Origin of the sequence: Mycobacterium sp. IS-1264 (genome assembly GCF_001954195.1) — a bacterium.
Lineage (GTDB): Bacteria > Actinomycetota > Actinomycetes > Mycobacteriales > Mycobacteriaceae > Mycobacterium.
In genome coordinates this window covers 1-55,985 of sequence record NZ_MBES01000007.1, presented here as the reverse complement: position 1 = coordinate 55,985, position 55,985 = coordinate 1, and the positions used below count along the sequence as shown (strand labels likewise).

Here is a 55,985-nt window from a genome sequence, read left to right as displayed (position 1 = left end):
TGATGTCACGTATGGCTTGCCGGACCGCCGGCCCACGTGATGAACCCGGGCGATCACCGGGACGAAACGCCGTCCGGCCAGCGCGCCGACGAGTGGGTTGAGCAGTCTGGACAACGGCCGAAGGACCAGCCTGACGAAAAGCGACGGCCCCACCGGAACGAACGACGATTGTGTAGTCATGGCTCTAAAGGACGACGCAGCTCACGCGAATGTGACGCCTAGCGCGCGCCGCCGAGTTCGGCGCGCAGCGGGCCCAGCGTTGAATGCTGCACCAGCACATGAATTTTCGTGATCTTGCCGTCCCCGATCGTCAGGGCCAGCACGCCGACGAGTCTGCGCTTGACGAACGCCAGAACCGCGGGCTGGCCGCACACCGGCTGGGCCACCAGGACGGTGTCGGGCCGGCCCCAGAACCGCAGGATGTTCCCGCCGACTTGCTCGGCGCCGACGACGACAGCGCCTCGGCGCGCGTCGATCTCACCCGAGACGTTCGGGTCCAATACCTCGAGCAGGGCGTCCAGATCTCCGGTGGAACACGCTTCGATGAAGGCTCGGGTGACGACGTGATGCTGGGCCGGCTCCACGTCCCCGGCCGGGCGGCCGGGGCGGGCGTCGTTGATCTTGCGCCGGGCCCGATGCGCCAGCTGCCGGCAGGTGGGCGCGCGGCTGCCGACCGTCGCGGCGATGGCGTCGTAGGGCACTTGGAAGATGTCGTGCAGAACGAACACCACCCGCTCGGCGGGGCTGAGGCGTTCGAGCATGATCAGCAGGGCCAGCCGGACCTCGTCATCGAGGGTCACCCGGTCGGCCGGATCGATGGACGACGAAGCGCGCTCGCCATAGCGGGGCTCGGCCATGTCCTGCGCGCGTTCGCGCCGCGACGTGGCCGATTTCATGTGGTCCAGGCACAGTCGGCTGGTCACCACGATCAGCCAACCCCGCTCGTCGTTGATGTCAGGGGCCTGCAGCAGCCGGAAGAAGGCCTCCTGCACCACGTCTTCGGCTGCTCCGACGTCGCCCAGCATCCGAAAGGCGAGATCCACCAGATAGGCGCGATGGGCCCGCCACGCGTCGCTCACCTGGTCGTGCTGGGCATTCATGAAGTTAAGGACGCGATAGCCCGGCCGAATGTGACACCCGCGCGCTCTCACATTCCAGTCACGTTTCAAGCCGCTGCGCCGTCCTTCCAGACACCGAAACCATCGAGTCCGAGAGAAGTGAGAACCATGAGCAGGATCCCCACCCACACCGTCGACGATGCCCCGCAGGCCAGCCGTGGCTTACTCGAGAGCGTCATCCAGTTCTCTCCGACTGGACGGCCGCTGAACCTGCACGGCCAAATGGCGCACTCGCCGGCGGTGCTCGTCGCGTACACGTCGCTGCGGGCGGCGACGGCCGAGCATGGCACCCTCGGTCCCCAGCTGTCGGCCGCATTGATGCTCGCGGCGGGCAGCGCCGTCGGGAACGACTACGTCGCCGCGATCACCGGCCGGCTTGCCAAACTCGCGGGGTGGACCGACGAGCAGATCGGGTCCCTGCGCGCGGGAACCGCGACCGGGGACGACAAGGTGGATGCGATCGTCGGACTCGTCCGGGAGGCGACCGCCAACTCCGGGAAGGTCAGCGACACCACGTGGGCCAGCGCGATCGAGGCCGGCTGGAACGCCGAACAACTGACGGAGGCCTTCGCCTATCTGGGCTTGACCGTGTTCACCGCGTACTTCCTCAACTATGCGCAAACCGATCTCGACGTTCCGGCGGGTGCGTGATGACTCGACCCGACGGCCCGCGGCTGGCCCTGGCACAACTGCGATTTGTGTCGTCGGCGATCGAACCGATAGCGGGTTTCTACGCCGCGCTGCTGGGCGTTTCGGTGCCGCTGAACGAGCACTACCTCGAAGTGCCCGCGGGTCCGTCCTCGGTCGGGTTCTCCAAAGCCGGCTTCACCGAGGACCGCGGCCCGCACATCGCGTACCCGCCGGGCCTGGCGCCCCGGGAAGGGGAAATCATTCTCGATTTCACCGCCGACGACGTCGACGCCGAATATTCGCGTATCGACGCCCTGGGGGTGAGCTGGGTGATGCCGCCCACGGACCAACCATGGGGCAGACGCTCGATGCTCTTCCGCGATCCCAACGGTCAGCTGGTCGCCGTGTCCTCTTCCGCAACACGGTGATTCAGGCGGGGACCCCGATGGCCTTTACCTCCATGTACTGGTGGATTCCGCTGACTCCGCCGCTTTCCCGACCGAACCCGCTGAGTTTGAAGCCGCCGAACGGGGCGTCGCCCGGCCCGACGCCGTTGACCGCGACCTGGCCTGTCCGGATGCGGCGGGCCACGCCGACGGCCCGGTCGACGTCGGAGCCCCATACGGCGCCGGACAGCCCGTAGCGCGAGTTGTTGGCGATCGCGACCGCGTCGTCGTCGTCGCGGTAGCGCAGCACCGACAACACGGGGCCGAACACTTCCTCCTGGGCGATCGTCGAATCGGCGTCGACGTCGGTGAGAATCGTCGGTTCGAAATAAAAGCCGACATCCAGGCCGGGCGGGCGGCCGCCGCCGGTTACCAGCTTCGCTCCGTCGTGGATCGCCCCGTCGACGTGTGCCTGCACGCGCTGCAGCTGCGCCGCGCTGATCAGCGGACCCATCTGCACCGCGGGGTCTTTCGGGTCGCCGACCTTCACGTCACGAGCCAGCGCAACGAGCCGGTCGACGACGTCGTCGTGCAGCGAGTCCGGAAGCAGCAGCCGGCTGTGCAGGATGCAGGCCTGCCCGGCGTGCAGCGAGCAACTGTCGAACAGCATCTGCCGCAGCATGTCATCCGTCACTTGCGCGTCGTCGAGGACGATGCTCGCCGACTTCCCGCCGCACTCCAGCAGCAGCCGCTTCATGGCGTCACCCGCGGCGCGCATCACCTCGCAGCCGACGGCCGAGCTGCCGGTGAAGCTGATCATGTCGATGCGCGGATCGGTGGTGAGCAGCCGCGCGGCCTCCAGGCCCGACGGGGTCACGACATTGACCACGCCCGCCGGGATGTCGGTCTCCTCCTCGATGATGCGGGCGAGCGCAAGCCCCGCCAGCGGCGTCAGCGGGGAGGGCTTGAGGACGACGGTATTGCCCGCCGCCAGAGCGTTATTCACCTTCATGACATTCAGGCAGTGCGGGAAGTTCCACGGCGTCAGAATCGATACGACGCCGAGCGGCTCACGACGCAGCAACGTCGTTCCGGCGCCGATGCCGGTAACCGGCTCGTCGGTCAACTGCGTGGCAAGCTGGGCCGCGTGCATGGACATGTATCCGGCGCCGTCGATCTGCATGACGCGCTCGTTGGCGACGCAGCCCCACTCGGACTGGGAGAGCGTGAAGAACTCGTCGGCGTGCTTCATCAGTGCCTCGCCGAGCTGATTGAGGCAGCCGGCGCGCTCTGCGGGACCCGTCCGCCCCCAGGGCCCATCGTCGAAGGCCCGCCTGGCAGCCGTGATCGCCTCGCCGACCTGCGCGACGCTCGCGTCGGGCGCCGTGGCGATGGTGTTTTCCGTGGCGGGGTCGATGTCCTCGTAGCGACCGCCTTCGGGCTCGACCCATCTGCCGTCGATGAAGAGCTGGTAGGTGTCGACAAGGGGACGCGGAGTTTGTAGCTCGGTCATGCGCTTCCTCACCCGAACGTCGGTCATCTCGAGAGCCAGTGTTCACCCGCGCCCTCGGCGCGTCAATCACGAATATGGCAAATCCTGGGCTATTTCACCGCGTTGCCGGTGTATTGACAGGCGTAGTGGGCCCAGGGTAGACACAACGGCACGACACATCAGGGCAATGTGTCCGATCGCAACCCGCGGGTCGGTTGAGGGAGATGTGCCAGGGGTCATAGATTGGAGACCGAGTGACGGATTCAGAAAGCCAGGTTCGTGACAAGCTGCGGGCGCTCGTCGGCCAGAGCACGGGCGGGGCCGGAAGGCCTTCGGTCGCACCGGATCCGGTCAATCAGCCGATGATCCGGCATTGGGCTCACGCGCTCGACGACATGAACCCGGTGTATCTCGATGCTGAGTTCGCGGCGTCGTCGCGGTTCGGCGGCATCGTGTCGCCTCCAGTCATGCTGCAAACCTGGATCATGCCGTCGCCGAAACTGGAAGGGATCAGAGAGCGTGGAGGCGCGCCGGTCGAGATCGAGGGCAATCCCACCGCGTTCCTCGACGAGGCCGGATACACCAGCACGGTGGCGACCAACTCGGAATTCGAGATCGAACGGTATCCGCGGCTGGGCGACATCATCAGCGCGACATCGGTTTTCGAGGACGTGTCGGACTTGAAGAAGACGGCTTTGGGAACCGGCTACTTCCTGACCTGGGTGATCACCTACACCGATCAGCACGGCGAGGTGCTGGGGCGGCAGCGATTCCGCGTGCTGCGATTCAGGCCGGAACGCTGATGGCGCCCCGGTTGGCGCCGGCCGTCAGCCCGGACACCGAGTTCTACTGGAACGGGCTACGCGAACACAAGCTCCTGATTCAGCGCTGTGCCGGATGCGGGGCGCTGCGCCATCCGCCCCGCCCAATGTGTCCCCAATGCCGTTCCCTGGACTGGGAAGCGGTCGAATCGTCGGGCCGCGGCACCGTCTACAGCTACGTGATGCCGCACGAACCCCGGTTCCCCTTCTTCGACTATCCCTACATCGTCGCGCTGGTGGAGCTCGACGAGGGGGTGCGGCTGGTTTCGAACCTGTGCGGCATCGACCCGGCCGATGTCGCGGTCGGCACGCCGGTCGAGGTCTACTACCAGACCTTCGACGGGGCTGACGGAGACGTTGTGCTGCACCAGTTCCGGCCCGCCGATTCGGAAGGACGCCGATGACGACCGCCAAAGACCGAACCGAGACCCTGCGGTGGGCCGACATCGAAGTCGGCGACGAGGTGACCGCCCTCGAGATCCCGATCACCACAACGATGATCGTCGCGGGCGCGATCGCCTCGCGCGACTTCATGCCAGTGCATCACGACCGCGATTTCGCCAACGAGCAGGGCTCACCAAACCTGTTCATGAACATCTTGACCAGCAACGGATACTGCGTGCGTTTTCTCACCGATTGGGCCGGTCCCGAGGCGATGGTCAAGAACCTGTCGATCCGCCTCGGCGTGCCATGCTTCCCCGACGATCCGCTGCGCTTCACCGGCACCGTGACGTCGAAGACCGAGGGGTCAGGCGGTGAGAACTTCGTCGAGGTGGCCTTCAAGGCGTCCAACAGCCTCGGCGATCATGTCTCCGGGACCGCGGTGCTCAGCCTGCTCGACGCGGTCGGCCGATGAGTCGCTCGCTGCCCGGCAGCTGCGCGATCGCGGGGATCGGGCAGACCGAGTTCTCCAAGGAGTCCGGGCGTAGCGAGCTGCAATTGGCCTGCGAGGCAGTCAGTTCCGCCTTGGACGACGCTGGCTTGGCGCCGGCCGACGTCGACGGCATGGTCACCTTCACCATGGACGCCACCGACGAGATCGACATCGCACGCAACGTGGGCATCGGAGACCTGAGCTTCTTCAGCCGCGTCCATCACGGCGGCGGAGCCGCATCCGGCACCGTGGTGCACGCCGCGATGGCCGTCGCCACCGGCGTCGCCGACGTGGTGGTGTGCTGGCGCGCGTTCAACGAACGTTCCGGCTTCCGGTTCGGCGGCAGCGGACGCACCAGCGCGGAAACCCCATTGTTCATGGCGCATTACGCGCCGTTCGGGTTACTCACCCCCGCGGCCTGGGTCGCGCTGCACGCACAGCGCTACATGTCGACCTTCGGGGTGACCAACGAGGACTTCGGTCGCATCGCCGTCGTCGACCGCGCGCACGCGGCCCGCAATCCCGACGCATGGTTCTACGAGCGCCCGATCACGTTGGAAGACCATCAGAACTCGCGCTGGATCGTCGAACCCGTGCTGCGGCTGCTTGATTGCTGCCAGGAAAGTGACGGCGGTGTCGCGCTGGTGGTCACCAGCGCCGAACGCGCGCGTGATCTTCGGCAGCCGCCGGCGATCATCACCGCGGCCGCCCAGGGCGCGGCCTACAACGGCGAGATGATGACTAGTTACTACCGCGAGGACATCACCGGGCTGCCCGAGATGGGGGTGGTGGCGAGGCAACTGTGGCGCGATTCGGGCCTGAAACCCCAAGACATCCAAACCGCTTTCATCTACGACCATTTCACGCCGTTCGTGTTCACTCAGCTCGAAGAACTCGGCTTCTGCGGCCGCGGCGAAGCCAAGGACTTCGCCACGATTGAAAGGTTGTCGCTCGGGGGCGAGCTGCCGATCAACACCAACGGCGGGCTGCTCGGGGAGGCCTACATCCACGGCATGAACGGCATCACGGAGGGGGTACGGCAGGTGCGCGGCACTTCACACAACCAGGTCGACAACGTCGAACACGTGCTGGTCACGTCGGGAACCGGGGTGCCCACCAGCGGGCTGATCCTCGCGCCGGCCGGATGACGCACCCGACCGATACCCGCGAACTCATTATCGAGTCCGCCTATGGATGCTTTCGCAAACACGGTCTGCAAAAAACGACAATTGTCGATATTGCCAAGGCGGCGAACGTATCCCGCAGCACCGTCTACGAGTACTTCAGCGACAAGGGCGCGGTCCTCGAGGCGTGCGCCGAGCATGCGTCCGAGCAGTTCTATCGCGAGATGTCCAAGGCCATGGACCGAGGCGACTCACTGGAGGAAAAGCTCAGCCATGCCGCGGTGTTCGTGACCCAGGCGCGGCGGGCGATCGCATCCGAGGAGTACTTCGACGAAGAGGCGATCAGCCTCCTCCTCACCAAGGACGCCGCGGTGCTGCTGCGCGAATGCGTCGAATTTTTTGCCCCGTATCTCTCCGCCGCGAAGCTCACCGGCGAGGTGCGCAAGGACCTCGACGTCGAGGCCGCGGGTGAATGGTTTGCGCGCATACTCTTTTCGCTGTTCAGCACGCCTTCGTCGACACTGGACATGGACGACCCCGACGTGGTGGCGCAGTTCGTGCGAGCGCACGTGGTGCGCGGGTTCGCAAGCGAACGTGGGCGCCCGCGGCGCGGTTAGAGACTCTCCGTCGAGTGTGCGACCACGGCGGCCTTAGCGCACACACGCATGCCTGGGCGCACACTCAACGACCGCGATGGGCCAGCGCCCGCAGGAAGAACGTCAGGTTGGCCGGTCGCTCGGCCAGGCGCCGCATGAAGTATCCGTACCATTGCGCGCCGAACGGCACGTACACGCGGACCTGGTTGCCGTCATCGGCGAGCCGTCTCTGCTCTCCGTCACGGATGCCGTACAGCATCTGGTATTCGAAATCACCGGCCCCACGGCCGGTTTCGCGGGCCAAGGCGGGAACCGCGCCGATGATCGCCGGATCGTGCGAGGCCACCATGGGGTAGCCCTTTCCGGCCATCAGCACCCGCAGGCACGCCAGGTAGGACTCGGCGATGTCGCCGACGGCGCGATACGCCACCGACGCCGGTTCGTCGTAGGCGCCCTTGCACAATCGAATTCGCGCGCCGGCGGCGGCCAAGTCCGCGCAATCGCCGAGCGTGCGATGCAGGTAGGCCTGCAAAACCGTGCCCAGCCACCCGAAGTCGACCCGCAAATCGCCCGAGATCGACAACGTCGAATCTGTGGTGGTGTGGTCTTCGGCGTCGACGGTGACCCAGACCCCCACGCGCTCGGCGCGCTCGCAGATGATCCGGGCGTTCTCCAGCGCAATCTTGTCCCCGTCGCGATCCAGCGCCTGCCCAAGCGCCGACAGCTTCAGCGATACCTCGAGCGGCCGCACCCGACCGCTCGAGGTATCGGCGCGCCGGCCCAGCGCCTCGAGCAGCCGGAGGTATTCCCGCACGGTCGCCGCGGCGTCTTCGGCGTCAGTGACGTTTTCGCCCAGATAGTCGACGCTGACGTAGCGACCGGAATCCCGCAGTGCACCAACGATATCCAGGACGTCTTCCAGCGTATCGCCGGGAACGAAACGGCGAACCACTTTGCGGGTGATTGCGGACCGTTCGACCGCGCGACGCAAGCCATCGGCCCGGCTGGCCGCGAGCAGGGTAGGTCGCACGGTATGCGCGAAAACCCCGGCCATCAGTCGGGCCCCATGTGCGGGTAGGTGTGCCACGTCGCCGGGACGAACGTCTCCTTGATGGTGCGCGCCGAGGTCCACCGCAACATGTTCAGCATCGATCCCGCTTTATCGTTGGTGCCCGAGCCTCGCGACCCGCCGAACGGCTGGCGCCCTACGACGGCGCCCGTCGGCTTGTCGTTGACGTAGAAGTTTCCGGCGGCGAACCGCAGCCGGTCCTGCGCTCTCAACACGGCCCCGCGGTCGTCGGCGATGACCGCGCCCGTCAACGCGTAACGAGATCCGGTGTCGATGACCTCAAGGATTCGTTCGTACTGCTCGTCGGGATACACGTGCACCGACAACAGCGGGCCGAAGTACTCGGTCGCGAATGATTCGTCGGTCGGGTCGTCGGACAACAGCACGGTTGGCCGCACGAAATATCCGGCGCTGTCGTCGTATTCGCCGCCGACCGCGATGGTGATGGCCGGCGCGCCCTTGGCTCGCTCGATGGCGTCGACGTTCTTGAGGAAGGCGCGCCGGTCGATGAGCGCGCCGCCGTAGTTGGTCAGGTCGGTAATGTCGCCGTAGCGCAGCGCGGCCGTCTCGCCCAGGAAGTCGTCCCCCATCCGCTGCCACACCGAATGGGCAATGAAGGCCCGTGACGCGGCCGAGCATTTCTGGCCCTGATAGTCGAAGGCTCCGCGAATCAACGCCGTGCGCAACACATCCGGCTGCGCCGAGGCGTGTGCGACCACGAAGTCCTTGCCGCCGGTCTCGCCGACCAAGCGCGGATAGCTGTGATAGTGACCGATATGGGTGCCGACGTGGTACCACAGCCGCTGGAAGGTGGCCGTCGATCCGGTGAAGTGGATGCCGGCCAGCCGCCGATCCGCCAGTGCCACATCGGAAACCGCGAAGCCGTCGCCGGCGACCATGTTGATCACCCCGGGCGGCAACCCGGCGGCCTCGAGCAGCTGCATGAGCAGATATGCCGACAGGGTCTGGGTGATCGACGGCTTCCACACCACGGTGTTGCCCATCAGCGCCGGCGCCGTCGGGAGGTTGCCCGCAATCGAGGTGAAGTTGAACGGCGTGATCGCGTAGACGAAGCCGTCGAGCGGGCGGTAGTCGCTGCGGTTCCACTCCCCGGGTCCGCTCACCGGCTGCTGGGCGAGGATCTGGCGGGCGAACGCCACGTTGAAGCGCCAGAAGTCGATCAGCTCGCAGGGCGCGTCGATCTCGGCCTGATAGACCGACTTGGACTGGCCGAGCATCGTCGCAGCGGCGATTTTCTCTCGCCACGGCCCCGCCAGCAGGTCGGCGGCGCGCAGGAATATCGCGGCACGCTCGTCGAACGGCATTGCCGCCCAATCGGATTTCGCCGCGGTCGCGGCTTCGATGGCGGCGGTCGCATCGGCGTGCACGGCGTTGGTGAGGGTGCCCAGCGTCGCGGCGTGCCGGTGCGGCTGGACGACGTCGATGCGCTCGCCGTCGCCCATGCGGTGTTTGCCGCCGATGACATGCGGGAGGTCGATCGGGTGGTCGGCCAGAGCGGCCAATTCGGCACGGAGGCGGGTGCGTTCTGGGGATTGCGGGGCGTAGTCGTGGACCGGCTCGTTGGCCGGCAGTGGCACCTGAGTGATCGCGTCCATGTTGCCAGGATCCTCGGCGCGGCCTGGCGTTCTGTTGGCCGATCAGACAAGATTATCCCGTCTATGTAGTAGAATCGGACAACATGCGGGTTCCTGGCGTCGGGCTGGGTCAGCTGCTGCTGGCGCTGGACGCGACCCTGGTCAGCCTGGTGGACGCGCCGCGCGGCCTGGACCTTCCGGTGGGCTCGACGGCGCTCATCGATTCCGACGATGTGCGACTGGGCCTGGCGGCCGCGGCGGGATCGGCCGACGTGTTCTTCCTGCTGGGAGTGACCGACGACGAGGCGCTGCGGTGGGTCGAGAGTCAGGCGCGCGAGCGGGCGCCGGTGGCGATCTTCGTCAAGGAGCCGTCGGACGCGCTGGTGACCAAGGCGGTCGAGGCCGGGTCGGCGGTGGTTGCCGTGGAGCCGCGAGCGCGGTGGGAACGGCTCTACCAGTTGGTCAATCACGTCCTGGAACATCACGGCGGCCGCGGCGATCCGGTGGACGACTCGGGCACCGACCTCTTCGGCTTGGCCCAGTCGCTCGCCGACCGCATCCACGGCATGGTCAGCATCGAAGACGCCCAGTCGCACGTGCTCGCCTATTCGGCCTCCAACGAGGAAGCCGACGAGCTGCGCCGCCTTTCGATCCTGGGGCGCGCCGGTCCGCCCGAGCATTTGGAGTGGATCGGCCAGTGGGGCATCTTCGATGCGCTGCGATCCGGTGACGAGGTGGTGCACGTCGCCGAGCGCCCGGAGCTGGGTCTGCGGCCGCGGCTGGCCATCGGAATCCATCAACCCGGAGCGCGCAGGCCGCCGGCGTTCGCCGGCACGATCTGGGTGCAGCAGGGATCGCAACCCCTGGCCGACGACGCCGACGAGATGCTGCGCGGCGCGGCGGTGCTGGCCGCCAGGATCATGTCGCGGCTGCTGGCCCGGCCGTCGACGCATGCGCGACGGGTGCAGCAGGTTTTGGGCTTGACCGACACCGAACCGACCGACGTGGCTGCCGTCGCGGCCGAACTCGGCCTCGCCACGCACGGGAACGCGGCGGTGATCGGCTGGGACACCGTGGACGCCGAGCCCCGCCATGCGCGGTTGTCCGATGTCTTAGCGTTGAGCGCCAGTGCTTTTCGGCGTGACGCCCAGATCGCTTCGAACGGCTCACGGATCTACGTGCTGCTGCCCCAGACGGCGGCGACGCGGTCGGTCACCTCGTGGGTTCGCGGCACCATCGGCGCACTGCGCACCGAGCTCGGTGTCGAGCTGCGTGCGGCCATCGCCGCGCCGATCGCGAGCCTGGCGGAGGCCGCCGCGGCACGCATCGAGGTCGACCGGGTGCTCGACAGCGCTGAGCGACACCCGATTTCGATCGGGCAGGTGACGTCGCTGGCCGAGGCGCGCACGACCGTTTTGCTCGACGAGATCGTCACTATGATCGGCGCCGATGAGCGGCTGGTCGATCCGCGGATACGCGACCTTCACGCGCGGGATGCGGTGCTCGCCGAGACGCTGGGGGCATACCTTGACAGTTTCGGCGACATCGGCGCCGCCGCGCAGTGGCTACAAGTTCATCCGAACACCGTCCGCTATCGGGTGCGGCGGATCGAGAAGCTATTGTCGACGTCCCTGGCCGATCCCGATGTGCGACTACTGTTCTCGTTGGGCCTCCGGGTGCTGGAACGCTCGGCCTGAGCCCGTCCAAGCGCCGCACAAGAATTATGGTCAGCGTGAACGTAATTCACGGTGTTCCACGGCTTTTCCGTGCGGTTAGTCTTGCTCAATGGCGGTCAGCACGAACGGGGCACGGCGCGTCGACGAACTGCGCCTGCTGGAGGCCGAAGCGGTCCACATCATCCGCGAGGTCGTCGCCGAGCTGGAGCGCCCCGTCCTGCTGTTTTCCGCCGGCAAGGACTCGATCGTGCTGCTGCGGCTGGCGGAAAAGGCGTTCCGGCCGCTGCCGCTGCCGTTCCCGGTGATGCACGTCGACACCGGCCACAACTTCGACGAGGTGATCGAATTCCGGGACCGTAGGGTCACCGGCCATGGGCACAAGCTGATCGTCGCCTCGGTGCAGGAATCCATCGACAGCGGCCGCGTGCCCGACCCGGGACCGGGGGCGTCGCGCAACCGGGCGCAGACGCGCACGCTGCTCGACGCGCTGGACGCCGGCGGCTTCGATGCGGCCTTCGGGGGTGCGCGCCGCGACGAGGAACGGGCCCGCGCCAAGGAACGGATCCTGAGCTTCCGCGACGAGTTCGGCCAGTGGGATCCCCGCGCTCAGCGACCGGAGCCCTGGTCGCTGTACAACGGCCGCATCAAAAAGGGCGAGCAGGTGCGAGTGTTCCCCCTGAGCAACTGGACCGAGCTCGACGTGTGGCGCTACATCGAGCTCGAGAATCTGGAACTGCCGTCGATCTACTACGCCCACGAGCGCGAGGTGTTCGAACGCGACGGGATTCTGCTCGCGGTGTCGCAGTACGCCGGACCGCGTCCCGGCGAAACTTCCGCCGTGGAATGGGTGCGCTACCGCACCGTCGGCGACCTGACGATCACGGGGGCGGTGCGCTCCACGGCCACCGACATCCGCCGCGTCATCGCCGAGATCGCCGCGGCGACGGTGTCGGAGCGCGGCGAGACCCGCGCCGACGATCGCACGTCCGCGGCCGCGATGGAGGACCGCAAGCGAGAGGGCTACTTCTGATGACGGCCGTGACCCGCCAGCTACTGCGCATCGCCACCGCGGGCTCCGTGGACGACGGGAAGAGCACCCTGATCGGGCGGCTCCTGCATGACACCGACAGCCTGCCGCTGGACCACCTGGAAGCCGTCACCGACACCGATGGCATCGCGGATCTGGCCGCACTCTCCGACGGCCTGCGCGCCGAACGCGAACAGGGCATCACGATCGACGTCGCGTACCGCTTCTTTGCCACCGACACGCGCAGCTACATCCTGGCCGACACCCCCGGCCACGAGCGCTATACCCGCAACATGTTCACCGGCGCCTCCAACGCCCACGTGGCCATCCTGCTCGTCGATGCCCGCGCCGGAGTGCTGCGCCAGACCCGCAGGCACGCCCGCATCGCAAAGCTGTTGGGCATCAAGCACTTTGTCGCGACCGTGAACAAGATCGACCTCATCGACTTCGACCAGGGCAAGTTCACCGAGGTCCACGACGAGCTACGACAGTTGGCGGCACGCCTCGGCGGCGTGGACATCACCGTCATCCCGATCGCCGCCAAGCACGGGGACAACGTCGTGCACCGCTCGGACCGCACCCCGTGGTACGGCGGCCCCACGCTACTCGAGTACCTGGAGGGCATCGAACTGGCCGCGCCGCAGGCCGAGCCGGCACGGCTGCGCCTCCCCGTGCAGTGGGTGTCCCGACCAACCGCCGCCGTGCGCCGTCGCTATACCGGGCGCCTCGCGGCGGGAACGCTCAGCGTCGGCGACCCGGTGGTGTCGCTGCCCGCCGGCACCCGCTCGACGGTCACCGCTGTCGACACCCTCGACGACGAACGCACCACTGCCGTTGCCCCGCTGTCGGTTTCGATCGAGCTGGCCGACGACATCGACGTGGGCCGCGGTGACGTCTTCGTCAGCGGTGCCGAGGATGCGGTTCCGCCGGTGCTGGCCCGCGAGCTCGATGCGACCGTGTGCTGGTTCGTGGACTCACCGCTGCGCGCCGGCGACCGGCTGGCCCTCAAACAAACCACCAAGACCGTGCGGGCAACCGTGCAGGCGCTGCACACGAGGCTGGACCCCGAGACGCTCGACGAGCTGGACGGCCCGGTTGAACTGGCACTCAACGACATCGGCACCATCACGCTGCGGACCAGCTCGGTCGTCATCGCCGACAGCTACACCGACAACCGTGACAGCGGCGCGTTCATCCTGATCGACGAGACCACCAACGACACCGTCGGCGCCGGCACCATCGTCGAGGCACGGGAGGTCAAGCCGGGCGCGCATCCGCGCACCGACATCCGTTGGCATCCGTCGTCGCTGGACCGCGGCTACCGCTGGCAGGCCACCGGACAACCGGGCGCGACGATCTGGTTCACCGGCCTGCCCGCGTCGGGCAAGTCGACCATCGCGGTGGCCGTCGAGCGCGCGCTCGTGGAGTCGGGGCGAGTGGCCTACCTGCTCGACGGCGACAACCTGCGCCACGGCCTGTCCGACGATCTGGGCTTTTCCCCCGGCGATCGCGCCGAAAACATCAGGCGGGTCGGGCATTTGACTCGGCTGCTGGCCGACGCGGGTGTCGTCGCGCTGGCATCGCTGGTGTCACCGCTGAAGTCGGATCGCGAAATCGCCCGCGCCCTCAACGAAGCCGCCAAGCTGCCCTTCATCGAGGTCTACGTCGCCACGTCGCTGGCCGAGTGCGAAAAGCGGGATCCCAAGGGCCTCTACGCGCGTGCCCGCAGCGGCCAGCTGTCCGGCATGACCGGTGTCGATGCCCCGTACGAAGCGCCGGAGAATCCGGACCTGCTGCTCGACACCACCAGCGCCGGCATCGACGACCTCGCCGCACGGGTCATCGATCTGCTCAACGAACGCAGCCCGCGCCCGCCCGCCAGCTAGATTCACCACGATCTAATCACTTGGCCACTGGCGCCGCGCACGCAAATGTGAGCGGGTGGGTGATTGGCGCGAGCGAGTCGGCTCGATATCGGTGGACTGGTGGGCGACCCTGGTCGCCGGGGTGATCGTCGCGTTGGCGGTGGCCGGCGCGCTGCCGAAGATTCCGTGGTGATCGCGTGAGCACCACTGGACTTGAGCGCGAAGCGACGCTGGACGAGCCGGCCTTCACCAGCAGCCGGCCGCTGGACTACGTACCCGGCGTGCTGTTGCTGATTGCCGTCGGGCTGCTCGGCAAATACGCCCAGATTTGGTGGAACGCACTGGCCAAACACGAACACTGGCGGGTGCCCGATATCGAATACGTGTTGTGGGCCATCGTGATTGGGCTTGTCATCACCAACACCGTCGGCCTGCACCGGATATTTCGGCCCGGTGTGCAGACATACGAGTTTTGGCTCAAGGCCGGGATCGTCGTGCTGGGAGCGCGTTTCGTGCTCGGCGACATCGCCAAACTCGGCGGGCTGAGCCTGCTCCAGATCTTGGTCGACATGGCGGTCGCGGGCACCATCATCATCGTCGCCGCGCGCGCCTTCGGGTTATCCGGCAAGCTCGGTTCGCTGCTGGCGATCGGTACGTCGATCTGCGGGGTGTCGGCGATCGTGGCCGCCAAGGGCGCGATCCGGGCGCGCAACTCCGACGTCGGCTACGCCATCGCGGCAATCCTGGCGTTGGGGGCGGTGGCGCTGTTCGTGCTGCCGCCGCTGGGACACGCGATCGGCCTGACCGATCGCGAGTTCGGGCTGTGGGCAGGCCTGGCGGTGGACAACACCGCCGAAACCACCGCCACCGGCTACCTGTTTTCCGACCATGCCGGCAAGATCGCCGTGCTGGTCAAGTCGACCCGCAACGCCCTGATCGGGTTCGTCGTACTGGGCTTCGCGCTGTATTGGGCCGCGCGCGGCCAGGCCGACGAGATCGCGCGCGGCGCCAAAGCCAAGGCCGAGTTCGTCTGGCACAAATTCCCGAAATTCGTGCTCGGCTTTCTGGCGGTCTCGGCGATCGCGACCGCGGGCTGGCTGACCAAGGGCCAGACCGCGAACCTGGCCAACGTTTCGAAATGGGCGTTCCTGCTGACGTTCGCCGGGGTGGGACTCAACACCGACATCCGGCAGATCGCGCGGACCGGATGGCGGCCGCTGCTGGTGGCCGTCATCGGGCTCGTCGTCGTGGCGGCGGTCTCGCTGGGGATCGTGCTGCTGACCTCCCGCGTGTTCCATTGGGGCGTCAGCGCTTAACGCCGCCTATACGGAAACCGCGCGCTTCGCGTAGATCTCGGCGAGGAACTGCTCGACGGCCACCGCGGCGTGCGCCGCGCGGGCCGACCCGAAGATGTCGAAAGCGTGCTGTGCGTACGGCAATTCGGCGTAGACGACCGGCTGGCGGCTGACCTCGGTGAGCCGTGTGACAAAGCTGCGGGCCTGTTCGACCGGGATCAGCGAGTCGTTGGTTCCGTGCAGCACGAAGAACGGCGGCGCGTCGGCGCTGACATGGGTGATCGGCGAGGCGACGCGAAAGGGCTCGGCGATCTCCGTCCGGCTCAGCTTGAATACCTGCTTCGCCACCATCGGCACCATCAGCGGATGCATGGAGTCGTCGGTTCGGGTGAAGTCGTAGACCCCGTAGAACGGCACCGCCGCATGCACCCGGGTGTCGGCCTCCTCGAAACCCGGCTGGAACCGCGGATCATTCGGCGTCAGCGCGGCCAGCGACGACAGGTGCCCGCCGGCCGAGCCACCGGTGATCGCGATCCACTCCGGATCACCGCCGTAGGCGGCGATGTGCTCTTTCGTCCACGCGATCGCACGCTTGACGTCGACGATCTGGTCGGGCCAGGTGGAGCGCGGGCTAAGCCGGTAGTTGATCGCGACACAGATCCAGCCGAGCTCGGCCAGATGGCTCATCAGCGGATGTGCTTGTCCCCGTTTGTTTCCGGTCACCCAGGCGCCGCCGGGGACCTGCAGCAGGACCGGGGCGTGACCGTCGCGGTCGAGGTCGGGCCGTCGCCAGATGTCGAGATGATTGCGCGAGCCGTACTCCCCGTAGCTGATGTCGCCGTCGTGCGCGTAGTCGCGGTAGATCCGCAACATTCGGGCCACACCGGGTTTCTTCGCGGTCGCACCGCCGGGCGCGGGCCGCCGCCACAGATCGCCCGACTCGGTGCGACGGTCGGGGCCCAGGCCGGCATCGAGCGCGGCGGTCAGTGGCTCGTTGGCATTGCGCCCGACGTGGCGCAGGCCCAGGAGCCCGAGCCAGGACAGCGCCGACAGCAGCCAGCTGAATCGGCGTACCCGCGGCGGCAGTCCGCGCGAGACTGACGCCAGCGCGGCGAACTGCACGCCGAGCGATTGCATCGGAAGTTCCGACGCGAACACCCCGTAGCCGAACGCATACATGGCGCCGTACGGCCGCTTGGTCAGCGGCCGGTAGCCATTGGCGGTGAACGCAAAGCCCAACACGGAGACCACCACTGCTGCCAGTCGCTTCACGCCTGTCCTTTCTGTTCCCCGGACTCCCCCGAATCGCCCGGCCTGCCGGCCTTCGCCGGGTCCTCGATCACCTGATATGTCGGGTCGACCAACGACATGGGCCGGTTGCCGGTCTGCTTGGGCTTGCCGGTAATCCGCAACAACTGCCCGGGCTGGATGTCTGCGCCCCCATGTCCTGGACGGAACGTCACGCTGATCTCGCCGGTGTTATCACCGATGACGACCTGCCGCCGGGTCCGCCTACCTTCATTGACGTCCTCGACCTGGTTCACCCGTCCTTCGAAGGTGGCGCGCTGGCCGGGGATCAGTCCCGCCACCGTAATCACCGACGGCCCAGGGTCGGGGTGTTCATACGCTTCGACGTTCTCCTCTTCGTCCTCGTTAACCCAGGCCTCCACCTTCTCGAGCTCGCGCGCGATCCGTTGCTCGAAGTTGTCGGGGTATGCCTGCTGGATTCGCGACTCCACGTCGTATGGCACGATCGTCGCCGCGGCATCCGGGATCAGGCTGACCGCGCGGGAGACCTTGTCAGCGGTGCGGTCGTGCAGCAGCCGACCCAGCAGCGGCGCATACGTGCGACGTGGCAGCAACACCGTCACATTGGTGTTCCGCTGCTCATCGCGCGCCTTGGCGACCAGCATCTGCGCGGCACGGGTGATCCGCCGGTCCGGGCAGTCCACCACCCGCAGTGGCGTGTCGAGTTCGAAGTGATCCCAACGCTTTCGGATCAGCTGCGCGTGGGCTTCATCGACCATGAAGTGCACGGCGACAAGCTCGTCGGCGCGCAGCCCCCGGCCGTAGCGCAGCGCTTCGATGACCGCGAGGTCGACCGAGTTCACAAACACGAAAACTTTGTGCCGCGCGTACTTCACCAACTCCGGGCGGTCGGTACGGAACATCTCGAGAATGGCCGCCTCGGCACGATATTCGCGGTTGAGTCGCATCAGCACGAACACCAGTAGCGGGAAGACGACGACGACCAACCACGCGCCCTCGGTGAACTTGGCGACCGCGAAGATGCCGACCACGATGGTCGACAGGATCGCCGCGGATAGGTTGATCGCCAGCCGCCGTCGCCAACCCGATTCCCGGTGCGTCAGATGATGTTTGGTCATTCCGTAACCGGCCATCGAGAACCCGGTGAACACGCCGATCGCGTAGAACGGGACCAACGCGTTGACCGACCCCCCGGTGATAATCAGCAAGGCTACCGAGAGCGCCGTCAACGCGATGATTCCGTTCGAAAACACCAGGCGGTGGCCGCGTTTCGTCAGCTGGCGCGGCAGGAATCGATCTTCTGCGACGAAGCTGGCCAGCGCAGGGAATCCGTTGAAACTGGTGTTTGCGCCCGTGAAAAGGATGGCAGCGGTGGATGTCTGAACGAGGATATAGAGGATGTCACCGATTACACCGTGACCGAAGACCGCGCGGCCGATTTGCGACAGGACCGACGGATACTCGGTGACATACGGTGTGGCATGCGTGACGTAGGCGAGATAGGCGACACCGGCCAGTAAGAAGCCGAGAATAGTAGCCATCGCGGTGAGCACTCGACGCGCGTTGCGGCCCTGCGGCTTTCGAAACACATCGACGGTGTTCGAGATTGCCTCGACCCCCGTCAGCGACGAGCCTCCATTGGCGAACGAGCGCAGCAACGTCAGAACCGTCGCGCCCATCACCAATCCGCCACCCTGCTGGACTGGCACCGTGCCCGGCAGGTGCGCGGGGTCGTACACCGGTAGATCGCCGAATGTCACGCGAAGGATGCCGACCACGATCATCAGGCCGATCATGACGACGAAGAAGTAGGTCGCGAATGCGAACTGCCAGCCCGCCTCCCTCAGTCCGCGCAGGTTCAGGTAGCAGATGACCAGCACGACCGCGACCGTGATTTGCAGGCTGTGCGGACCCAAGACGGGGATCGCCGATACCACCGCCACCGTCCCGGCTGCGGATTGCACCGCCACGGTGACCACATAGTCGATCAACAGAGCCGCGGCGGCGACCTGCGCCACCCGCGGCCCGAAGTTCTCCCGCGCCACGATGTAGGAACCACCGGCTCGGGTATAGGCCATGACGACCTGCCGATACGACGCGGCAACCAACACCAGAATCAGCAAGATGACGCCGGTGATGGGAAGCAACAACACAAACGCCGCCAGCCCTGCACGCGGCAGCAGTTCGATCAGGATCTGCTCGGGCCCGTAAGCGGTCGACGAGATCGCGTCGGGCGAAAGCGCCCCCAGCGCAACCGGATTCGATAGCTTCTCGGATGCCAACTCCTCGGTGATCAGCGGCTTGCCCAGAAAGACACGCTTGGCCAGGTCCCCTATTGACACCGGGATCCGCAGCTTGCCGGCCGAAGTTGTCACAACCACATCCTTACCCGAGGTCGGAGCGCCTGCGATGCATTCTGCCGCCCGCCCCGGCCGCGCGGCAGGCGGACCGGCCATATTCGTGGCCGGGCGGCGATCAGGCCTCAGCCGGCGCGGTGAGCCGGCCCACCGCGGCCGCGATGCGCTCGTCGGTGGCGGTCAGCGCGACGCGCACGTGCCGCGCACCGCCCGGGCCGTAGAACTCGCCGGGTGCGACGAGGATGCCGCGCTGCGCGAACCACGCGACGCTGTCCCGGCAGGGCTCGCCGCGGGTGGCCCACAGGTACAGGCCGCCTTCGGAAAAGTCGACAACAAAACCGGCCGAGCGCAGCGCCGGCGCCAGCGCGGCCCGCCGGCGGGCGTATCGCTCACGCTGCAGCTTGTCGTGGACGTCGTCATCCAGCGCGGCCGTCATCGCGGCCTGCACCGGCGTCGGCACCATCATCCCGGCGTGCTTGCGCACCGCCAGGAGCTCGGCGACGAGCCCCGGATCCCCCGCGACGAAACCCGCCCGATAGCCGGCCAGCGACGAGCTCTTGGAGAGCGAATGCACCGCCAGCAGCCCGGTGTGGTCGCCGTCGCAGACCGACGGGTGCAGCACCGATAGCGGTTCGGCGTCCCAGCCCAAGCCCAGGTAACACTCGTCGGAAGCCACGACAACGCCCCGCTCGCGCGCCCATCCGACCACCTTGCGCAGGTGGTCGAGGCCGAGCACGCGCCCGGTCGGGTTGCTCGGCGAATTGAGGTAGAACAACGCCGGTGACTGCGGGCCGAGTTGGGTCAGCGAGTCCGCACGCAGCACTTGCGCCCCGGCCAGGCGGGCGCCGACCTCATAGGTGGGGTAGGCCAGCTCCGGCACCACGACCACGTCGGCGGCGCCCAGACCCAACAGTGTTGGCAGCCAGGCGATGAGCTCTTTGGTCCCGATCACGGGCAGCACCGCCGACTCGCCCAGCCCGGTAATGCCGAAGCGGCGGTCAAGCGCGGCGACCGCGGATTCCCGCAGCCGCGCGGTGCCGGCCGTTGCCGGGTACCCCGGCGCCGCGCGGGCGGCCGCCAGCGCCTCCCGGATCACCGTGGCGACCGGGTCGACCGGCGTGCCGACCGACAGGTCGACGATGCCGTCGGGATGGTCCCCGGCCAGCGCCTTGGCGTCGGCCAAGGTGTCCCAGGGAAATTCCGGCAGGGACGCCGAAACAAGCCGGGCCATCCCGGGCTTACGCGGCACCGGCCCGCTCAGTCGCCTTCGCCCTGCGGCGCCAGATCCTTGACCACCTGCGGGTCGTTCTCGGTCATGCCGACCTTGGCCGCGCCACCCGGGGAGCCCAGCTCAACGAAGAAGTCTGCGTTGATCTGCGTGTACTGGCTCCATTGCTCGGGCACGTCGTCTTCGTAGTAGATCGCTTCGACAGGGCAGACCGGTTCACAGGCCCCACAGTCGACGCACTCGTCAGGGTGGATGTAGAGCATCCGAGCGCCCTCGTAGATGCAATCGACGGGGCACTCCTCGATGCATGCCTTGTCCTTGATGTCGACGCAAGGCTCGGCGATCGTGTACGTCACGGACGTCTCCTCAAGGTCTCCTCCATGTACTGCTCGGTGTGGGCTGCCGTTTGCCTCGCCGCGGTGCTCCAGGCCCCGCAAAATGCAAAGCTTTCGGTTACTGATACTAGACGTTGCACATACACGTCAACTACCCGGCACGCACTGGAGGACTGGCGTTCTATAAACCTAGTCGCCATAGCAAAGCATGACCGCGGTCCGTGCCCAAGTCGCGGGGTCAAAGCTGTGAGTTGGTATAGCGTTCACCGGCGACGACGCACGCCGCCAAGCCGATGACCTGCTGATAGTTACATTCGGGCGGCGGCGTACGAATAGTCACGCGAAAGGGAACGCCCACGGCGCCTGGTAGCCTCGCAGAGGACGGCAAACCGCTGGGCAGAGATGTCGTCGCCGTCAACAGCGGTGCATAACTGGGGAAGGTGTCCGATAAATGATGACGCTGTCGTTGGGGAAGTTGGCAGCCGCAGTTGGCGGCGTGGCAGTGGCGCTGAGCGCTGCCACCGGGGTCGCGTCCGCGGATCCGATCGTCGACACGACCTGCAACTACGGGCAGGTGATGGCGGCGCTTAACGCCACCGATCCGGCAACTGCCGCGCAATTGAACTCATCGCCGGTGGCGCAGAACTACTTGCGGCAGTTCCTCGCCGCGCCGCCGCCGAAGCGCCAGCAGATGGCCGCGCAGATCCGGGCGATGCCGCAGGCCGCCCAGTTCATGGGCACCATCGAGAACGTCGCCGGCGTCTGCAACAACTACTGAGCCGACCGGCTCAGGTAGTTCAGTAGCCGCTGAGTAGTCGGCGCACGCGACCCAAGGTTTCCGCGCCGACGCGGCTGCAGATCCTGGACGGGTCGCCGGGTCGGCGGCCCCACAGGAGCAAAACCCGTGCTGCGGCATCGGTTTCGAGTGTGGCCGGACCCACCGCGTCGGCGAATCCGACCGTGGTGTGGTCCGCGTCCGCGCTGAGGACGACGTCCTCGGTCTCGGGAACTCGCAGCCGGGCCTCGATTCGCTCACCCGAGCCGATTTCCTTGGCGCCCTTGGCAAGCAGCGGGCGTCCCACCGCGACGACGCTGTGCGTCGTCATCCACGGCTCCGCTAGCGCGGTCTGGAAGGCGACGCTCTTGTCGCAGTCGCCGGTGATGTCCCAGCCGTGCAGGACGAGTTCTTCGCGCATGTGCTCGGCGAACCAGGGCACCTTCATGGTGCGTCCGGTCCAGGCGACATCGGTGTCGGCGGGAACGCCCTCGGCGGCGACAGCCACCTCGTTCAGGGTGGCCATGCGATCGAGCAGGGCATCCCACAGGTCGGCATCGTTGAGCGCCCGCAGGGGGCCTTCCCGTTCTTCGAAACTGCGGGTGCCGACGGGTTCGCCTTCCAGGTGTGCGCCCAGCACCCGGGCGAGCTCCTCAGCGTTCCCGGCTTGATGGGCCACGATGTCGCGTACCGTCCAGGCTTCACACCAGGTCCCGGTATCCGGGCGGCGCTGCTGCACGGCGTCCGCGAAGGGCTGCCATTCGGGAAATCGGTCGGTATCGATCTGTCGTTTCACGGCCTCGGGTATACCCGCTGCCTCCGACACCTACGCGGCGAGCGGCGAATAGGTGGTGGTGCGCTGGCGGGCGGGGCGGCCGATGCCCTCGGCGATCGCGGTCAGTTCGGCCACCGTTTTCGCCGACCCGTGCTCCGAGCCGGCCATCCGCGAGATGGTCTCCTCCATCAGCGTGCCGCCCAGGTCGTTGGCGCCGCCGTTGAGCATCACCTGCGTGCGCGCGACACCGAGCTTGACCCAGCTGGTCTGAATGTGAGAAATGCGGCCGTGCAACATGATCCGCGCCAGCGCGTGTACCGCCCGGTTGTCGCGATGGGTGGGGCCGGGACGGGCGGCGCCGGCGAGATACAACGGCGAACTCTGGTGCACGAACGGCAGCGGCACGAACTCGGTGAAACCGCCGGTGCGGTCCTGGATTTCGCGCAACACGTTGAGGTGTCCGACCCAGTGCCGGGGACTGTCGACGTGCCCGTACATCATCGTCGACGACGACCGCAGGCCCACCTCGTGCGCGGTGGTCACGATCTCGATCCACATCGACGTCGGCAGCTTGCCCTTGGTGAGCACCCAGCGCACCTCGTCGTCCAGGATCTCGGCGGCGGTGCCGGGGATGGTGTCCAGCCCGGCCTCCCGCAGGCTGATCAGCCACTCGCGGACGCTCAACCCGCTCTTGGTCACGCCGTTGGCGATCTCCATCGGGGAGAACGCGTGCACGTGCATCGACGGGACGCGGGCCTTGACGGCGCGGACCAGGTCGGCGTAGCCGGTGACCGGCAGCTCGGGGTCGATCCCGCCCTGCATGCAGACCTCGGTGGCGCCCTCGACGTGCGCCTCCCAGGCGCGGTCGGCGACCTCGTCGGTGGACAACGAGTACGCGTCGGCGTCACCCTTGCGCTGCGCGAACGCGCAGAATCGGCAGCCGGTGTAGCAGATGTTGGTGAAATTGATGTTGCGATTCACCACGAACGTCACGTCGTCACCAACCACGTCACGACGTAGCGAATCGGCCAGTGCGGCAACCGCTTCCAGCGCGGCACCGTCGGCTGTCGCCAACGCCAGGTACTCCTCGTCGGTGCAGCCGGCGGGATCGCGTTCGGCCGATCGCAACGCCGCAAGGACATCGGTGTCGATGCGTTCGGGCGCGTGCGCGGCGAGCTCGTGCACGTGTGCACGGATCGATTCCCAATCGCCGAAGGCGCTATCGAGATCGCTGCGCGCCTCGGTGTTGCGTCCCTCGGAGTCGATCGCCGCATTGAGGTCGACCCGGCCGGAGGACTCCACGTCGTCGGGCTCCTGCCAGGGCATGCCGACCGGGTTGACGTCGCGGGCCAAACCGGTCGCCGGATCGGCCAGTGCCACAACGTGTCCCCGCACCCGTGGGTCGATCCACGCGGCGCCCGCCTGTACGTATTTCGGCTGCGCGGTCAACCGCTGCATCAACTCGTATCCGGCTTCGGCGGTGACGGCGGCCAGCTCGTCCAAAGCGGGCCAGGGCCGTTCCGGGTTGACGTGGTCGGGCGTCAACGGCGACACCCCGCCCCAGTCGTCGACCCCGGCGGCCACCAGTGCCAGGCACTCCTCGCGCGACACCAGATTGGGCGGCGCCTGGATGCGCATGCCGGGACCCAACACCAATCGCGCGACCGCCACCGTTGCCAGGTAGTCCTCGATCCCGGCGTCGGGGAAGCCGGCCATCGCGGTGTGTTCCTTGGCCCGGAAATTCTGCACGATCACTTCCTGGACGTGCCCGAACTCCTTGTGCGACTTGCGAATCGCGTGCAAGGTGTCGGCCCGTTCGGGCAGCGTCTCCCCGATCCCCACCAGCAGTCCGGTGGTGAACGGGATGGACAGCCGGCCCGCATCGGTCAACGTGCGCAACCGAACCGCCGGGTCTTTGTCCGGGCTGCCGTAGTGCGCAAGCCCTTTCGTCTCGAACAGCCGTCGCGACGTCGTCTCGAGCATCATGCCCATCGACGGCGCCACCGGCTTCAGCCGCGACATCTCCGACCAGCTCATCACCCCGGGATTCAGGTGCGGCAGCAGCCCGGTCTCCTCCAGCACCCGGATCGCCATCGCCCGCAAGTAGGACAGTGTGGAGTCGTAGCCCCGCTCACCGAGCCAGTCGCGGGCCTCCGGCCAACGTTCCTCGGGCCGGTCGCCCAGTGTGAATAGCGCTTCCTTGCAACCGAGTTCGGCCCCGCGGCGGGCAACGTCGAGGATCTCGTCGGGCTCCATGTACATGCCGGCGCCCTGGGCACGCAGCCTGCCGGGCACCGTGACAAACGTGCAGTAGTGGCAGCTGTCCCGGCACAGGTGAGTGACCGGGATGAAGACCTTCCGCGAATAGGTGATCGGCAACCGGCCGCCCGGGCCACGCCGACCGGCCGACTCCAGGCCCGCGTCACGCACCCGCGCCGCGCTGGCGCACAAGTCGGCCAGGTCCGCTCCGCGGGCGGTCATCGCGAGGGCCGCCTCGTCGATGTTCAGCGCGACCCCGTCCCGGGCCCGCCGCAACACCCGCCGCAGCGCCGACCGATTGGCCTTGGGCGGAATGACGGGGCTAGGCAGAGCGGTGGGCTCCGGAGGCACCGGTGTCAGTGGCACGTTTGTGTAACTTCCCCACGATCGAATTTCATCCGCGCGTCCCAACATTTTGGAAGCCTGGCAACCATGGCGGGTGCCCTTTGCGCAACAGTAGCGCCAGGCGCCGCCCGGCCCGCGCTCGCATTCCCGGCCATCTCGACGACCCTCAGCGGTGCACGCTGTAGCGCCACAGCACCCATACCGGTGGCACCACGCCCAGCACGATTAGGATCAACGCCCCGTATGCCATCAGCCCCTTGCCGCCCAGGATGATGTCGTCGGCGGGACCGCCCATGCTGATCGCCGCCACCGTGAGCAGCCAGGTCCACAGCGGCAACGCGGCCACCCGTGGCGAACTCGTCCAGCGCCCAGCGGCCCAGACCAGGGCGGCGTTGACCAATCCACTGATCAAACCGCTGATGGGAAAGGGGACCGTGCCGATATAGAACGGCAGCAGCAGGGCCCCGGCTAGCGCGGACAACACCCCGTCGACAGCCAACAGCGCCAGGACAACGACGCGAATAGCGGGGTCTGTCGTGCCGCTGTCCTCAACAGACGCGGCGCGCGGCTTGGTTTCGGTCAGGTCGGGACGCTGTCGATATTGGAGAGGATGGAGCCGAGTACCCACTGCAGGCTGTCCAGGCGGTCCTGCCAGTGCTGCAGGTTAGGGTCCAGGTCGGGGTCCATGCGAATTCCTTCCGTGGCTGCCTGGTTGGCAGCCTACCGCGTGCCGAATCCGTTGAAACCCAGTCCCGCGAGCAGATCCGTCTCCCAGCCGCGCTCATCGCGATCCCCCGCGGATCCCGCGGCGAGCACGTAATGCTCGTGCGCCAGTATCGGCAGCGCCATGTTGTTCGACAGGGCGCACACCCGGCCGGTCGGGCCGACGACCACCTGGGTGGCGTGCGCGGCGAGCGCGGCCGACTTGGCCGCGAGGGCGTCCGGGCCGGCTTCCACCACGGCGTCGATGTCGGAATCCGCATATCCGAAGTCGAACTCTTCCGCGGGCGGGATCGTCCACCCCGGCAGCAGATCATCGGGCTGCAGGGCGCGCCATCCCGCCACGAATGCGCTCGCCGCGATGACCGCCCAGTAGAACTTCGGGACCGTCCATGGCTCGCCGGGGTAGTCGCCGGTCCCGGCCTTGGGGCCGGCAGATGCGACGGCGGCCGCGGTGACCATGTGGGTGCGGATGTGGTCGGGATGCCCGTAGCCGCCGTTGGGGTCGTATGTCACCACGACGTGGGGGCGCTGCGCGCGAATGATCGCGACCAGCGCCCCGACCGCTTCGCGCTCGTCGGCGTCGATGAACCGCTGCCGTCGCCGCTTTGCCGTGCCGGCCATCCCGGAGTCGCGCCAGCGGCCCGCACCGCCGAGATAGACCGGCTCGCCGACGCCGAGCTCGCGCAGCGCGGCGGTTAGCTCACCGATTCGGTACCCGCCGAGTTGGTCCGCGTGGTCGACGGCGAGCCGGGCCCAGCGGTCGCCGATGACCTCGCCCTCCTCGCCGAGCGTGCAGGTGACGACGCTTACCTGTGCGCCGCGGGCGGTGTAGTGGGCGATGGTGGCCCCGTTGCTGAGGCTCTCGTCGTCGGGATGCGCGTGGACGAAAAGCAGCCGCGGGGTCTCAGGCATGGACGCACCCTACCCGCCGCGCGATGAATAGGAACGCCGACGGCTACTATCGAGGAATGGCCCAGCTCACACCAGCCCGCAACGGCAGCCGCAGCCGCCGTCGGGGCGAAGTCCTGGAACGTGCCCTCTACGAGGCCACGTTGGCCGAACTGACCGAAGTCGGATACGGCGGCCTGACGATGGAAGGGATAGCGGCGCGCGCCCACACCGGCAAAGCGGCGCTGTACCGTCGCTGGGCAACCAAGTGCGAGCTGGTACACGCCGCGCTGGTTTTCGCGTTGCCGCCGGTCCCCGAGCCGCGATCGGGCCGCCCGGCCAGAGACAACCTGCTGGCGATGTTCACCTCTCACCGCGACATGCTGGCCGGCAAGACCGACTTTCCGGGCCTTTATGTCGTCCAGCAGCTGCTCCACGAACCCGAGATGCGGGCGATCTTCGCCGATGCCGTGGTGAGCCCGCGACTGAAAATCATCGAATCGATCCTGCAAGCCGCCGTCGACTCCGGCGACATCGACCCGGCCACGATCACCCCGCTGACCGCGCGGATCGGACCGGCGTTGATCAACCAACACTTCCTGCTCACCGGGGAACCGCCGAATCGGCGGGAGCTGGCACTCATCGTCGACACCGTGATCCCGGCGCGGGCACCGGCGGCAGCCGTCGACTAGAGGGCCGTCACGGCCCGGTTTTGATCCATTGGCCGGCGTCGCCGACGATGCCGACCGGTACCGCGCCCGACAGGCTGACGTTCCGCACGCTCGGTCCGGCCGCGACGATCGTCGTGTCCTGCAGGATCGGCAACACGGTCGACATGTTCCACAGCCGCGGTTCGACCGCGGTGATCACGTCGTTGATGCTCTTGGTGCCGTTGAGGGCGGCGTCGATGTTCGACTGGATGCTGCGATCGCAGATCCCGGTCAGGTTCGACGGCGCCTGCACCAGCGCGCCGGGATCGGGTGCGCGACTGGGTGGGGTCGACGTCGGCGTCGTGGCGGTGGGGCTCGGCCCCGTGGGCGGCGTGGGCCCGGCAGGGCCGGAGGGACCGGTGGAGGCGGCATTGGTCGGCGTGTTGGCGGTAGGCACCGTCGTCGACTGCAGCGCGGGGCAGCCATAGCGCGAGGCCAGCAGGGTCGCCAGGTTTCCGCCCGCTTGGTGCCATCCGACGATCGCGTCGACCTGGTGGTTGTTCAGCGCGTCGCGATAAAGCGTCACCGGGTCCAGCGCCAGCACCGTCGCGGCGATCCCGACGTTGCGCAGCTGGTCGGCGGCGGTGTTGGCCACCGCGACCGCGGTCGGGTCGTTCGCGGCCACCCCGATGACGAGCGACAGCTGCTGGCCGTCCTTACTGATCCGCCCCCGAATGACTTCCGGTGGCCCGGTGCTCACCGGCGGCGTCGCGCTGGGCGGCGGCGGTACCGGCGACGCCGAGGTGCTGCTCTCGATTTGGTATCCCGACGCCGTTAGCAACGCCAGCGCCGCCGGCGTCGTCATCGCGGGAGGCGCGGTCGGCTCGTAGCCCGGATCGCTGGGCGAACGGATCTGGGCCTGCGCCAGCGTGACGGTGTTGTCACTGCCTGCGCCGACCGCGGCGAGCAGGTCGACGTCGAGCAGCCCCAAGATCGCCTTGCGGACCTGGGTGTCGGACAGCTTGGGCTCGTTGGCGCGCAGCGTGAGCTGCATGACCCGCGGTGTGACGATCCGCGCCGTCCGCACATCGGGGATGGCGGACAACTGCGCGAAGGCCGCGGACCCGCCGTGCACCTGGGCCACCTGAGTATCGCCGTTGCGCACCGAGTCGGCCAGCGCCGCCGGCGCCCCGGCGCGGCGGAACAGGATCAGCGCCGGCTTGGCCGGCGGCCCCCAGTAGCGGTCGTTGCGGGCGATCAGGATTTCGTCGCGCTGCGGATCGATGTTCTCGACGCGGAACTGCCCGCCGGTGACCGGCAGCGCCCGCGCCAGCCCGGCCGCGAAACCGCCCGGCACATCCTTGACGATGTGCGCCGGCAGGATGTCGCTGAACAGCTCCTTCCACGCCGGGTAGGGCTGCGCGAAGGTCACCACCGCCTGCTTGCCGCCCTCGAGCGACTGCACGCCGGTGATGAGGTCGTAGCCGGCGGGATCGACGACGCCGGGCTGACTGACCATCTGATGCCAGAGGTACCAGAAGTCGTCGGCGGCGATCGGGGCGTTGTCGGTCCATTGCGCCTCGGGCCGGATCTTGTAGGTCACCGTGAACGGGTTCTGGCTGGTCACCTCCGCCGAGACCAACAGCGTGGGATCCATCTCCCAGCGCGAACCCGTCGGCGTCCCGGGATCGGGCACCGGCCGAAATGCGCTGGGCAGCACCAGCGAGCTGATCGCCGCGTTCACCGGGGACAGATCGGACAGCAGATGCGGGTTGAACCCGGCACCGATCGAGTCGATTCCCATGATGATCTGGGTGGGCCGCTGCGGCGGCGGTGCCGAGTTGTGCGGCGTATCAGTGCTTTGCGGCGCCGGCGGCGGGCTGACCGTGCACGCCGCCAGCGCCAACCCGGCCAGCGAGACCACGGCGACCATCGAGAAGCCGAGCTTCGCGAAGAAACGGCGGGGGCGTCTCGGCACGCCCATCAGGGTATCGAGCACCCGCCCAGCAACGCGCCCGACCACGACCGGCCTAACCCCTGGCCTTCGCCCGCGCCCGGCCGCGGGCCCGGGAGGTGGCGTCCAGCTCGACCTTTCGCACTCGCACCACCTCGGGAGTCACCTCGACGCATTCGTCGGGTGCGCAGAATTCCATGGCCCGCTCGAGATCGAGCTCAAGCGGCTTGGCCAACGTCTCGATGACGTCGGCGGTCGACGACCGCATGTTGGTGAGCTTCTTCTCGCGGGTGACGTTGATGTCGAGATCCTCTGGGCGCGGGTTGATTCCGACGACCATGCCTTCGTAGGTGTCCTGCCCGGGTTCGACGAAGAACTGCCCGCGATCGGCCAGCTGCAATAGCGCGAACGGCGTGATGGTGCCGGAACGATCGGACACCAGCGACCCCGTGTGCCGGGCCCGGATCTCCCCCGCCCACGGCCGGTACCCGTCGAACACCGCATGGCCGACGCCGGTGCCGCGGGTCTCGGTCAGGAAGTCGGTGCGCCAGCCGATCAGGCCGCGGCTGGGAACGACGAAATCCATGCGGACCCAGCCGGTGGTGTGGTTGGCCATCTCCACCATGCGGCCCTTGCGCGCGGCCATCAGCTGCGTGACCGCCCCGACGTATTCCTCCGGGCAGTCGACGGTCATGGCCTCGAACGGCTCGTGCAGCTTGCTGTCGATGGTCTTGGTGACCACCTGGGGCTTGCCCACCGTCAGTTCGAAGCCCTCGCGGCGCATCTGTTCGACCAGCACGGCCAGGGCCAGCTCGCCGCGCCCCTGCACCTCCCACGCGTCGGGCACGCCGATGTCGACCACGCGGATCGACACGTTGCCCACCAATTCGGCGTCCAGCCGGTTACGCACCATGCGCGCGGTCAGTTTGTGCCCGGAGACCTTGCCGGCCAGCGGCGAGGTGTTGGTTCCGATGGTCACCGAGATCGCCGGCTCGTCGACCGTAATCCGCGGCAGTGCAACGGGATTCGTTAAGTCGGCGAGCGTGTCGCCGATCATGATCTCCGGCAGGCCGGCGACGGCGACAATATCGCCCGCGATGGCCTCGTCGGTCGGGCGGCGTTCGACGCCCTCGGTGGCCAGCAGCTCGGTGATCTTCGCGGTTGCCGTGGTCTCCTGGCCGTCCACTTCGCGGATCCACGCGACCTGCTGGCCCTTGCGGATGCGCCCGTTGTAGATGCGGATCAGCGCCAGCCGGCCCAGGAAGCTCGACGCGTCGAGGTTGGTCACCAGGGCTTGCAGCGGCGCGTCCGGGTCGCCCTTGGGCTCCGGCACGTACTTTTCCAGGACCTCGAACAGCGGGTCCAGGTTCGACCCGTCGGGAACCTGGCCGTCGGGTGGCTGCGTGGTGCTGGCCACCCCGGCGCGCCCGGACGCATACAGCGTCGGCAAACCCAGGGCGTGCTCGGCGGCCGCGGCGGCCTCGTCGTCGAGATCCGAGGCGACATCGAGCAACAGGTCGTGGCTGGCCTCGACGACCTCGTCGATGCGCGCATCGGGCCGGTCCGTCTTGTTCACCACGAGAATCACCGGGAGGTGGGCGGCTAGCGCCTTGCGCAGTACGAACCGGGTTTGCGGCAGCGGGCCCTCGGACGCGTCGACCAGCAACAGCACCCCGTCCACCATGGACAGTCCGCGCTCCACCTCACCGCCGAAATCGGCGTGGCCCGGGGTGTCGATCACGTTGATCACCGTGACGGTCCCATCCGGGTCGTGGCGGTGCACGGCGGTGTTCTTGGCCAGGATGGTGATGCCCTTTTCCCGTTCCAGGTCGCCGGTGTCCATCACGCGTTCCTGCACTTCGCCCCGTTCGTGCAACGCGCCGGACTGCCGCAGCATCGCGTCGACCAGCGTGGTTTTGCCGTGGTCCACGTGGGCGACGATGGCGACATTGCGAAATGGCACGTCGGTGATTCTGGCAGCGGGGACCTCAGATAGCGAACTGGCGGATGCCGGACCGCCCTGTGGCGTCGAGTGTGCGGTGACGGCGGTGAGTGTGCGGTGGCGTCGCCGTAGCCGCACACCCCAAGCCCAGGATGGGCGGTTACCAGCCGCGGCGGCGCGGTGCCGCGCTGATCAGTTCTTTGTCGGCCACTTCCCGGGTGCGGTACACGATGTAGGGGCGGAACAGGTAGGCGACCGGCGCACTGAACGCGTGCACCAGGCGGGTGAACGGCCACAGGGCAAACAGCGCCAGCGCGATGAACACGTGAATTTGGTAGTAGAACGCCGCGTGCGCCATCAGATCCCCGCGCGGATCGAGGATCCAGATCGACCGGAACCAGACCGACACCTTCTGCCGGTAGTCGTGCAGCTCGCCGAAGTGCGTGGCACCGGCCAGGGTGCAGCACAGCCCCGCCACCAGCGCGCACACCAGCACCAGATACATCAGCTTGTCGTTGCGGGTGGTGGCCAAGAACACCGCCCCGTGCCTGCGCCGCCGGTAGATCAGCAACCCGATGCCGATCAGGGTGGCAAAGCCGGCGGGCACACCGAGCAGCAACGCCTGCAGGTGATAGATGTGATCACTGATCCCGATCGCGCGGGTCCACGATTCCGGAATGAACAGCCCCATGACGTGGCCCATGATGACCAGCAGGCTGCCGAAATGGAACAGCGGGCTGCCGATCGACAACAACTTCGACTCGTAAAGCTGCGACGAACGTGTGGTCCACCCGAACTTGTCGTAGCGATACCGCCACCAGGTGCCGACCGCCGCCACCGACAGCGCGACGTAAGGCACATCGTCCCAGAAGATCTCGACCAATTTCATGTGAACCACGGTCACCCTCTTTCGGTGCGCTTCGGCGGGACCGTCAGGGTAAACGGTTGCAGCCCAACGGCTTCCGTGGGAGGTCCGGCCTCTAAAAGATGGCGAGCCAGCCGTTCCGCTCGGCGCGCCTCCTGATCGGTTGCGCCCGGCAGTGTTTCGCAAACCGCCGCCACGGCGTGGCGGTACGGCGACTCGGCTTGCGCCAGCGCCCCGTGCAGTACGTCGATGGGGACCCGGTGCTCGGTGAGCAGCCGCCGACCGGCCTCGGGATCGACGGTCGCGGCGAATTCCAATACAACGGGCAGGTGATCCGGGGCCTCCTTGCGCGGCGGCTCGACACCCGCGTCCCGGTAAGCGCTGGCGAACACCAGCATCTCCCGGCCGCGGTTACGGGTATCGCCGGCGGTCCAGTAGGTCAGGTACATCGTGGCGCGACGGCGCAAGTCGAACGTCTCGACATAATCCGCCGCGGCGGTCATCGGGTCGCGGGCGCGCAGCGCGAGAAGCGTCCGTTCGAGCATCGTTGCGGCGGGCCCGGTGATGTGGTCCCGCAGCTCGCCCACGGTGTCGAGCCGTTGCGCCTGTCCGTCGTCGGGGTAGGCCAGCAGCAGCGAGGCCGCCTGCCACACCAGTCGGTCCTGCATCGCCCGGGAGGACCCGCGGTCGGAAATCTTGGGCAACAACCTCATCGCTACCCCGGGCCTTTGTCGGAGTCCGGGAACAGGCCCGCGGGCACGCCGTTGCCGTCCCAGTTGAGCAGGTTGATCCTGGAGCGGCCGCCGCCCCCCGTGCTACCGGCCCCGGCGGCCGCACCCGTCTGACGCTGTTGCAGGGCGTGGAAGGTTTCCACGGCGATCGGGACGGGCGCGCCGCTGCCCTCCCCGAACGGGCCGGATTCGTACATGCCCGGTCCACCCTCGAAAGACAACGAGCACCCCATCTCGTCGGCCATCGCGGCGGCGGGCACGTCGGCCACGTATGACGTCGGAATCACGTAGCGCTCTTCGTATTTGGCGACCGCAAGCAGCCGGTACATGTTGTAGATCTGTTCTTCGGTCATCCCGACGGCATGCGGGATGTGCGGTTGCGTCTCGCGGCCGAGGTTGATGTCGCGCATATACGACCGCATCGCGGCCAGCCGCTTCAGCACCCCGGCCACCACCTCGGTGTCGCCCGCGGTGAATAGCTCGGCCAGGTACTGGATGGGGATGCGCAGCGCTTCGAGGGCACCGAACAGGTTGCCCAGGTCCTCGCCGTCGTGGCCGTCGTGGCTGACCGCGTCGACCACCGGTGACAGCGGCGGGATGTACCAAACCATCGGCATGGTCCGGTATTCCGGGTGCAGGGGAAGCGCCACCCGGTAGGTGTTGATCAGCGCGTACACCGGTGACCGCTGCGCGGCTTCGATCCACTCGTCTGCGATGCCCTCGGCCCGCGCCGCGGCGATCACCTCGGGATCGTTGGGGTCCAACAGGATCCGGCGCTGTGCCTCGTAGAGGTCCGTGTCGTTTTCCACCGACGCCGCCTCCAGCACGCGGTCCACGTCATAGAGCACCAGCCCGAGATAGCGCAGGCGGCCCACGCAGGTTTCCGAACACACCGTGGGCAGGCCGACCTCGATGCGCGGATAGCACAGTGTGCACTTCTCGGCCTTGCCGGTCTTGTGGTTGAAATACACCTTCTTGTAAGGACATCCGGACACGCACATCCGCCAGCCCCGGCAGCGATCCTGGTCGACCAGAACGATGCCGTCCTCGCTGCGCTTGTACATCGCGCCCGACGGGCAGGAGGCCACGCACGACGGGTTGAGGCAGTGTTCGCAGATCCGCGGCAGGTAGAACATGAAGGTCTCTTCGAGCTTGAGCTTGACCTCTTGGCTGACCTTCTTCAGAACCGGGTCGTTGGGCACGATCTCCGGCGAGCCGGCGAGGTTGTCGTCCCAGTTCGATCCCCACGACACCTTGATTGGTTCGCCGGTGATCTGGCTGCGCGGCGCGGCCGTCGGGAAGGTGTCCCCGGCCGGGGCCCGGGTCAGGTTCTCGTAGTCGTAGGTCCAGGGCTCGTAGTAGTCGTCGATGGTGGGCAGCTTGGGATTGGCGAAGATGCGCAGCAGCTTGTTGATGCGGCCGCCGTCGCGCAGTCGCAACCGGCCCCTCTTGTCGCGAATCCAGCCGCCGCGCCAGCGATCCTGGTCCTCGTAGGTGCGCGGATAGCCCACTCCCGGACGGGTTTCGACGTTGTTGAACCACACGTACTCGGTGCCCGCGCGGTTGGTCCAGGCCTGCTTGCAAGTCACCGAGCAGGTGTGGCAGCCGATGCATTTGTCGAGGTTCATCACCATCGCCATCTGCGCCATGACCTTCACTAGTAGGTCACCGCCTGGCTGCGACGGCGCACCACGGTCACCTCGTCGCGCTGGTTGCCGGTGGGGCCGAGGTAGTTGAAGGCGAACGCGTGCTGGCCGTAGCCGCCGGCCAGGTGGCTGGGCTTGATCCGCACCCGGGTCAGCGCGTTGTGGTTGCCGCCGCGCTTGTTGTTGGTCTCGGTGCGCGGCGTGTCCACCGTGCGTTCCTGCACGTGGTAGACGAACACTACGCCGTCGGGCATGCGGTGGCTGACGATGGCCCGGCACACGTAGATACCGTTGGCGTTGCTTGCCTCTACCCAATCGTTGTCGCGCACTTTGATTTTCGCCGCATCACCCGGACTCATCCACATCGTCGGGCCGCCGCGAGACAGCGACAGCATGTACAGGTTGTCCTGGTACGTCGAATGGAACGACCACTTCGAGTGGGGCGTCAAATAGCGCACGGTGAGCCCGATCCCGTCGTATCCGAGCTCAGGCTGGTTGAACAGCCGCGCCATGTCCAGCGGCGGTCGGTACACGGGCAGGTGTTCACCGAGCTCTTCCACCCAGTCGTGGGCGAGATAGAAGTGCATCCGTCCGGTGAGCGTGTGGAACGGCTTGAGGTGCTCGATGTTGATCGTGAACGGCGCGTAGCGGCGGCCGCCGGTCTCGCTACCGGACCACTCCGGGCTGGTGATCACCGGGACAGGGCGAGCCTGGGTGTCGGCGTAGGTGATCCGCCGTTCCTCACTGCCCTCGGCCAGGTGCGCCAGCCGCTGCCCGGTGCGCTTCTCCAGCTCGAGAAAGCCCTCGACGGCCAGGCGCCCGTTGCACGTCCCGGACAGGGCGAGGATGACGTCGGCCATCCGCTCGGCGGTGGTGATCGCCGGACGGCCGGCTGCCGCACCGGAATTCATCACGCCGAACTTCGCGGCCAGCTCGCCGATCTCACGGAAGGGATGGACGGTGTAGCCCTTGACGGTCATGCCGAACTGGTCGACGAGCGGTCCCAGGGTCACCCACTTGTCGTAGATCGCGGCGTAGTCGCGCTCCACCACAGTGAGCTTGCCCATCGTCCTGCCCGGCACCGGCACCTCGTTCGCATGCAGCCAATTGCGTTCGGTGCCATCCGGATACGCCATCGCATCCGGCGTGTCGTGCTGCAGCGCGGTCAGCACGACGTCGTTGCGCGTGCCCAGATGCTGCCGGGCCATGGCGCTGAAGGCACGGGCAATGGCGGCGAACGCGTCGAAGTCCGAACGCGTTTCCCATGGCGGGTCGATCGCGGGCGAAAACGCGTGCACGTAGGGGTGCATGTCGGTGCTGGACAGGTCGTTCTTCTCGTACCACGTCGCCGCGGGCAACACCACGTCCGAAACCAGTGTCGTCGACGTCATCCGGAAGTCGATCGACATCATCAAATCCAGCTTGCCCTCGGGAATTTCCCTGTGAGCGGCCACATCGACGGGCCGCGCGCCGTCGGCGGGGGCCTCGCATTGCACGTTGGAGTCCGTGCCCAGCAGATGTTTCAGGAAGTACTCGCCGCCCTTGCCCGACGAGCCGATCAGGTTCGACCGCCAGACCGACAGCACTCGCGGCCAGTTGACGGGATCGTCGGGGTCGGTGATCGATAGCTTCAGCTTGCGCTGGGCGAGCTGTTCGGCGACGTAGTCCGTGACGTCGCGCCCGGCGGCTTCCGCCTCGTCGGCGACGTCGAGGCTGGAGCGGTCGAACTGTGGATAGAACGGGCTCCAGCCCATCGCCGTCGCCGAGGCCAGCACGTCGATCGTGTGCTGGTCGTCGAACTTGCCGCGGCCCAACGGGCTGGACAGCTTGTCCGCCCCGTACGTGTCGTAGCGCCATTGATCGGTGTGCGCATACCAGTACGAGGCGCCGGGCACCTGGCGCGGGGGCCGCGACCAGTCGGTGGCATTCGCCATCGTCTGCCAGCCCGTCAAGGGGCGCACCTTCTCCTGGCCGACGTAGTGCGCCCAGCCGCCGCCGTTGCGGCCCATCGAACCGGTCAACATCAGCAGCGCGAGCACCGACCGGTACATCACGTCGCTGTGGAACCAGTGGCAGATGCCACCGCCCATGATCACCATGGATCGCCCGCCGGATTCCTCTGCGTTGCGGGCGAATTCCTTGGCCACCCTGATCGCCTGCGCGGCGGGCACCCCGGTGATGGGTTCCTGCCAGGCCGGGGTGTTCTGCTGACTGGGATCGTCGTAACCGGTCGGCCATTCGCCCGGAAGACCGTCGCGCTGCACCGCGTAATGGGCCAGCATCAGGTCGAACACGGTGCACACCAGGTGCTCGCCGACCCGGCGCACTGGCACGCCGCGACGCACCGTCTCGCCGTGGCCGTCGATGGTGTCGAAGCTGGGCAGCTCGACCAGTCGGACTTCCGGCGTGCCCGCAACGCTCAGCGCCGGGACGACCGGGCCCAGGTCGAGGTTCCATTTCCCGACGCCGTCCTCACCGAACCGGAAGCCCAGGGAACCGTGCGGCACGACGACCCGGTCGGTGACCTCGTCGACCAGGGCGGGCTTGAACGCCGCGTTCTCGACTTCCTCGCCGATGTCGGCCGCGGTCAAGAACTTCCCGGGCACCAGCGAGTCGCCTCGCTTCTCCAGCTTGATCAGGAATGGCAGGTCGGTGTAGCGGCGAACGTAGTCTGCGAAGAACGGAACCTGCTTGCGCACATAGCATTCCGAGAGAATCACGTGACCCATCGCCATCGCCAGCGCGGCGTCGGTGCCCGCGGCACAGCGCATCCACTCGTCGGCGAACTTGGTGTTGTCGGCGTAATCCGGGCTCACCACAACGACTTTGGTGCCCCGATAGCGAGCCTCGGCCATCCAGTGCGCGTCGGGGGTTCGGGTGATTGGGACATTGGAGCCCCACATCATCAAATACGACGCGTCCCACCAATCCCCGGACTCGGGCACATCGGTCTGGTCTCCGAACACCTGCGGCGAGGCCACCGGCAGGTCGGCGTACCAGTCGTAGAACGAGGTCATCACCCCGCCCAGCAGCGAAACGAATCGCGAACCCGCCGCATGGCTGACCATCGACATGGCCGGAATCGGCGTGAAGCCGGCGACCCGGTCCGGGCCGTACGTCTTGATGGTGTGCACGTGGGCGGCGGCGATCAGCTCGGTCGCCTCGGCCCAGGTCACCCGGACCAGCCCACCCTTGCCGCGCGCTTGTTGGTAGCGGCGACGGCGCTCCGGATCGGCCTGGATATCCGCCCACGCGAGCACGGGGTCACCGAGCCGCGCCTTGGCCTCACGGAACATCTCGACCAGCGCACCCCGCGCATACGGATAACGCACCCGCGTGGGCGAATAGCTGTACCAGGAGAACGACGCGCCCCGGGGGCAGCCACGCGGCTCGTATTCGGGGCGGTCCGGGCCCACCGATGGGTAGTCGGTCTGCTGGGTTTCCCACGTGATGATCCCGTCCTTGACGTAGATCTTCCACGAGCACGATCCGGTGCAGTTGACCCCGTGCGTGGAGCGGACCACCTTGTCGTGGCTCCACCGGTCGCGGTAGAACACATCACCTTCGCGGCCGCCCTCGCGCGTGACGGTACGCAGATCGGCGGAGAACTCCCCGGGCGTGAAGAAACGCCCACTGCGCTCCAACAACTCCTCGAGCGGTCCACCAACGTGAGGTGTGACAGTCAAACGGTAAACCCCCTACTCAAAACAACGGCGCGCCTCGCTGCCGGGTTCGAATGCGGTAGTCCGCCCGTGCGATCCGCACACTCGGCGATGACGTGTCCGACGGCGCCGGCGACCCGCACGCCGGGCGGCAATAGGCCCTCAGCGTAGGTCCCGGATGACCGTCCTACCACATCGACCACGCGGGACCTGTGCGTAAAAATTACTGCCATCGACGTGGGGTTTCTGTCTTCGCGTACGCCGGATCACGGCGTGGAAACAGCGCCCACGCCGTCGGGAAAACCATCGGGATCGCTACCGGCATGCAAATCGAGGTTAGGGTCTATTTGAGCTTGTTAGCTTCCAGTTTCACGCGTGTCTGCTGCAATAGCGCTGTACGTTCCCTGCGGAGAAACTGTGGGCTCGTCAGGAGCTCGCTCGGAGCGCTCGAATCAGGTCCGCCAACCAGGCCCGGTCGGCCGGCACCCAATCGACGTCATGCAGTTCCTCTGCCGTTACCCAACGCAGCGCCCGATGGTCATGCGGGTGCGGTTCCCCGTCGAGCAGCCGCACGCGATACGCCCGCAGCGTCGTCCTGCCGTCCAGCGCAATGTCGTCGCCGAGGCGGTCGCCCACCGCGAAATCGCCGATGTCGAGACCCAGCTCCTCGGCCAATTCGCGGGCCAGCGCGTCGCGCTCGGTCTCGCCGGGCGCCACCTTGCCGCCGGGCAGCTCCCAACGGCCGGCGAGCTCGGGGGGCCGGACGCGTTGCGCCACCAAGAGCGTCGGGCCGGCGATGACGGCCCCGGCGACGACGATCTGGGTCGGCATGGCCAGTGACGGTATACCGTCCGTCGGGGCCGCGCGGCTGGACTTACCTAATGCTGCGGTTGGCTGGGGTGGCGGTGAGCCCCGCCCAGAATCCCTGCTCTAGCTGTGCCTCCATTGCGGGACCCCCGGATGGCGCTGTCTGTTGGCAGCCACAGCTGAGCGCGCCGAATGGATTCGGGTCGGTGCCGGCCGGATTCGCGTCGGCCCGGGCGGTTGCCGCGCCCCCAACGCCGACGCCGAGAACGATGGCGGCGCCGACGATGGTTTTGGTGATCGCCCCGTGGTGCTGGGTCGTCATGTCATCCTCTTTCGTAGAAAGTCTTCTGCTGAATCAGTGCCACGGATGCTCCGCCGTCGGGCGCGCCCCATGAACCCACCATTTCGTGTGCTTTGTTGGTGTGCAACGCGATTGGCTGATTACATAGACGCTTCATGCTTTTGCATGGTTCGACGCCCTTGCTGTGAGATGGCTGGCGAATCCTGAGAAAACGCAAAGTGTCACGGGACAAGCAGGGCAAACGGGCCTGCGCCGCAACGTATTTAGGAGGGAAACGGGCAGACGGCTACCGAATGCCGGCGCCGGTCATTGCCGGGTGAGGACGAATACCTCGATGTGGCGGTCTCCGGCCCGCGCTTCGTACTTCGCCCAGCCCGGATAGAGCTCAACGCCTCTGGCCCAGATCTCGTCTCGCTCGCGCGGCGTGGCGCGTCGTGCGGTGGCCTGCCAGGTGTCGCCCTCGATGGATACCGTGGCTTGTGGGTTGGCCTTCAGGTTGTGATACCAGGCCGGGTGTTTTGCGCCGCCCCAGTTGGAGGCGATGAGGGCCAGGCCATCGGGGTGCGGAATTCCGTACACCGCGACGGTGCGGGGTTCGCCGGACTTGGCGCCCGTCGTGGTGAGGATGACCACCGGCACACCGGTGGCGATCCCGGCGAAACTGCGTCTGCCGCCGGTGGCCTTGGTGATCAGTTGGTCGAGGCGGTTCGCGGTCGGCCGAAGAAGGGCCACACCGACTTTCGTGGCCGCAAAGGTTCGCATCACCCGATGGAAGGCACTGGCATCCTCGAACGACCGCTGTGGCATGGTGACATTCTTGCCCAAACCCGGCGCCGTTACGACCCCCAACAACGGTCGGCGTGCGGAGTATGTTCGGGGTATGGCTGTGTTAACGGATGAGCAAGTAGACGCCGCACTGCCCGACCTCGACGGCTGGGAGCGTGCCGATGGTGCCCTTCGCCGGTCGATAAAGTTTCCGAGCTTTCTGGCCGGCATCGACGCGGTGCGTCGGGTGGCCGAACACGCGGAAAGCAAGGACCATCACCCAGATATCGATATTCGTTGGCGGACAGTGACTTTCGCTCTGGTGACGCATTCCGAGGGCGGTATCACCAAGAACGACATCGACATGGCGCGCGATATCGACGGGATCGTCGCGGACTAACCCTGCGACGACGCGGCCCGCTCGGCGGGCTGCGAAGGCTGCCCGTCGGACGGGACGGCGCGGCGGCCGGTGGCGGCGATCCAGATCAGGGTCGCCAGCGCGGCCGCGATGTACACCAGCCCGGCCCACGCCAGATACCACGGGCGGCCGAGTTGCCAGATGCTCGGCTGCGCGAAGCTCAGCAGCCAGGGCACGCCAACGATGGTGAGCGCCAACCAACCCCAGCCCACGATCGACGCGCCGGGCCGTTGGCGGACCGGCCCATGAATCGCCCAGATCATCAGCGGGACCAACCACACCCAGTGATGGGTCCACGAAATCGGCGAGAGCAGCAGCCCGAACAACTCGACCACCAGCAGCTTGCCGAGCCGATCGGAGCAGTCCAGCGCCCGCCACGCGAGGACGGCCAGGACCGCCGTGACGGCGATGGCGGCCAGCACGAGCGGACCGAATCCCGCGTCGTGGCCCAGGATCCGCGAAATGCCGCCACGCCAGGACTGATTGAACGAGGTGGCGATGGGCCCGACCCGGCGCGCGTCGCCCAGCAGGTCGGTGAAGTAGTAACGCGCCTGATCGCCGACAACGAGCACCGATATCCCGACGGTGCCAAGGAACACGACCGCCGATGTCACGGCAGCGCCGACGCGCCGGACTCCGAGGAGGTAGACACCGGCGATCGCCGGCGTCAGCTTGATCCCGGACGCCACGCCGACCAACAGTCCCGACAGCCACCACCGCGTGGTCCAGGCGGCCCAGAGCACCCCGATCATCAGCAGCACATTGATCTGCCCGTAGTCGAAGGTGCTGCGCAACGGCTCGATCCAGATGCTGACGGCCGTCCAGGCCATCGCCACGCGGTGGCTGCCCCCGCCGAGCAACCGTTGACTGATCCGAATCGCGCCGTACAACGCTGCGATCGTCGCGATCTGCCATAGGAAAGCCACGAGGCCAAACGGCAACAGGTGCAGGGGATAGAAGACAACGGCCGCGAACGGCGGGTAGGTGAACGGCAGCGGGAAGTCCGGCGTCTGATCGGCGTAGGTGTAGCCGTACAGGCTGCCGGGGTGGTCGATAGCAGCCGCGCCGCCGAGGTAGACGTGCAAGTCGACAAAGTTTGCCCCGTGGGGTGCCAGGTATGTCCAAGCGAGTCGCGCCGCGACGCTGACGGCTAGCAGCACCGGCGCGGCCGTGACGAGCAGATTCGCCAGCCGCCGGGTGTTCGATGCCGCCGGGGCGGCCGAGGTTGCGTCTATCCGCCCGACTTTAGCGATCGACGCACACGCTCGATCACCGCCGTCACACGTATCCATAACGATCGAATAAATGCCACACGTGTCACTTGAGTCACACCAGCATCAACGTACCTTCAGGCCGGGACCTGTCGTCGATAACTCAGGGAGAGTCATGCCAACCATCTGGACCTACATGCGGGCATCCGCCGTTCTGGTCGGTTCGTCCGCCGCGCTACTCACGGGCGGAATCGCCCACGCCGACCCCGTGCCGGCGGACCCGGTACCGAACATTCCGCAACAGCTGATCGCTTCTGCGGCCAACGCGCCGCAGATTCTGCAAAACCTCGCGACCGCACTCGGGGCGACCCCGCCTGCCACGCCGGCGGCTCCCGGTATCACCTTTCCGGGGCTGACCCCGGCCGCGGCCGCGCCCGCGGCTTCGTCTCCGGCTGCTATCCCGTCGCTTCCGGGGATCACGGCGCCGGCAGCTACCTCACCCGTAGCTCCCGCGGCCACCTCCGCACTTCCGGGGCTCAACTCGATCCCAGGGTTGGCACCGGCGGCGCCGGCGGCGCCCGCTGTGCCGGCGGCTCCGGCGATTCCGGGTCTGCCGGTTTCGATCCCGGGCGTGCCGGCAGCTCCGGCCGTTCCGGCGGCACCGGCCACTCCGGCGGCGAGGGTGAACATGCCGGCGCTGCCGGGCTTACCGCTGAATGTGCCACCGCAGCTTTCGCTTCCGGGCGACCTGTCGGCGTTGGCCAACGGTGGTGTCCCGGGTGCACCGGCAGCGGCAGCACCGGCGGCGCCGGCGCCCCTTACCCCGCCGTCGCTGCTTTCCGCCCTGCCCTGAGCAACCCACTAAACAGCTTCACCCACCACCTAGGACCGGAGGACACCGTGGCAAGCACTTGGAATCTGTCCAAAGGTGTGGCCGCTGTCGCCACGGCATCGGTTGCCGCGTTCGGGCAGAGCCCGAACGCGGCGGCCGACCCGGCGGCACCACAGCCGACACCGCAACAGAACTCCGCTCAGCAGCTTCCCGGCCTGCCGGCACTATCGCAGCTGAGTCCGATCATCCAGCAGGCGGCCAGCAATCCCGCGCAAGCGACGCAGTTGCTCATGGCCGCGGCGCAGGCGTTCACCCACAATCCGACCGCACCAACCGAGTCCAAGAACGTGGCCGAGTCGGTGAACCATTTCGTCCGAGAGCCGGGCGCGCCGGATGCCGTCACCCCGACGGATGCCGGACCGGTGCCACACGTGCCACCGGACGGTGTAGTGCCCGGCGTGCAATCGCACCTGCCGACGGGCATTGATCCCGCCCGCGCCGCGGGCCCCGCCCCGGCCTCGGCACCCGTGGCCACCCCGCCGGTCGCCACTCCGCCGGCGCCGGTGGCAGCACCGGCCTCGCCGGCGCCCGACGCCGCCGCGCCGGCCGCCCCCGCGGCGGCTCCCGGTTTCGGACCGGACGCCCCGCCGACACAGGACTTCATGTACCCCTCGATCGGCACCAATTGCCTTGCGGACGGCAGTAGTTCGATCGCGACCGCGCTTTCGGTGGCGGGGCCGGCCAAGATTCCGACGCCGGGCCCCGCACCCGGCCAGACCGCCTATGTGTTCACCGCCGTCGGAACCCCCGGGCCCGCCGAGGTGCAGAAGCTGCCGCTGAACGTCACCTGGGTGAACCTGACCACCGGTAAGTCCGGCAGCGTCACCCTCACGCCGCGCAGCGACATCAACCCGGACGGCCCAACTACCTTGACAGCGATTGCCGACACCGGGTCGGGCAGCATCATGTCGACGATCTTCGGGCAGGTCACTACCAAGGAAAAGCAGTGCCAGTTCATGCCCACCATCGGCTCGACGGTGGTGCCCTAACACCACCCGACCGGCGGGAGGCCGCGGCTAGTACGCCATGAACAAGATGGCGTCGCGGTCGTACTCCAGGCCCGGATGAACGCTGGCAAGGTGGGCCTGGGTCAGTTCGACCAGCTCGTCCTCGTCCTTGCCGACGATGGCTTCGCCGCACGGACACGTCAGGTGTGTCTTCACGTTGCCGCCTTTCCCTTTGCTGCTGCCTTCATCTGCTTCTTGTAGGACCGCACTTTGCCCATTGATTGCGCGTCGACGATGTCGGCGACGGACAGGTGGGCGCCGGCCTTGCCGAACTCCCCGGCCGCGGCCCGCCAGCCCGTCGGCGTCACGCCGTATTGCTTACCCAGCAGCGCCAGGAAGATCTTGGCCTTCTGCTCACCGAAGCCGGGCAGCGCCTTGAGCCGCTGCAGCAGCTCCTTGCCGTCGGGCTCACCGGCCTTCCACAACCCGGCCGCGTCGCCCTCGTAGCGATCCACGATGATCTGGGCCAGGGTCTGAATCCGCTTGGCCATCGACCCCGGAAAGCGGTGTATCGCAGGCCTTTCCGCGCACAGCGCGGCGAACTTGTCCGGATCGTAGGCGGCGATCTGGCCGGCATCCAGGCCGCCAAGTCGGTCCGCGATCTTCTTTGGCCCCGCGAAGGCCGTCTCGAATGGCACCTGTTGATCAAGCAGCATGCCGATCAGCAACGCGAACGGGTTCGAGGACAGAAGTCGATCGGCCTCGGGTTCCTGCGCCAAGCAGAGCTTCACAGACACACTCAACCACAAGGCCTGGGGACCGTGAAGGCTCAGGGCAGTGTGGTCTTCTGTGGCCGCCGAGGGAGGCGGGTCTCGCGGCGCTGAGCGCGATCGGCGCCACCATCATCGCGGCGCCGGTGATGATGCACGCGCGCCAGCTCAGCGACACCGATACCGCCGCTTTGGTAGTTATCGGCATAGCGTGGAAGTCAGCGCAGTCCGGCGAAGATCGATAGTGGCACGCGTGCCGGCACCCTTGTCGATCGACCGGTACCGGCTCGCCTCGCTAGCGGCCGGCGGGCTGGAACAACTCGACCGGGTTACCTGCCGGGTCTAGCAACAGGATTTGTTGCCCACCAGGGCCTTTGACGATGTCGTTGCGAAAAGTGAGCCCGGCGGCGCGGAGCCGCGCAACCTCTGCAGTGATGTCGTCGACGATCAGATGAATGCGATTCCAGCCACCCGGCACCGGTGTGGCGCCGTCGGGCATCGGACGCGCTCCGGAACTGGTGGGTCCGGACAGCAACAACCGCAACGATCCCCGGGTGACTTCCGCGAAAGCCGGTGCGGCGTTATGGCCCAAAACGAATCCGAGATGGCTGGTGTAGAAATCGATCGCTCGCGCCACGTCGTCGACGAGATAACGCACGCTGGCCATTTCGGTGGACGCGATCGCCATGATCCATTCCTCCTCAGGGTCCGAGTGCTGGGCCAGAGCCGGCTGCCTTCGGCTCTAGCCGCTCTTGCGGCGGAATTCCCGGCGGCTCTCGGCCGGACCGTGCGCCCGCGGCTGCTTGTCGCCGCCGTCCTTGTGGTCGGATCCGCCCGACGACTTCGCCTTCTTGCGGTCGAGCGCTTCGCGGAACCTGCGCTTGGTCTCGTCCTCTTGCTGAGAGTTCGATTCGGCCATGACGGCAGCTTAACGCGGACTCCCCGCGCCTGGCTCGTCGATTTACCGCTTACCCGGCGGCATGCCGTACACGTGCGAGACGCGCAGTGTCAGCAACACCCGCCGATCGGTGACCATCGCCTCGCGGAACTCGTCCCAGTCCGGATGTTCCCCGGCGATGTTGCGATACAAAGCAATCAGCGCCTCGACGGTGTCGTCGTCGGGCGCGGCCGCCGGGGGCGTCAGTTCCGCCGTGCCCTCGGCAACGGCGTACGACCATCCGTCGTCGGCGTCGACCAACAGCGACGCGCGCGGGTCGCGGCGCAGGTTGCGCGTCTTGGCGCGCGGCTCGGTGATGGATACGCGCACGGCCAGCTCGCGCGGGTCGAAGTGATAGCTCACGTTCGACAGCTGCGGGCGCCCGTCACGCTTGATGGTGGCCAATACCCCGAGGGAGTTCCCACTGATGACGGCCAACAATTTGTCGTCGAAGACTTGGCGTCCCATGTCGAAAGCCTACGTCGTGGTGAAATCGCACTATGACGAAGTACGCAGCCTTCCTGCGGGGCGTCAACGTCGGCGGCGTCAATCTCAAGATGGCCGAGGTGGCAGCCGCGCTGACGGACGCGGGATTCAAGAATGTGCGCACCATCCTGGCCACCGGCAACGTGGTGCTGGAGTCCTCGGCCAAGGCCGCCGCGGTGCGCAAGAAAGCCGAATCGGCCCTTCGCGAGCGATTCGGCTACGACGCCTGGGTGCTGACCTATGACATCGACACGGTGCGTGCCATCAGCGACGGCTATCCCTTCGAGCGCGAGGTCGAGGGGTACCAGTCCTACGTCACGTTCGTCGCCGACGCGGCGGTGCTCGACGAACTCGCCGGGCTGAGCGGCAAGGCCGGCCCCGACGAGAAGATCAGCCGCGGCGACGGGGTCGTCTATTGGCAGGTGCCCAAGGGCGGCACGCTGGACAGCACCATCGGCAAGACGATGGGCAAGCCGCGCTACAAATCGTCGACCACCACCCGCAACCTGCGCACGCTGGATAAAGTCTTGCGCTAGGCCAGAATTCGACGGCCGCTCAGTCGTCGGGCACATCCTCGATGTAGCGCAACGCGTCGGCCTTGTCCAGGCCCAGTCCCCGGGCCACGCGGACGTATTCCCGGGCCGCGGCCGCCATCGCCGCGTCGGTCGGGTCGTAGCGAGCGACGAAAGTGCCGAAGCGGCCCCGGGTTTCGACGATGGCCGCGGTTTCCAGCTCCCGGTAGGCGCGGGCCACGGTATTGACGGCCACGCCGAGTTGGCCGGCCAGCTCACGCACGGTCGGCAGCCGGGTGCCGGGCGGCAGCGCGCCCTCGCGGACCCCGTCGATGACCTGCGTCCTGAGCTGGTCGAACAACGGCCTGCGCGCCTTCAGGTCGACCTTCAACCAGTCCGCCAGCTCCACGTACCCCAGTATCACCCACGCACCGCTATCTTGGGGGGATGCGAGTGACGGTGCTCAGCGGCGCGGGAATCTCCGCGGAGAGCGGCGTGCCGACATTCCGCGACGACAAAAACGGGCTGTGGGCCCGCTTCGATCCGTACGAGTTGTCCAGCACGCAAGGGTGGCGCAACAACCCCGAACGGGTCTGGGGATGGTACCTGTGGCGGCACTACCTGGTGGCCAACGTCGAACCCAACGCGGGGCACCGTGCCATCGCCGACTGGCAGGACCATGCCGAAGTCAGCGTCGTCACGCAGAACGTCGACGACTTGCACGAGCGCGCCGGCAGCGCCGCCGTGCACCATCTGCACGGAAGTCTTTTCGAATTCCGTTGTGCGCGTTGCGATTCACCGTATACCGAGGCATTGCCCGAGATGCCGGAACCGGCGCTGGAGATCCAGCCACCGGTCTGCGGTTGCGGCGGCCTGATTCGGCCCGACATCGTGTGGTTCGGTGAGCCGTTGCCCGACGAGCCGTGGCAGCGGGCGCTCGAGGCGACGGAGACCGCCGACGTCATGGTGGTGGTCGGGACCTCGGCGATCGTCTACCCGGCGGCCGGCCTGCCGGAACTGGCGCTGGCCCGCGGCACCGCTGTGATTGAAGTCAACCCCGAACCCACGCCGCTGAGCGGCGCCGCCACCCTGAGCCTGCGCGAGACCGCGAGCCAGGCCTTGCCGAAGCTGCTGCAGCGACTGCCCGCCCTGCTGGGCTAACCGCGCTAGGCCCGGCGCGCCCGGCCCAATAACAACTCCGACACCGGAAGCGGCGCCCAGACCGGTAGCGTCCACTCGCGCCGAGAACTCTGCACACGGAACCCGGCGTCGACGATCGCGCGCTCGGTGTCGCGATGGGTGTGGCAGTTCCCAAACAGCCTGGGCCACAAGGTCGCATCGGCGAGACGCTGCAGCCGGCCCCGCCCACCGGCGCTGGCCACGTGCTCGAGATAGCGCAGCTCGCCTCCCGACCGCAGCAATGAATGCAGGCGCGCCAGCACCATGGCGGGGTCCTCCACCGAACACAGCACCAGCGAGCACACAACCGCGTCGAAGGGCGTCGCGCCGGCGAAGGCCTCGACGGTCTCGCCGGTCACGACGATTGGGATGCCCGCGGCGGCGGCCGCCTTGCGGGCCCGCGCGGCCAGGCGCGGCTCGGGCTCGATGGCGACCACTTGCTCGACGGAATCCGGGTAGAGCGGGAAGTTCGTCCCGACGCCCGCACCGATTTCCAGCACCCGGCCCGACAAGCCGGCCAGGTTCTCCCGGCGCAGGGCCCGCACCGCCTCGACCTCGCGGGCGGCCACCAGGGGCCAGATCCGGGCGAAAAACGGATTATCGACGGTGGATGCCGGCGCCGTAGCCGTCATGTTCGTAGTCCCTCCCTAACCGACGTTGGTCACCGACTCCGTGACCTCGTGACCATTGTGCTGTGCCGCGATCCCGGCGGGTTCGAGTTGGACATCATTCGTCGGCCCCTCGCTGATCCCGAACCGCTCGTGCAGCCGCGCCAAGGGCTTGGGCGCCCACCAATTCCACCGGCCCATCACATGCATGAACGCCGGCACCAGCACCATCCGCACCAGGGTCGCGTCCGCGAACACGGCCAGGGTCAGCCCCAGGCCGAACATCCGCATGAACGACACGTGCGCGGCGATCAGCGCGGCGAACGACATCGACATCACCAGCGCGGCCGCGGTGATCACCCGCCCGGTGCGGGCCACGCCGTGCGCCACGGCCTCGTCGTTGGCGGCGTGCGCCTGCTTGGCGATTGGCTTCGCCGGCCGGTACTGCAGCCAGTACTCGCGGATCCGGGAGATCAGGAACACCTCGTAGTCCATGGACAACCCGAACGCGATGCAGAACAACAGCACCGGCATGTTCGCGACGAGCGTGCCGCTCGGGGTCGTTCCCAGCGCGCCGAGATGGCCGTCCTGGAAGATCCACACCAGCGCGCCGAACGCCGCGGTCAGCGACAGCACGTTACACATCAGGGCCTTCACCGGCATCACCACGCTGCCGGTCAGCAGGAACAGCAACACGAAGGTCACGGCGGCCATCAGCCCCAGCACCAGCGGAAGCCGATCCGTCACCGCGTCGACGCTGTCGCGGTTGACTTGCGCGACGCCGGCCAGCTCGACGGGTCGGCCGGCCGGACCGGGGACCGCGCGCAGGTTCTTCAGCTGCGCGTCCGAGGCGGCCGAAAACAGCGGCGCCGCGCTGCTCACCGTCAGGAAGGCGCTGCCGTCGCCCATGCCGGTGGCCGCCGCCGGCGGTCCCACCCGGTTTCCGTTCACAAACGTCCCACCCGGCGCCGATACCTCCGACACCTCGGATACGCGGGACAAGTCCGCGGCGTACCGGTCCAGGTCGGCCGGGCTCACGCCGGCGGCGTCGGGAATGACGACGGGCACCGACGTCGAGAAGTCGTGCGCGAAATTGGTGCGCAACTCGTCACCGACCTGATGCGCCGACGCCGAGCGCGGCAGGACCCGGTCGTCCGGGAACCCCCACTTGACCGAGATGAAGGGAAGCCCGAGCACCAGCAGCAGGGCGCCGACGCCCAGGCCAAGGGGCAGCCAGCGGCGCATCACGAATTTGCTCGACCGGTACCAGAACAATTGCTCGACCGGTCTGTGCACCGGATCCGGGCGCCGCATCTTTTTAGGCAGCGCCCGACGCACCAGCGTGCGCGCGTTCAGCGAGTCCAGTCGCGGGCCCAGCAGCACGATGGCGGCCGGGGTGATCACGATGGACGCGGTCGCGACGAAGCCCACGGTCGCCACCCCGGCGTAGGCGAACGACTTCAGAAAGTACATCGGGAACAGCGCCGTCGCCGACATCGACAAGGCGACGGTGACCGCGGAGAACAGCACCGTGCGGCCCGACGTGGCCATGGTCCGGATCAGTGCCTGGTCTCGGTCACCGCCCTCGGCCAGCTCGTCGCGATAGCGGCTCACGATCAGCAGCGTGTAATCGATCGCCAACGCCAAGCCCAACGCGGTGCTCAGGTTGAGCGCGAAGACCGACACCTGAGTGCCGAGCGCTATCAGCCGCAGGACCGACATCGAGCCGACAACGGCCAACGCGCCGAGGGTCATCGGCAGGGCCGCCGCGAGCAGGCCGCCGAACACCCAGATCAGCACGAGGAAGCTCAGCGGGATCGCGATCGCCTCCATGACGACCAAGTCGTCCTGGTTCTGTTTGTTGATCTGGGCGTACTGCATCGCCGAGCCGCCCGCGCGGACGCTGACGCCGTCGCGGTCGTGGACGAATTCGTCCGAGAGAGTCTGGGCGTTCTGCTGCGCGTTGGTTTCGCCGCCCTTGAGGTTGATCACGATCAAGCCCGATTTCCCGTCCTGGCTGACCAGATCGGCGCCGGCCCCCGCGGGAGTTTCCGTCCACGGCGAGGAGACGTTGTAGACCAACGGCGAGCGCCGCAATTCGTCGACCAGCTCGGTGCCCACCTTGCGGGCCTGTTCGCTGCCGGCGCCCGCCGGCGCGGTGAGGAGGATCAGCATTTGCTGACCGCTCTGCCCGAACTTGTCGGTCAACACGGCGATGGCGCGGGCCGACTCGGAGTCGGGATCCTGGAAACCGCCGGGCGCCAGGCTCTTGGCGACGGGAACGCCGAAGATCGCGGCGGCTACAAAGACTAGGACGGCGATCGCGAGGATGCGCCGAGGCGCCGCGATGGCCAGCCGAGCGGTCGCCTGCAGCATGATCGTCCTTCCGCCAGGCGGGGCAACGCTCGCCCGCACCCAGAGCCGCGGCAACCATCCGGCAGGGTTACCGGTGTCAAACGACACCTTCCGTGAACACGCATACGCCCGCCCACATGGTTCAACGCAGTACCAAACCTGCGCGATACTAAGAGTCTAGAAAGAAAACTGGGCCGCAGGTAGGCCCCCTGACTGGCCCAATCCGTCGCCGGGCGGCCCGCGAACCTACCGGCGAGTAAATTGCCACCATTTTCCGAATCGTGACTCAAAGATTCCTTAATGGTGGCCCATACGCTCATCCTCATGTGGATCGACGACTCGAGTGCCGACGTCATCAAGGCTGACTTTGAGGCCCTTTACCACGGCGACATGCTGGTGGAAGGTGAGACCTCCGAGCAGTTCGAAGACTCGCACCCGCTGCCTACGGCAAGCTGACCGCCATGAGCGTGCTCGCGCGGCTACTGATGGCCGAACCCGCCATTACCCGATGGTTCCGTCGGTAACTTCGTACTTGTTTCCCAGACAGCCCTCCGCACGCGGGGGGCTTTCTCTTTGCCCGTGAACCTCAGCGGGGCGCCATCCGGATGGCGCCGTCGAGGCGGATTACCTCGCCGTTGAGCATCGGATTTTCGATGATGTGGAGGGCCAAGGCGCCGTACTCGTCGGGATCACCCAGCCGGGCCGGGTGTGGCACCTGCTTGCCCAACGACTTCTGCGCCTCCTCGGGCAGCGAACCCAGCAGCGGCGTCTTGAACAATCCCGGCGCGATGGTCACCACGCGGATGAGCTCGCGCGACAGGTCGCGCGCGATCGGCAGCGTCATGCCGACGACGCCGCCCTTGGACGCCGAGTAGGCGGCCTGCCCGATCTGCCCCTCGAACGCGGCGACCGAGGCGGTGTTGATGATGACGCCGCGCTCTTCTCCGATTGGTTCGGTCTTGGCGATGCGCTCGGCGGCCAGCCGCAGCACGTTGAACGTACCGATCAGGTTGACCCCGATCACCTTCTTGAACCCGTCCAGTGGGAACGGGCCGTCCTTCGACAGGGTCTTGATGGCGTTGCCGATGCCCGCACAGTTGACGTTGATGCGCAGCGGGCCCAGCGACTCGGCCGTGTCGAGCGCGCCGCTCACGGCGGTCTCGTCGGTGACGTCGGCCTCGACGAAACGCGCCCGATCGCCCAGCTCGCGTACCGCGTCTTCGCCGCGCAGGTCCAGCACCACCACCTGGGCGCCGGCGTCGAGCAGCCTCTTGGTGGTGGCCAGGCCCAGACCCGACGCTCCCCCGGTGACGACGGCTACGGCGTCCTTGATCTCCATCCGAGTCCCTCCCTTATCCATCCCGCCAACCAGTTGGTTGGGGACTATACCCAGTCGCTGAGCACGGCCTCGACATCGGCCACCGGCGACGCGGGCCGCGGGGTATCGGCTGCCGTGCGCGAGAACCGCGGAGCGGGCAACGGCTGCAGCGCGCCGTTGACTTCGTAGAAGGTGTTCCGCTCGGTGATGTGCGGCTCGGTCTGCACCTCACCGAAGGCCAACACCGGCGTGACGCAGGCGTCGGAATCGGCGAACACCTTCGTCCAGTGATCGCGATCGTGGGCCCCGAACGCCTCGGTGAGCGCCGCCCGCAGCTCGGGCCAGCGGGTCATGTCGTTCTGTGGCGGCAGGTTAGCGGCATCCAGGCCGAGGCCGGCCAGCATGGCCGCATAGAACTGGGGCTCGATGGCACCGACCGCGACGTAGCGGCCGTCGGCGCACTCGTAGGTGTCGTAGTACGGCGCACCGCCGTCGAGCATGTTGGTGCCACGTTCGTCGGTCCACATGCCGGAGGCACGCATTTGCCACATCATCTGGATCAGCACGCTCGAGCCGTCGACCATCGCTGCGTCGACGACCTGACCCTTGCCGGAACGCTGCCGTTCCCACAGTGCGGACAGGATGCCGACCAACAAAAACATCGAGCCGCCACCGAAGTCGCCGACCAGGTTGAGCGGCGGCACCGGCCGCTGGTTCGCCCGGCCGATGGAGTGCAGGATCCCGTTCAGCGAGATGTAGTTGATGTCGTGGCCGGCCTGTTGGCTGCGCGGACCGGTTTGGCCCCAGCCCGTCATCCGGGCGTAGATCAGCCGCTCGTTTACCGCGGCGCACTGCTCGGGGCCGATGCCGAGGCGCTCCGTGACGCCGGGGCGATAGCCCTCGATCAACACGTCGGCCTTGGCGACGAGCTTGAGCACGAGTTGGCGTCCCTCGTCGGACTTGAGGTCGGCCGTCACGATGCGACGGTTGCGGCTCATCGCGTCCTTGACCACACCACCCGGGGCGCCCGACGGGCGGTCGATGCGCACGACGTCGGCGCCCAGATCCCCGAGGATCATGGCGGCGTGCGGGCCCGGCCCGATCCCCGACAGCTCGACAACGCGTAGTCCACTCAGCGGTCCCGCCATGATCCACCGACCTTTCGTCTGCTTTGACGTCGTTCGCATCTTCGCAGCCGCGGTTCTCGGCCGCGCATCCCGGTCACCTAGGGTGTGGCCATGTCGCAATCCGTGCTCGACGCGCTGACCCCCGTAGCCGGTCTTGACGTCACGCTGGCCGACGGCGTGCTGTCGGTGACCATCGACCGCCCCGACAGCCTGAACTCGCTCACCGTTCCGGTGATTACCGCACTCGCCGACGCGATGGAATGTGCGGCCGACGACCCGGAGGTCAAGGTGGTGCGGCTGGGCGGCGCCGGTCGCGGCTTCTGCTCCGGAGCGGGCATCAGCGCCGACGACATGTCCGGCAGCGGAATGCCGCCCGACGAAATCGTCCTGGAGGTCAACCGGCTGATCCGCGCCATCACGGCGCTGCCGCGGCCCGTCGTTGCCGTCGTCCAGGGCCCGGCGGCCGGCGTCGGCGTTTCCCTGGCCCTGGCCTGCGATCTCGTATTGGCTTCTGACAAAGCGTTTTTCATGCTGGCCTTCACCCAAATCGGGTTGATGCCCGACGGCGGCGCGTCGGCGTTGATCGCGGCCGCGATCGGCCGGATCCGCGCGATGCGCATGGCGCTGCTGGCCGAGCGGTTGCCGGCCGCCGAGGCGTTGGCCGCGGGGCTACTCACCGCGGTCTATCCCGCCGAGGAGTTCGACGCCGAGGTCGACAAGGTGATCTCGAAGTTGTTGGCGGGACCCGTCGTTGCGTACTCCAAGACCAAACACGCCATCAACGCGGCCACGCTGACCGAGCTGGACAACGCGCTCGAGTGTGAATACCGCGGCCAGTCGGTGCTGCTGCGATCACCCGACTTCGTCGAGGGCGCAACGGCATTCCAGCAGCGCCGCACCCCCGACTTCTCCGACCGCTGACGGCCGTCACACGGCGAACAGCGGGGGCAACGCGAGCACCACGATCAACCCCCACACGAGGTGGGTCAGCGCCGGGGCCAACACGCCGCCGCTGGCCCGGCGCTCCAGCGCGCACACCGTCCCGAGAACGATCGCGGCGAAGCCGAGCACCGCGTTGCCACTGGCCATGATCGCGGCCACGTACAAAGCCGTCGAAATGACCGCCGGATGGTGGCGGCCCAATGCGCTGTAAAGCGCGCCGCGGAAAAACACCTCCTCGGCCACCCCGTTGATCAACGTGATCGCCACGATCGCCCATACCGATCCATGATCGGCGAACGCGAGCACCCGGGTGATCGACGCGGCGACGGCTGGAATCTCCCGGCCGATCAAGCCGCCCAACACGAAGACGCCGCCAAGGGCGAGACCAATGGTCGTGCCGGAGATGACCGGGCGCTGGTTGCGCCCCCGCCAGCAGATGCCACCCAGGTGCAGCGGGCCCGACGTGAATCCGCCGACGAACCACACCGCCGCCAGCGCAAGCGTCAGCCAATAGAAACTTGATTCCCCCGGATGACGCCGCATCGAGAAACCCAGCACGATGGCACCGATCAGCAGCGTGACGCCGACGACGACGCGCCGACGCCGCACTACCGCGGGCGGTTCGTTATGCGGCACAGCGACATTGGTGATCGCACGGCGCAGCTCGAAGAGCACACTGGTGCGATATGGAGTGCCGGACTGGCTCATGCGAGCCGCACCTTCGGGGCCGGGGTGATCGGGGCGGCACCGGCGACCAGAATCCGCATATTCCCGACCCTAGTAGGCGCGGGCCTGGTTCACCGGCCGGCTTCGTCCGTCGAGGCGCGGTGCAGGTCGAGCAGCCGCCGGTACACCGCGGCGTTGTGCCGGTTGTTGGCGACCTCGGCCTCGCTGAGTTCGCGTTGTACCCGGGCCGGCACACCGGTCACCAGTGACCGCGCCGGCACCACCATGCCCTGCGGCACGAGCGCACCGGCGGCCACCAGCGCGCCCGCACCGATCAGCGCGCCGTTGAGGACGACCGCCCCCGAACCGATCAACGCGTCGTCTTCGATCGTGCACCCGTGGATGACGGCGTTGTGCCCGACACTCACTCCGGCACCGATGCGGACCGGGAATTCCTTGTCGACGTGGACGGTGACGCCATCTTGGATGTTGGTCCCGAACCCGACCTCGATCAGCTCGGCCTCGGCCCGCACCGTCGCCGCGTACCACACACTGACCCTGGCGGCGAGGCTGACCTTTCCGATCACGCTGGCATTGGGCGCCACCCAGGACTCGGCGTGCAGGACAGGCACGTGGCCCCGAATGGAAACAATCAGTGGCGCGGACATGGACGTCATCGTAAATGCCCGCAAGCCAACCGTTTACCGGCCGGTTTGAACCGACGCAGCTACGGCACCGTAACCCGGTACGTGAACCCTGCTGGCGCGGCAGTGCCCGGTCACGAGATAGTGAAGGCATGTACTACCTGCTGATCCTGGCGGTCGGGATCGAACGCGTGGCGGAGCTGGTGGTGTCCAGGCGAAACGCGCGGTGGTCTTTTGCCCAGGGCGCCAAGGAGTTTGGACGTCGGCACTACGTGGTGATGGTCGTCCTCCACACCGCCCTGCTGGTGGCCTGCGTCGTCGAACCCTGGGCGCTGCACCGGCCGTTCATCGCCTGGCTCGGCTGGCCGATGCTGGCCGTGGTGGTGCTGAGCCAGGTTCTGCGCTGGTGGTGCATCACGACGCTGGGCCGGCGGTGGAACACCAGGGTGATCGTGTTACCGGACGCGCCGCTGGTCCGAGAGGGCCCCTACCGGTGGCTGCATCACCCGAACTATGTTGCAGTGGTGGCCGAAGGGTTTGCGCTGCCGTTGGTGCACACGGCGTGGCTGACCGCGGCCATTTTCACCCTGGCCAACGCGATGTTGCTGAGGGTGCGTGTGCACGTGGAGAACTCCGCGTTGGGCTACACATGACGAACCGCGCCGGCGACGATGCAGAACGAAGTGATGAGGTGGGGGCACATCCCGCTTGCGGGGGAGAGCGGCGCGCATGAACTTCGACACCGACCTGCTCATTGTCGGCGGCGGCCCCGGAGGCCTCGCCACGGCGTTACACGCTCGCCGGCAAGGGCTTTCGGTGATCATTGCCGAGCCGCGCGAGAGCCCCATCGACAAGGCGTGCGGCGAGGGGCTGATGCCCGGCGGCCTTCGCGAGCTGATGTCGTTGGGGGTTGACCCGGCCGGCATGCCGTTTCACGGCATCGCCTACGTCGGCGAACATCGTCGGGCCGAGGCGCGGTTTCGCGCCGGCCCGGGCCGGGGCGCGGGGGGGCCCCCCCGGGGCCCGGGCCGGGCCCGCCCGGGGCCAAAGGCACGAAACCCGGGGGGGGGGGGGGGGGGGGGCGCCCGCGGGGCGGCTGGGGGGGGGGGGGGCGGGGGGGGGGGGGGG

The 55,985-nt window shown here is 67.5% G+C and carries 57 protein-coding genes (1 of these 57 running past the window's edge); 22 read left to right on the top strand and 35 right to left on the bottom strand.

Going from position 1 to position 55,985, the window contains the following annotated elements:
• Together A5744_RS01375 and sigI are read right to left on the bottom strand one after the other, a co-directional pair.
• Nucleotides 1-180, bottom strand: partial view of a nitroreductase family deazaflavin-dependent oxidoreductase gene (locus tag A5744_RS01375; protein WP_076057810.1) — the start only. The gene continues 258 nt to the left of window position 1, outside the view; only the first 180 of its 438 coding nucleotides appear in the window; the start codon lies at nt 178-180; its stop codon lies beyond the left edge, outside the window.
• Nucleotides 181-218: 38 nt separating this feature from the next.
• Entirely contained in the window at nt 219-1,100 is an 882-nt protein-coding gene (sigI, locus tag A5744_RS01370; RefSeq protein WP_076057809.1) for an RNA polymerase sigma factor SigI, read from the bottom strand.
• A gap of 126 nt (nt 1,101-1,226) precedes the next feature.
• Between sigI and A5744_RS01365 the strand changes: the two genes are divergently transcribed.
• A complete protein-coding gene (locus tag A5744_RS01365) occupies nt 1,227-1,769 on the top strand; it encodes a hypothetical protein (RefSeq protein WP_076057808.1) in 543 nt (180 codons plus the stop codon).
• Nucleotides 1,769-2,176, top strand: coding sequence for a VOC family protein (locus A5744_RS01360; RefSeq protein WP_076057807.1), 408 nt, complete (start codon nt 1,769-1,771; stop codon nt 2,174-2,176). The genes A5744_RS01365 and A5744_RS01360 overlap by 1 nt, the downstream gene beginning before the upstream one ends.
• A 1-nt stretch (nt 2,177) precedes the next feature.
• Here A5744_RS01360 and A5744_RS01355 read toward each other — a convergent pair whose 3' ends face one another.
• The gene (locus A5744_RS01355) at nt 2,178-3,647 is read right to left on the bottom strand and encodes an aldehyde dehydrogenase family protein (RefSeq protein WP_076057824.1); all 1,470 of its coding nucleotides are present in this window, start codon (nt 3,645-3,647) and stop codon (nt 2,178-2,180) included.
• Between the two features lie 233 nt (nt 3,648-3,880).
• Here A5744_RS01355 and A5744_RS01350 point away from each other — a divergent pair, with 233 nt between their 5' ends.
• The 5 genes from A5744_RS01350 to A5744_RS01330 are packed head-to-tail and all read left to right on the top strand — an operon-like array spanning nt 3,881 to nt 7,062.
• Nucleotides 3,881-4,429 carry a MaoC family dehydratase N-terminal domain-containing protein gene (locus A5744_RS01350; RefSeq protein ID WP_076057806.1) on the top strand — a complete coding sequence of 183 codons (549 nt, stop codon included), beginning with the start codon at nt 3,881-3,883 and terminating at the stop codon, nt 4,427-4,429.
• On the top strand, nt 4,429-4,851 hold the full coding sequence (locus A5744_RS01345) for a Zn-ribbon domain-containing OB-fold protein (protein WP_076057805.1): 423 nt from the start codon (nt 4,429-4,431) through the stop codon (nt 4,849-4,851). The genes A5744_RS01350 and A5744_RS01345 overlap by 1 nt, the downstream gene beginning before the upstream one ends.
• On the top strand, nt 4,848-5,303 hold the full coding sequence (locus A5744_RS01340; protein ID WP_076057804.1) for a MaoC family dehydratase: 456 nt from the start codon (nt 4,848-4,850) through the stop codon (nt 5,301-5,303). Before A5744_RS01345 ends, A5744_RS01340 begins: the two co-directional genes overlap by 4 nt.
• Nucleotides 5,300-6,469 carry a lipid-transfer protein gene (locus A5744_RS01335; RefSeq protein WP_076057803.1) on the top strand — a complete coding sequence of 390 codons (1,170 nt, stop codon included), beginning with the start codon at nt 5,300-5,302 and terminating at the stop codon, nt 6,467-6,469. Before A5744_RS01340 ends, A5744_RS01335 begins: the two co-directional genes overlap by 4 nt.
• Nucleotides 6,466-7,062 (top strand): TetR/AcrR family transcriptional regulator, encoded by a 597-nt coding sequence (locus A5744_RS01330; protein WP_076057802.1) that lies wholly within the window; start codon nt 6,466-6,468, stop codon nt 7,060-7,062. Before A5744_RS01335 ends, A5744_RS01330 begins: the two co-directional genes overlap by 4 nt.
• A gap of 64 nt (nt 7,063-7,126) precedes the next feature.
• On the opposite strand, the gene A5744_RS01325 is transcribed toward A5744_RS01330, so the two are convergent.
• Together A5744_RS01325 and pruA are read right to left on the bottom strand one after the other, a co-directional pair.
• Nucleotides 7,127-8,095 carry a proline dehydrogenase gene (locus A5744_RS01325; RefSeq protein ID WP_076057801.1) on the bottom strand — a complete coding sequence of 323 codons (969 nt, stop codon included), beginning with the start codon at nt 8,093-8,095 and terminating at the stop codon, nt 7,127-7,129.
• A complete protein-coding gene (gene pruA, locus A5744_RS01320; RefSeq protein ID WP_076057800.1) occupies nt 8,095-9,726 on the bottom strand; it encodes an L-glutamate gamma-semialdehyde dehydrogenase in 1,632 nt (543 codons plus the stop codon). Before pruA ends, A5744_RS01325 begins: the two co-directional genes overlap by 1 nt.
• A gap of 83 nt (nt 9,727-9,809) precedes the next feature.
• On the opposite strand from pruA, the gene A5744_RS01315 reads away from it, so the two are divergent.
• From A5744_RS01315 to A5744_RS01300, 4 genes are all read left to right on the top strand, one after another.
• Nucleotides 9,810-11,402 carry a helix-turn-helix domain-containing protein gene (locus A5744_RS01315; RefSeq protein WP_076057799.1) on the top strand — a complete coding sequence of 531 codons (1,593 nt, stop codon included), beginning with the start codon at nt 9,810-9,812 and terminating at the stop codon, nt 11,400-11,402.
• An 88-nt stretch (nt 11,403-11,490) separates the two neighbouring features.
• A complete protein-coding gene (gene cysD, locus A5744_RS01310; RefSeq protein WP_076057798.1) occupies nt 11,491-12,411 on the top strand; it encodes a sulfate adenylyltransferase subunit CysD in 921 nt (306 codons plus the stop codon).
• On the top strand, nt 12,411-14,294 hold the full coding sequence (gene cysC / locus A5744_RS01305) for an adenylyl-sulfate kinase (RefSeq protein WP_076057797.1): 1,884 nt from the start codon (nt 12,411-12,413) through the stop codon (nt 14,292-14,294). The genes cysD and cysC overlap by 1 nt, the downstream gene beginning before the upstream one ends.
• Nucleotides 14,295-14,470: 176 nt before the next feature.
• Nucleotides 14,471-15,589 (top strand): YeiH family protein, encoded by a 1,119-nt coding sequence (locus tag A5744_RS01300; protein WP_076057796.1) that lies wholly within the window; start codon nt 14,471-14,473, stop codon nt 15,587-15,589.
• A 6-nt stretch (nt 15,590-15,595) separates the two neighbouring features.
• Here the strand turns inward: A5744_RS01300 and A5744_RS01295 are convergent, their stop codons facing one another.
• From A5744_RS01295 to fdxA, 4 genes are all read right to left on the bottom strand, one after another.
• On the bottom strand, nt 15,596-16,840 hold the full coding sequence (locus A5744_RS01295) for an alpha/beta hydrolase (RefSeq protein WP_076057795.1): 1,245 nt from the start codon (nt 16,838-16,840) through the stop codon (nt 15,596-15,598).
• On the bottom strand, nt 16,837-19,212 hold the full coding sequence (locus A5744_RS01290) for an APC family permease (RefSeq protein WP_076057823.1): 2,376 nt from the start codon (nt 19,210-19,212) through the stop codon (nt 16,837-16,839). The genes A5744_RS01295 and A5744_RS01290 overlap by 4 nt, the downstream gene beginning before the upstream one ends.
• Nucleotides 19,213-19,312: 100 nt before the next feature.
• Nucleotides 19,313-20,425: a succinyldiaminopimelate transaminase gene (gene dapC / locus A5744_RS01285; protein ID WP_076057794.1), complete on the bottom strand. Its 1,113-nt coding sequence runs from the start codon at nt 20,423-20,425 to the stop codon at nt 19,313-19,315.
• A 26-nt stretch (nt 20,426-20,451) separates the two neighbouring features.
• Nucleotides 20,452-20,778 carry a ferredoxin gene (fdxA, locus tag A5744_RS01280; RefSeq protein ID WP_076057793.1) on the bottom strand — a complete coding sequence of 109 codons (327 nt, stop codon included), beginning with the start codon at nt 20,776-20,778 and terminating at the stop codon, nt 20,452-20,454.
• 433 nt (nt 20,779-21,211) lie between these two features.
• Between fdxA and A5744_RS01275 the strand changes: the two genes are divergently transcribed.
• Nucleotides 21,212-21,535 (top strand): hemophore-related protein, encoded by a 324-nt coding sequence (locus tag A5744_RS01275; RefSeq protein ID WP_076057822.1) that lies wholly within the window; start codon nt 21,212-21,214, stop codon nt 21,533-21,535.
• A 19-nt stretch (nt 21,536-21,554) separates the two neighbouring features.
• Here the strand turns inward: A5744_RS01275 and A5744_RS01270 are convergent, their stop codons facing one another.
• From A5744_RS01270 to mshB, 4 genes are all read right to left on the bottom strand, one after another.
• Nucleotides 21,555-22,328, bottom strand: coding sequence for a maleylpyruvate isomerase N-terminal domain-containing protein (locus A5744_RS01270; protein WP_076057821.1), 774 nt, complete (start codon nt 22,326-22,328; stop codon nt 21,555-21,557).
• 30 nt (nt 22,329-22,358) lie between these two features.
• Nucleotides 22,359-24,932, bottom strand: coding sequence for a bifunctional FO biosynthesis protein CofGH (locus A5744_RS01265; protein ID WP_139331194.1), 2,574 nt, complete (start codon nt 24,930-24,932; stop codon nt 22,359-22,361).
• 145 nt (nt 24,933-25,077) lie between these two features.
• Nucleotides 25,078-25,539, bottom strand: a complete 462-nt coding sequence (locus A5744_RS01260) for a hypothetical protein (protein WP_076057791.1) — start codon at nt 25,537-25,539, stop codon at nt 25,078-25,080.
• A gap of 92 nt (nt 25,540-25,631) precedes the next feature.
• A complete protein-coding gene (mshB, locus tag A5744_RS01255) occupies nt 25,632-26,546 on the bottom strand; it encodes an N-acetyl-1-D-myo-inositol-2-amino-2-deoxy-alpha-D-glucopyranoside deacetylase (RefSeq protein WP_076057790.1) in 915 nt (304 codons plus the stop codon).
• A gap of 56 nt (nt 26,547-26,602) precedes the next feature.
• Between mshB and A5744_RS01250 the strand changes: the two genes are divergently transcribed.
• A complete protein-coding gene (locus A5744_RS01250) occupies nt 26,603-27,214 on the top strand; it encodes a TetR/AcrR family transcriptional regulator (protein ID WP_076057789.1) in 612 nt (203 codons plus the stop codon).
• A gap of 7 nt (nt 27,215-27,221) precedes the next feature.
• On the opposite strand, the gene A5744_RS01245 is transcribed toward A5744_RS01250, so the two are convergent.
• The 9 genes from A5744_RS01245 to A5744_RS01205 all read right to left on the bottom strand — a co-directional run bounded on the left by A5744_RS01245 (nt 27,222) and on the right by A5744_RS01205 (nt 39,887).
• Nucleotides 27,222-29,156 carry an ABC transporter family substrate-binding protein gene (locus A5744_RS01245; protein WP_170874398.1) on the bottom strand — a complete coding sequence of 645 codons (1,935 nt, stop codon included), beginning with the start codon at nt 29,154-29,156 and terminating at the stop codon, nt 27,222-27,224.
• Between the two features lie 46 nt (nt 29,157-29,202).
• A complete protein-coding gene (gene typA / locus A5744_RS01240; RefSeq protein WP_076057787.1) occupies nt 29,203-31,089 on the bottom strand; it encodes a translational GTPase TypA in 1,887 nt (628 codons plus the stop codon).
• Nucleotides 31,090-31,228: 139 nt separating this feature from the next.
• Complete coding sequence (narI, locus tag A5744_RS01235; protein WP_139331193.1) at nt 31,229-31,966, bottom strand: respiratory nitrate reductase subunit gamma; 738 nt, start codon at nt 31,964-31,966, stop codon at nt 31,229-31,231.
• A 2-nt stretch (nt 31,967-31,968) separates the two neighbouring features.
• A complete protein-coding gene (narJ, locus tag A5744_RS01230) occupies nt 31,969-32,646 on the bottom strand; it encodes a nitrate reductase molybdenum cofactor assembly chaperone (protein WP_076057786.1) in 678 nt (225 codons plus the stop codon).
• A 2-nt stretch (nt 32,647-32,648) separates the two neighbouring features.
• Nucleotides 32,649-34,322 (bottom strand): nitrate reductase subunit beta, encoded by a 1,674-nt coding sequence (gene narH / locus A5744_RS01225; protein ID WP_076057785.1) that lies wholly within the window; start codon nt 34,320-34,322, stop codon nt 32,649-32,651.
• Nucleotides 34,322-37,996, bottom strand: a complete 3,675-nt coding sequence (locus A5744_RS01220) for a nitrate reductase subunit alpha (protein WP_076057784.1) — start codon at nt 37,994-37,996, stop codon at nt 34,322-34,324. Before A5744_RS01220 ends, narH begins: the two co-directional genes overlap by 1 nt.
• Before the next feature lie 402 nt (nt 37,997-38,398).
• The gene (locus A5744_RS01215; protein WP_076057783.1) at nt 38,399-38,803 is read right to left on the bottom strand and encodes a (deoxy)nucleoside triphosphate pyrophosphohydrolase; all 405 of its coding nucleotides are present in this window, start codon (nt 38,801-38,803) and stop codon (nt 38,399-38,401) included.
• A gap of 43 nt (nt 38,804-38,846) precedes the next feature.
• Nucleotides 38,847-39,101, bottom strand: a complete 255-nt coding sequence (locus A5744_RS01210) for a hypothetical protein (RefSeq protein WP_076057782.1) — start codon at nt 39,099-39,101, stop codon at nt 38,847-38,849.
• Nucleotides 39,102-39,386: 285 nt separating this feature from the next.
• The gene (locus A5744_RS01205; protein ID WP_076057819.1) at nt 39,387-39,887 is read right to left on the bottom strand and encodes a nitroreductase family deazaflavin-dependent oxidoreductase; all 501 of its coding nucleotides are present in this window, start codon (nt 39,885-39,887) and stop codon (nt 39,387-39,389) included.
• A gap of 73 nt (nt 39,888-39,960) precedes the next feature.
• On the opposite strand from A5744_RS01205, the gene A5744_RS01200 reads away from it, so the two are divergent.
• Nucleotides 39,961-40,245 carry a 4a-hydroxytetrahydrobiopterin dehydratase gene (locus A5744_RS01200; protein WP_076057781.1) on the top strand — a complete coding sequence of 95 codons (285 nt, stop codon included), beginning with the start codon at nt 39,961-39,963 and terminating at the stop codon, nt 40,243-40,245.
• Here the strand turns inward: A5744_RS01200 and A5744_RS01195 are convergent.
• Complete coding sequence (locus A5744_RS01195) at nt 40,242-41,555, bottom strand: mannosyltransferase (protein WP_076057780.1); 1,314 nt, start codon at nt 41,553-41,555, stop codon at nt 40,242-40,244. The genes A5744_RS01200 and A5744_RS01195 overlap by 4 nt on opposite strands.
• A 94-nt stretch (nt 41,556-41,649) precedes the next feature.
• On the opposite strand from A5744_RS01195, the gene A5744_RS01190 reads away from it, so the two are divergent.
• Nucleotides 41,650-42,327 (top strand): hypothetical protein, encoded by a 678-nt coding sequence (locus A5744_RS01190; RefSeq protein WP_076057779.1) that lies wholly within the window; start codon nt 41,650-41,652, stop codon nt 42,325-42,327.
• Complete coding sequence (locus A5744_RS01185) at nt 42,324-43,355, top strand: hypothetical protein (protein WP_170874396.1); 1,032 nt, start codon at nt 42,324-42,326, stop codon at nt 43,353-43,355. The genes A5744_RS01190 and A5744_RS01185 overlap by 4 nt, the downstream gene beginning before the upstream one ends.
• Nucleotides 43,356-43,382: 27 nt before the next feature.
• Here A5744_RS01185 and A5744_RS01180 read toward each other — a convergent pair whose 3' ends face one another.
• The 5 genes from A5744_RS01180 to A5744_RS01165 all read right to left on the bottom strand — a co-directional run bounded on the left by A5744_RS01180 (nt 43,383) and on the right by A5744_RS01165 (nt 45,488).
• The gene (locus tag A5744_RS01180; protein WP_007169078.1) at nt 43,383-43,529 is read right to left on the bottom strand and encodes a hypothetical protein; all 147 of its coding nucleotides are present in this window, start codon (nt 43,527-43,529) and stop codon (nt 43,383-43,385) included.
• A complete protein-coding gene (locus tag A5744_RS01175; RefSeq protein WP_076057777.1) occupies nt 43,526-44,104 on the bottom strand; it encodes an HhH-GPD-type base excision DNA repair protein in 579 nt (192 codons plus the stop codon). Before A5744_RS01175 ends, A5744_RS01180 begins: the two co-directional genes overlap by 4 nt.
• 274 nt (nt 44,105-44,378) lie before the next feature.
• The gene (locus tag A5744_RS01170; protein WP_076057776.1) at nt 44,379-44,771 is read right to left on the bottom strand and encodes a VOC family protein; all 393 of its coding nucleotides are present in this window, start codon (nt 44,769-44,771) and stop codon (nt 44,379-44,381) included.
• Nucleotides 44,772-44,825: 54 nt separating this feature from the next.
• Nucleotides 44,826-45,002, bottom strand: coding sequence for a DUF5302 domain-containing protein (locus A5744_RS24240; RefSeq protein WP_139329411.1), 177 nt, complete (start codon nt 45,000-45,002; stop codon nt 44,826-44,828).
• Between the two features lie 42 nt (nt 45,003-45,044).
• The gene (locus tag A5744_RS01165; RefSeq protein WP_076057775.1) at nt 45,045-45,488 is read right to left on the bottom strand and encodes a PPOX class F420-dependent oxidoreductase; all 444 of its coding nucleotides are present in this window, start codon (nt 45,486-45,488) and stop codon (nt 45,045-45,047) included.
• Between the two features lie 32 nt (nt 45,489-45,520).
• Between A5744_RS01165 and A5744_RS01160 the strand changes: the two genes are divergently transcribed.
• Nucleotides 45,521-46,042 carry a DUF1697 domain-containing protein gene (locus A5744_RS01160; RefSeq protein WP_076057774.1) on the top strand — a complete coding sequence of 174 codons (522 nt, stop codon included), beginning with the start codon at nt 45,521-45,523 and terminating at the stop codon, nt 46,040-46,042.
• 19 nt (nt 46,043-46,061) lie between these two features.
• Here the strand turns inward: A5744_RS01160 and A5744_RS01155 are convergent, their stop codons facing one another.
• Nucleotides 46,062-46,427, bottom strand: coding sequence for a GntR family transcriptional regulator (locus A5744_RS01155; protein ID WP_076057773.1), 366 nt, complete (start codon nt 46,425-46,427; stop codon nt 46,062-46,064).
• A gap of 38 nt (nt 46,428-46,465) precedes the next feature.
• Between A5744_RS01155 and A5744_RS01150 the strand changes: the two genes are divergently transcribed.
• Nucleotides 46,466-47,179, top strand: coding sequence for an NAD-dependent deacylase (locus A5744_RS01150; RefSeq protein ID WP_076057772.1), 714 nt, complete (start codon nt 46,466-46,468; stop codon nt 47,177-47,179).
• A gap of 5 nt (nt 47,180-47,184) precedes the next feature.
• Here A5744_RS01150 and A5744_RS01145 read toward each other — a convergent pair whose 3' ends face one another.
• On the bottom strand, nt 47,185-47,829 hold the full coding sequence (locus tag A5744_RS01145) for a methyltransferase domain-containing protein (RefSeq protein ID WP_076057771.1): 645 nt from the start codon (nt 47,827-47,829) through the stop codon (nt 47,185-47,187).
• A 15-nt stretch (nt 47,830-47,844) separates the two neighbouring features.
• A complete protein-coding gene (locus tag A5744_RS01140; RefSeq protein ID WP_076057770.1) occupies nt 47,845-50,181 on the bottom strand; it encodes an MMPL family transporter in 2,337 nt (778 codons plus the stop codon).
• A gap of 279 nt (nt 50,182-50,460) precedes the next feature.
• On the opposite strand from A5744_RS01140, the gene A5744_RS24230 reads away from it, so the two are divergent.
• Nucleotides 50,461-50,616, top strand: coding sequence for a hypothetical protein (locus A5744_RS24230; RefSeq protein ID WP_170874394.1), 156 nt, complete (start codon nt 50,461-50,463; stop codon nt 50,614-50,616).
• 130 nt (nt 50,617-50,746) lie between these two features.
• On the opposite strand, the gene A5744_RS01135 is transcribed toward A5744_RS24230, so the two are convergent.
• Both A5744_RS01135 and A5744_RS01130 read right to left on the bottom strand, forming a co-directional pair.
• On the bottom strand, nt 50,747-51,499 hold the full coding sequence (locus A5744_RS01135; RefSeq protein WP_076057769.1) for a 3-hydroxyacyl-CoA dehydrogenase: 753 nt from the start codon (nt 51,497-51,499) through the stop codon (nt 50,747-50,749).
• Nucleotides 51,500-51,543: 44 nt separating this feature from the next.
• Nucleotides 51,544-52,626, bottom strand: a complete 1,083-nt coding sequence (locus tag A5744_RS01130) for a CaiB/BaiF CoA-transferase family protein (RefSeq protein WP_076057768.1) — start codon at nt 52,624-52,626, stop codon at nt 51,544-51,546.
• A gap of 90 nt (nt 52,627-52,716) precedes the next feature.
• Here A5744_RS01130 and A5744_RS01125 point away from each other — a divergent pair, with 90 nt between their 5' ends.
• Complete coding sequence (locus A5744_RS01125; protein WP_076057767.1) at nt 52,717-53,526, top strand: enoyl-CoA hydratase; 810 nt, start codon at nt 52,717-52,719, stop codon at nt 53,524-53,526.
• A gap of 6 nt (nt 53,527-53,532) precedes the next feature.
• Here A5744_RS01125 and A5744_RS01120 read toward each other — a convergent pair whose 3' ends face one another.
• Entirely contained in the window at nt 53,533-54,255 is a 723-nt protein-coding gene (locus tag A5744_RS01120; protein WP_076057766.1) for a type II CAAX endopeptidase family protein, read from the bottom strand.
• A gap of 89 nt (nt 54,256-54,344) precedes the next feature.
• Nucleotides 54,345-54,881, bottom strand: coding sequence for a gamma carbonic anhydrase family protein (locus A5744_RS01115; protein ID WP_076057818.1), 537 nt, complete (start codon nt 54,879-54,881; stop codon nt 54,345-54,347).
• Between the two features lie 128 nt (nt 54,882-55,009).
• Between A5744_RS01115 and A5744_RS01110 the strand changes: the two genes are divergently transcribed.
• Both A5744_RS01110 and A5744_RS01105 read left to right on the top strand, forming a co-directional pair.
• Nucleotides 55,010-55,510: an isoprenylcysteine carboxyl methyltransferase family protein gene (locus A5744_RS01110; RefSeq protein WP_076057765.1), complete on the top strand. Its 501-nt coding sequence runs from the start codon at nt 55,010-55,012 to the stop codon at nt 55,508-55,510.
• A gap of 76 nt (nt 55,511-55,586) precedes the next feature.
• The coding region (locus A5744_RS01105) for an FAD-dependent oxidoreductase (protein ID WP_139331191.1) at nt 55,587-55,985 on the top strand (399 nt) is incomplete at its 3' end.

What these genes read in the sequence shown, in the direction of transcription:
- sigI (WP_076057809.1), bottom strand. Translation starts at nt 1,100, where the DNA reads ATGAATGCCCAGCACGACCAGGTGAGCGACGCGTGGCGGGCCCATCGC.
- A5744_RS01365 (WP_076057808.1), top strand. Translation starts at nt 1,227, where the DNA reads ATGAGCAGGATCCCCACCCACACCGTCGACGATGCCCCGCAGGCCAGC.
- A5744_RS01360 (WP_076057807.1), top strand. Translation starts at nt 1,769, where the DNA reads ATGACTCGACCCGACGGCCCGCGGCTGGCCCTGGCACAACTGCGATTT.
- A5744_RS01355 (WP_076057824.1), bottom strand. Translation starts at nt 3,647, where the DNA reads ATGACCGAGCTACAAACTCCGCGTCCCCTTGTCGACACCTACCAGCTC.
- A5744_RS01345 (WP_076057805.1), top strand. Translation starts at nt 4,429, where the DNA reads ATGGCGCCCCGGTTGGCGCCGGCCGTCAGCCCGGACACCGAGTTCTAC.
- A5744_RS01340 (WP_076057804.1), top strand. Translation starts at nt 4,848, where the DNA reads ATGACGACCGCCAAAGACCGAACCGAGACCCTGCGGTGGGCCGACATC.
- A5744_RS01335 (WP_076057803.1), top strand. Translation starts at nt 5,300, where the DNA reads ATGAGTCGCTCGCTGCCCGGCAGCTGCGCGATCGCGGGGATCGGGCAG.
- A5744_RS01330 (WP_076057802.1), top strand. Translation starts at nt 6,466, where the DNA reads ATGACGCACCCGACCGATACCCGCGAACTCATTATCGAGTCCGCCTAT.
- A5744_RS01325 (WP_076057801.1), bottom strand. Translation starts at nt 8,095, where the DNA reads ATGGCCGGGGTTTTCGCGCATACCGTGCGACCTACCCTGCTCGCGGCC.
- pruA (WP_076057800.1), bottom strand. Translation starts at nt 9,726, where the DNA reads ATGGACGCGATCACTCAGGTGCCACTGCCGGCCAACGAGCCGGTCCAC.
- A5744_RS01315 (WP_076057799.1), top strand. Translation starts at nt 9,810, where the DNA reads ATGCGGGTTCCTGGCGTCGGGCTGGGTCAGCTGCTGCTGGCGCTGGAC.
- cysD (WP_076057798.1), top strand. Translation starts at nt 11,491, where the DNA reads ATGGCGGTCAGCACGAACGGGGCACGGCGCGTCGACGAACTGCGCCTG.
- cysC (WP_076057797.1), top strand. Translation starts at nt 12,411, where the DNA reads ATGACGGCCGTGACCCGCCAGCTACTGCGCATCGCCACCGCGGGCTCC.
- dapC (WP_076057794.1), bottom strand. Translation starts at nt 20,425, where the DNA reads ATGGCCCGGCTTGTTTCGGCGTCCCTGCCGGAATTTCCCTGGGACACC.
- A5744_RS01275 (WP_076057822.1), top strand. Translation starts at nt 21,212, where the DNA reads ATGACGCTGTCGTTGGGGAAGTTGGCAGCCGCAGTTGGCGGCGTGGCA.
- mshB (WP_076057790.1), bottom strand. Translation starts at nt 26,546, where the DNA reads ATGCCTGAGACCCCGCGGCTGCTTTTCGTCCACGCGCATCCCGACGAC.
- A5744_RS01250 (WP_076057789.1), top strand. Translation starts at nt 26,603, where the DNA reads ATGGCCCAGCTCACACCAGCCCGCAACGGCAGCCGCAGCCGCCGTCGG.
- A5744_RS01245 (WP_170874398.1), bottom strand. Translation starts at nt 29,156, where the DNA reads ATGGGCGTGCCGAGACGCCCCCGCCGTTTCTTCGCGAAGCTCGGCTTC.
- narJ (WP_076057786.1), bottom strand. Translation starts at nt 32,646, where the DNA reads ATGAGGTTGTTGCCCAAGATTTCCGACCGCGGGTCCTCCCGGGCGATG.
- A5744_RS01215 (WP_076057783.1), bottom strand. Translation starts at nt 38,803, where the DNA reads ATGCCGACCCAGATCGTCGTCGCCGGGGCCGTCATCGCCGGCCCGACG.
- A5744_RS01210 (WP_076057782.1), bottom strand. Translation starts at nt 39,101, where the DNA reads ATGACGACCCAGCACCACGGGGCGATCACCAAAACCATCGTCGGCGCC.
- A5744_RS01205 (WP_076057819.1), bottom strand. Translation starts at nt 39,887, where the DNA reads ATGCCACAGCGGTCGTTCGAGGATGCCAGTGCCTTCCATCGGGTGATG.
- A5744_RS01200 (WP_076057781.1), top strand. Translation starts at nt 39,961, where the DNA reads ATGGCTGTGTTAACGGATGAGCAAGTAGACGCCGCACTGCCCGACCTC.
- A5744_RS01195 (WP_076057780.1), bottom strand. Translation starts at nt 41,555, where the DNA reads ATGGATACGTGTGACGGCGGTGATCGAGCGTGTGCGTCGATCGCTAAA.
- A5744_RS01190 (WP_076057779.1), top strand. Translation starts at nt 41,650, where the DNA reads ATGCCAACCATCTGGACCTACATGCGGGCATCCGCCGTTCTGGTCGGT.
- A5744_RS01170 (WP_076057776.1), bottom strand. Translation starts at nt 44,771, where the DNA reads ATGGCGATCGCGTCCACCGAAATGGCCAGCGTGCGTTATCTCGTCGAC.
- A5744_RS24240 (WP_139329411.1), bottom strand. Translation starts at nt 45,002, where the DNA reads ATGGCCGAATCGAACTCTCAGCAAGAGGACGAGACCAAGCGCAGGTTC.
- A5744_RS01165 (WP_076057775.1), bottom strand. Translation starts at nt 45,488, where the DNA reads ATGGGACGCCAAGTCTTCGACGACAAATTGTTGGCCGTCATCAGTGGG.
- A5744_RS01160 (WP_076057774.1), top strand. Translation starts at nt 45,521, where the DNA reads ATGACGAAGTACGCAGCCTTCCTGCGGGGCGTCAACGTCGGCGGCGTC.
- A5744_RS01150 (WP_076057772.1), top strand. Translation starts at nt 46,466, where the DNA reads ATGCGAGTGACGGTGCTCAGCGGCGCGGGAATCTCCGCGGAGAGCGGC.
- A5744_RS01145 (WP_076057771.1), bottom strand. Translation starts at nt 47,829, where the DNA reads ATGACGGCTACGGCGCCGGCATCCACCGTCGATAATCCGTTTTTCGCC.
- A5744_RS01140 (WP_076057770.1), bottom strand. Translation starts at nt 50,181, where the DNA reads ATGCTGCAGGCGACCGCTCGGCTGGCCATCGCGGCGCCTCGGCGCATC.
- A5744_RS24230 (WP_170874394.1), top strand. Translation starts at nt 50,461, where the DNA reads ATGGTGGCCCATACGCTCATCCTCATGTGGATCGACGACTCGAGTGCC.
- A5744_RS01135 (WP_076057769.1), bottom strand. Translation starts at nt 51,499, where the DNA reads ATGGAGATCAAGGACGCCGTAGCCGTCGTCACCGGGGGAGCGTCGGGT.
- A5744_RS01130 (WP_076057768.1), bottom strand. Translation starts at nt 52,626, where the DNA reads ATGGCGGGACCGCTGAGTGGACTACGCGTTGTCGAGCTGTCGGGGATC.
- A5744_RS01125 (WP_076057767.1), top strand. Translation starts at nt 52,717, where the DNA reads ATGTCGCAATCCGTGCTCGACGCGCTGACCCCCGTAGCCGGTCTTGAC.
- A5744_RS01120 (WP_076057766.1), bottom strand. Translation starts at nt 54,255, where the DNA reads ATGAGCCAGTCCGGCACTCCATATCGCACCAGTGTGCTCTTCGAGCTG.
- A5744_RS01115 (WP_076057818.1), bottom strand. Translation starts at nt 54,881, where the DNA reads ATGTCCGCGCCACTGATTGTTTCCATTCGGGGCCACGTGCCTGTCCTG.
- A5744_RS01110 (WP_076057765.1), top strand. Translation starts at nt 55,010, where the DNA reads ATGTACTACCTGCTGATCCTGGCGGTCGGGATCGAACGCGTGGCGGAG.